This window comes from Saccharopolyspora sp. NPDC049426 (genome assembly GCF_040676935.1).
Lineage (GTDB): Bacteria > Actinomycetota > Actinomycetes > Mycobacteriales > Pseudonocardiaceae > Saccharopolyspora.
In genome coordinates this window covers 112172-167876 of sequence record NZ_JBFAPZ010000014.1, presented here as the reverse complement: position 1 = coordinate 167876, position 55705 = coordinate 112172, and the positions used below count along the sequence as shown (strand labels likewise).

The window sequence follows — 55705 nt, the reverse complement described above, 5'->3', positions numbered from 1 at the left end:
AGGCGGCGACGACGATCGACGCCCCGAAGGCGGCGATCAGCAGCGATCGCCAGGAGCGGTTGACCAGCACGACGGCGAGCGCGATAACGGCCACGAGGGTGAGGCCGTAGCTGAGGAACAACGTGAACCCGAGCAGCACCCCGCCGAGCAGGGCCGGAAGCGCTCGGCGCAGCGCCAGCAGGGCGATGCCGGTCGTGGTGACACCGGTGAACAGGCCGTCGGCCGAGACGCCCATCCACACGGCGCCGGGGAACAGCACCACGAACGGGACCACCGCGCGGGCCGCCCGCTCGTCGTGCAGCGCTCTGACCGTCACCGGTACCGCGACCGCGGCCAGGGCGCCCACCAGCACCGTCACCACCGACGCCCAGGTTCCGCCGCCGAGCCCGAGCCGGTCCAGCCACGTGTAGACCAGCAGCGCACCCGGCGGGTGACCTGAGACGTGCACCGTCCAGGAGTGGGGCTGCCCCGCGAGGACGTGCTGGGTGAACTCGCCGATCATCGCGGGGATGTCGTGCACCCGGGGCACGTCGTGGAGGTACTCGGTCCAGTCGGTCAGCCGTTCGGTGAAACCCGCGTGCCACCCGTCCACCAGCGCCAGCGAGGCCGTCCACGTCAGGGCCGCCGCGTAGCCTGCGGCCAGCAGCCCGCGCCACGGCAGCCGGGCGGCCAGCGGCGGTCCCCACGCGACCACGGCGATCGCCAGTGCGATCGCCAGTGGCGTTCCGGGGCCGAGGTGGGGGTTGAGGAAGCCGAACAGCGGGGCTGCGTCGGCGTGGAGCGGAACACCGGCGCGGTTGAGCGCGACACCGGCGATCGCCGTGGCGGCGATGACCAGAGCAGCGGTGGCGAGCGCGATCAGCTGCGCGCGGCGGGACGGGGTGGGCACCGCCGCGAAGGTAGTCGCGGACGCGCCGTCGGCCAACGCGCAGGAGACATCCGTCAGAACCTCGTAAGAATTCGCCCGGCGTAAGGATTCGGTAAGCGTCGCAGACCTTTTCGGCTCCGTCCACTGTGCGCTTGCATGGATGTCGTGAACGAAGTCGACGTGGTGCTGCCCTGCCTGGACGAAGCCGCCGCCCTGCCCGGAGTGCTCGCGGCCCTGCCCGACGGCTACCGGGCGCTGGTGGTGGACAACGGATCTCGGGACGGATCCCCGGACATCGCCGCCGCCCACGGGGCGACGGTGGTCTCCGAGCCCCGCCGCGGTTACGGAGCCGCCGTGCACACCGGACTGGAAGCCGCGGTCACCGAGATCGTGTGCTTCGCCGACTGCGACGGTTCCCTGGACCCGGCGGTGCTGCCGGATCTGGTCGCGCAGGTGCGCGCCGGTGCGGACCTGGCGGTGGGGCGGCGGGTCCCGGCCACGCCCGCGGCATGGCCCGCGCACGCCCGCGCGGGCAACGCGCTCATCGCCGCCCTGCTGCGCAGGCAAGGCGTGCCGGTCCACGACATCGCGCCGATCCGCGCCGCCCGGCGCGCTGATCTGCTGCGGCTCGACGTCACCGACCGCGCCTTCGGCTACCCGCTGGAGCTGCTGCTCAAGGCGGGACGAGCGGGCTGGCGGATCGTCGAAGCGGACGTCGAGTACCGGCCCCGCACCGCCGGGACCCGCTCGAAGGTCTCCGGTTCGGTGCGCGGCACGCTGCGCGCGACTCGCGACATGGCGCGGGTGCTGCGATGACCGCGCTGCTCGTCGTCGCCAAGGCCCCCGTCCCCGGGATGGCCAAGACCCGGCTGTGCCCGCCCGCCACGCCCGAGCAGGCCGCCGAGCTCGCCGCCGCCAGCCTGCTCGACACCCTCGACGCCGTCCACTCCACCCCGGGAGCGCGCCCGGTCGTCGCGCTCGCCGGTGGCCTCGACGGCGCCGCCCGCGCCACCGAACTGCGCGAGCGATTCGCGCGCGGCACGCTGCTGGGCCAGCGCGGCGAGGACTTCCCGCGGCGACTGGCCGCCGCCCACGCCGACACCGCCGCCGCCCACCCTGGACTGCCGGTGCTGCAGATCGGGATGGACACCCCGCAGGTCACCGCGGAGCTGCTCGACGACGCCTGCCGACGGCTGGTCGGTGCCGACGCCGTCTACGGCCCGGCCGCCGACGGGGGTTGGTGGGCCATCGGCTTCCGCGATCCCCGGCTCGCGGGACTGCTCGCCGACATCCCCACCTCGCGCCCCGACACCGGGCGCCGCACCCTCAACGCGCTGCGCAACGCCGGACTGCGGGTCGAGGGGCTGCCGGAGCTCGTCGACGTGGACACGATGGGCGACGCCCACACCGTCGCCGCGGGGATCCCGCGCACCCGCTTCGCCGCGGCGCTGGCCGGGTGACCGGGGTGAGCGGCGAGTTCGACGCGGCCCTGCGCGGCGGCACCAGCACCCTGGAGACCAGCGACGGTCGTGCCCGGCCGCTGCCCGGGCACCGCTGGATCTCCCCGCCCGACACCGCTGACCGCCACGTCCTCGCGGCCTGCCGCGGTCCGGTGCTCGACATCGGCTGCGGTCCCGGGAGGCTCGCCGGCGCGCTCACCGGCAGCGGAGTGATGTGCCTGGGCATCGACAGCTCACCGCTGGCGGTCGAGATGACCCTCGCCCGCGGTGCGATGGCGCTGCGCCGCGACGTGTTCGGCCCGCTGCCGGGCGACGGCAGCTGGCGCGAGGCGTTGCTGGTCGACGGCAACATCGGCATCGGTGGCGATCCCACCGCGCTGCTGGCGCGGGTGCGCGGCCTGCTGCGGCCCTGGGGAGTGGCGTGGGTGGAGGTCGAGCCGCCCAGAACCGGGGTCTGGCGCGGTACCGGGCGCGTCGTCGACGCCGGAGGGCGCGGCCGGACCTTCCGCTGGGCGCGGGTCGGTGCCGACGCCATCGCCGCGCTGGCCATCGGGTTCAGCGCGCGGGTGGTCGAGGTCGACCGCCGCTGGTTCGCGGCGCTGGTCGCCACGCCTTGACTCGTGGCGACCGGAGCAAGAGCATTTCGCTCCGCGTGGGAAAATGGGTCCAGTGTGGACGATCGGAAAAAGGGCATCGGCGGGGATGAATCGGACGTAGGGGCCCAAACGACCTCGCCCGGATGTGATTTCGAACCGAAAGGCATGATTTTTCGTCCGAATTGCTCGGAATCGTCCCGCTGATCGCCGGGGATCCGTTTTTCCATACAGTATTCTGCATCCACTCGCCCCGGGCACGGGGCAGGGCGCGCAGCGAGCGGTGTGAGGGGACGCGGATGAACTTCCCGGTGTGGGTGTGGGCGGTGACGCTGGTCGCGCTGCTGGGCCTGATCGCGGCGGACCTGCTCGTGGTGGGGCGGCGGCCGCACGCCGTCGGAGTCAAGGAGGCCGGCTTGTGGGTCGCCTTCTACGTCGCGCTCGCGGCGATCTTCGGCGGACTGCTGTTCGCCTTCGCCGGTTCCACCAGCGGCGCGGAGTTCTTCGCGGGGTACGTCACCGAGTACAGCCTGTCGGTGGACAACCTGTTCGTCTTCGTGATCATCATGTCGCGCTTCGCGGTGCCCCGCGAGCACCAGCACCGGGTGCTCTACATCGGCATCCTGATCTCCCTGGTGCTGCGCGCCGCGTGCATCGCCGCGGGCGTCTCGGTGCTCGCCGCGTTCAACTGGGTGTTCTACCTCTTCGGCGCGTTCCTGATCTACACCGCGATCAAGGTCGCCCGCGACGCCGGTGGCGACGAGCCCGACGACGAGGGCAGCGGCATGATCCGCGCGCTGCAGCGGTTCGTGCCCACGACCGACACCTACGACGGCGGCAAGATGGTCACCCGCGTCGACGGCAAGCGGATGTTCACGCCGTTGTTGCTGGTCGTGGCCGCGCTCGGGCTGGCGAACGTGATCTTCGCGCTGGACTCGATGCCGGCCATCTTCGGGCTCACCAAGGACGGCTTCATCATCTTCACCGCGAACGCCTTCGCGCTGATGGGGCTGCGCCAGCTCTACTTCGTCATCGGCGGGCTGCTCGACCGGCTGATCTACCTCAGCTACGGACTGGCGGTCATCCTCGGCTTCATCGGCCTCAAGCTGATCATCGAGGCGCTGCACGGATCGCACGTCGAGGAGATCCACTTCGCGGTCCCCGACATCGGCATCGCCGCCTCGCTCGGCTTCATCGTGCTCACCCTGGCCATCACCACGGTCGCCAGCCTCGCCCGCTCCCGCACCAAGCGGCCGGAACCGGCACCCGAACCGGTGACCAGCGGCGCCGAATCGGAATAAAGCCCGCCGCACAGCGTTGACCGGGCATGGCGCGCAAATCGCCGGAGAGGCTCCTGGCCGACCAACGGACCGAGGTGCAGCACCGCATCGAGTCGCTGCAGCGGCACCTCACGTCCATCGTCGAGTCGGCGACCTGGACCACCAACGACGACGAGCACGACCCCGAAGGCGTCACCATCGCCTACGAGCGGGCCCAGACCCAAGGCCTGCTGACCGACGCCAAGGCCGAGCTCGAAGCGCTCGACGAGGCCGTCAGGCGCGTCGAGGACGGCACCTACGGGCAGTGCCAGCGCTGCGGCAAGCGCATCACCAAGGAACGCCTCGAAGCCCTGCCCGCGGCCAAGCTCTGCATCCGCTGCACCTCGGCCCGGCGCTGATCAGTCCTCTCCGACGGCCAGCCGGGAGAGGCGGGTCGGGGTGGGCCAGCGGACGTGGTGGACCCAGCCGGCCTTCTCGAACAGCCAGATGACCCTGGCCGAGATGTCGATCTGACCGCGCTGGACTCCGTGGCGCGCGCAGGTCGGGTCCGCGTGGTGCAGGTTGTGCCACGACTCACCCATGCTCAGGATCGCCAGCGGCCAGAAGTTCGCGGCCTTGTCCCGGCTCTTGAACGGCCGTTCGCCCACCAGGTGGCAGATCGAGTTCACCGACCACGTCACGTGGTGCAGGAACGCCACCCGGACCAGCCCGGCCCAGAAGAACGCGGTCAACGCGCCCCAGACGGTACCGGTGATCAACCAGCCCATCAGGCCCGGCAGCAGGAACGTCGCGACCGTGAGCGGAGCGAACAGCTTGTGCACCAGCCGCATGTCGGCGTCGGCCAGCAGGTCCGGGACGAAGCGCTCCTGGTTGGTCAGGTCGCGCTCGAACACCCAGCCCATGTGGGCGTGCCAGAACCCGCGCACCAGTGCGGCGGGCGAGGTGCCGAAGGCCCAGGGGGAGTGCGGGTCGCCCTCGCGATCGGCGAAGGCGTGGTGCCTGCGATGGTCGGAGACCCAGTGCATGATCGGTCCCTGCACGGCCATGCTCGCCACCACGGCGAGGGTGATGCGCAGCCACCGCTTCGCGCGGAAGGCCCCGTGGGTGAAGTACCGGTGGTAGCCGACCGTCACCCCGAGGATGGTCAGCACGTACCAGCCCGCGGCCAGCGCCACGTCCCACCAGTTCAAGCCCCAGCCCCACGCCAGTGGCACGGCGGCCACCAGGGCGAGGAACGGGCCGAGGATGAACACGTACACCGACAGTTGCGGACCCCACGGCCTGCGTCCGGCGAACATGGGCTTGGGGCCGGCGATCTCAGCTGCGTCCAACTCGAGCTCCTCGCGTAGTTGCGGGGATTTCCCGCCTCGACCACCAAACCCCGAATGCTCTGGTGATCGCAAGAAACGGGGTGGCAACCGAGAGTGAACGGCCAACGATTCCGGGACGCGTGCGCGGTCTGCGCACACCGCTGGACCCGGCCTACGTCGCGGACGGTAGCACGGGTGTCGCTCCTGGTCGGACGCCCGGATCGCCGTCGGCGCCGATGCTGGGAATCACCGACGAGGAAGGTGAGCAGCGATGGTGACCGAACTACTGATGCAGTGGGGGCCCGGGGGCGGACCCGGAGGGCACGGCGGAGGTCCGTTCTGGATCTTCGGCCTGGTGTGGATGGTGCTGATCGCCTCGCTGATCGTCACCGCGATCTACGCGATCCTGCGCAGGACGCGGCGGCCTTCGGCGACCGAGAGCGCGCGGACGATCCTGGCCGAGCGCTACGCACGAGGCGAGCTCAGCGGTGAGGAGTACCGGGAACGCCTCGGCGAACTGCGCTGAGCCCGACCGGGGTGCGCGGCCTCGCGAGGAGTCGCGCACCCCGCCCTCGTGCGACGCGCGATCGGGCTCAGGGGCTGTTGAGCTGGTCGGTGAGGTTCCAGGAGCGCCAGGACACCTCACCTGCGTTGGCGTTGATGTCCAGCACCACCGGGCCCCTGATGTCGGCCGGAAGCCGCTCGATGGCGGGCAGCGCGTCGGCCGACAGCTCCGCCAGGTACTCGGGGTCGATCTTGCCGGTCTGCTCGAAGCGGGAGACGTTGGCCTCGGCGACCGCGCCCTCGGGGTTGAGACCGGCCAGCACGAGCAGCGCGCCCATCGCCGTGCCCAGCACCGCCGTGGGCAACCAGTGCGCGCGCAGCCGCACGCCGGCCGCGATGATCATCGCGTAGACCACGCCGAGCCAGATCTCGCAGGTCATCACCAGCAGCCGCAGCACCGTGTAGCCGTAGGCCTCCTGGTAGGACCACATCCGCGCCAGCGCCGAGCCGACGATCACCAGTGTCAGCACCGCCAGCGCTCCCGCCAGGCCGCGCAGCAGGTTCCGCTCGATCCGCGTGCGCCTCGGCGCCCAGCGCGCGGCGGCCCCGATCACCGGCAGGGTCAGGATCGTCACCAGCGTCAGCTGCCAGAACCCGTTGCGGGCGTAGGAGGAGAACGTCAGCCCGGCGCTGTCGCGCACGTGCGCCGGACCGCCGAACAGCGACGCCGCCTGCACGACGATGAACAGCGCGAACAGCGCCACCAGCACGCCGATCGGCACCGCCCACTCCGGTCCGCGCAGCGTGCGCCGCTCACCGGTGGGAGCGTCGAGCGTCGGAGGGCGCAGCGCGGTGAAGGCGGCGCCCAGGGCTAGCAGGGTGAAGGGCCCGAACACGAACGTCGCGCGGAAGAACGTCTCGAAGTCCAGTTCGGGCACGACCGCGTCGGCGATCCGCGCGAAGTTCTCGTCGGCGCCGGCGAACAGCGCGCCGAAGATCAGCAGCAACAGCAGCGCGACCAGCGCGGAGAGGCTCATCCGCAGCGCCCGGCTGCCGCGCACCCGGCCGCGCATGCCTCGCGCGGTCCACGGCAGCGCCCGGCACGCGGCGATCGGCACCGCCACGGTCATCAGCACCAGCTCCCGCACCGCCCGTGCGCGGGTGATCGCCAGCGCCGCGGCGACGGCGGAGGTGAGCACGCACAGCGCGGCCAGCCACTCGGCGCTGCGCAGGGCGCACACCGCCAGCAGCAGCAGGCCGGTGGCCGCCCACAGCACCTGCCCGATCCGGACCTCGCGCACGGCGAACAGCAGTGCCGCCGCCGCGCACAGCCCGAACAGCGTCCACCCGATTCCGGGACTTTCCAACGGGAGGAACACCGCCGCGGCGACGCCGCTGATCAGCGCTGCGAGCAAGGCTCGGGGCGCGCCGGTCTCCGGCCGGGGCCAGAAGGAGTCGAACAGCGGTGGTGGCGGGACCGGGTACTGCGGAACGACCGGTGAGGGAGCGATGGGGTCGGACATGATCCTCCAGAGCGAACCGTGCTTCGCCTGAAGACGTCTCAAGCCCGGCGCGGGTTGCTCCGCGCCGGGCTTGAGGAAGTCGGACCGTCAGGTGTTGCGCGCGGCCTGCCGGGAGCCGGGCGAGGAGAGGCGACCGCGGGCGGTGACCAGCGCTGTGCGCGCGTTCGCGCGCTCGCCGTGGGCGAGGTGGTCCGCGGCGGTGCGCACCGCGGTCGCCGCATCCGCGGAGACGGCGATCTGCGGGTGCTCGTCGAGCAACCCCACCGCGCGCATCAGTTCCTGGCGGGCGCGGTCTGCCGGGGTGTTCGGCTTGGTCAGCAAGTCGATGAGGGCTGTGTCCACCGCGTCGCGAAGGGCCGCCTCGGTCGAGCTGTGCGGTAGTGCAGTCACGGGGCGGGAGTCTATGCGCTGAACGGCACAATGTGCTCGGTCGCTGATCACCCACTTGGGTGGATCTCGTTGCTCCGGTGCAACGGTGAGCTGAGTGCGGCCCGTCATTTCATGTTTTGGCTCGTCGATCTCCCTGGGCCGAACAGCCTGTCGCGAATCCGCCGGGCTGCGCATTTCGCCAGGCTGAGCGGCTTTCAGCAGTTCGTCCGCTCCGGTTGTGCGCTGGCGCACACTTAGTTGATACGCGCAACTAACTTGTTACGGTCACGGTGAGTACCGATTTCTGCTCGGCGAGTTCGGCTGAGCGACCGGAACGAATGAGGTCCCCGGGGGAAGCACGGGAACTGAAAGGGGCGCGAGCGTGACTACTGGCCAGCAATGGGACATCGTGACCAGCGTCGGGCTGACCGCGCTGGGCGTGGCTGCGGCGCGGGCGCTGGAGACCCACCGCGAGGACCGGCTCATGTCGGATCCGTTCGCCGCGGCGTTCGTCAAGGCCGCCGACGCGCCGGCGCCGATGCCGACCTCCCCGGAGGAGGTGGCGCAGCTGCCGGACGACTCCATCTGGGCGCAGGCCAAGATGGAGGACTACATGGGCGTGCGCTCGCGCTGCTTCGACGACTTCTTCTCCGCGGCGGGCGAGGCCGGAGTCCGGCAGGTGGTGATCCTGGCCTCCGGCCTGGACGCACGTGCCCACCGCCTGGACTGGGCCGCGGGCACGACCGTGTTCGAGATCGACCAGCCCAAGGTCCTGGAGTTCAAGCAGACCGTCCTCGACGGGCTCGGCGCCGCGCCGAAGTGCGCGCACCGGCCGGTGCCGATCGACCTGCGCGAGGACTGGTCCTCGGCGCTGACCGAGGCCGGTTTCGACACCGAGGCGCCCACCGCGTGGCTCGCCGAGGGCCTGCTGCCCTACCTCCCGCCGGAGGCCGAGCAGCAGCTGCTGACGACCATCGACCGGCTCTCCACGTTCGGCAGCCGGTTGGCGGTGGAGGACTTCAACGACGTCCGCCGGCTCTTCGAGGACGAGGACCTCGCCGACTTCGGCCAGGAGTGGGGTCTGGACATGCGCGACCTGCTGCACTCCGACGACCGTCCCGAGGCCCCGGACGTGCTGCGAGGACTGGGCTGGAAGACCGAGGTCGAAGGCGCCGAGGCGAAGGCGCGGGGCTACGGCCGCGACCTCAGCGGGATGTTCGGCGAGATGGCCGACGCCAGCCGCTTCGTCGAGGCGCACAAGGCCGCGTGAGGTGCGCGGGCCCCGAAAGGACCTGTTCGGCAGGTGCTTTCGGGGCTCGCCGCGGCCCCGCGCCGACCGCGTCCGCCGCTTACGATCGGGGAGTGGCAGAACAGGACTGGGACATCGTCAGCGGCATCGGCGTCACCGCGTTGGCGGTGGCCGCCGCGCGCGCGATCGAGAGCTGCCGGGACGACCGGCTCATCAACGACCCCCACGCCGAAACGCTGGTGCGCGCCGCGGGCCAGGGGATGGCGTTCCCGACCACGCCGGAGGAGCTGGCAGCGATCCCCGATGACGGGCGCCGCTGGGCCGAGCGCATCGACCACTACATCGGTGTCCGCTCCCGCTTCTTCGACGACTTCTTCGCTCAGGTCGCCGAATCCGGCGTGCGCCAGTTCGTGATCCTGGCCGCAGGCCTGGACACGCGCGCCTATCGGCTCGACTGGCCTGACGGGACCGCGGTGTTCGAACTCGACCAGCCGAAAGTCCTTCAGTTCAAACGGGAGATCCTCGACCGGGTCGAGCCCGGCTGCGAGCACCGGACCCTGGGGATCGACCTGCGCGAGGACTGGCCCGCCGCGCTGATCGCCGCAGGCCTGGACGTCGGAGTTCCCACCGGGTGGCTGGCCGAAGGGTTGCTGCCCTACCTGCCGGCCGATGCGGAGCGAGGGCTCCTGCGCGCCATCACCGACCTGTCCGCGCCGGGAAGCCGCTTGGCGGTGGAGGAATTCCGCGACACCGGCAAGATCGCCAACGACGCGAAGATCTCCGAGTACGGCAGGCAGCAGGGCATGGACGTCAGCGCGATCCTGCACGACGACGGCCGCCCGCCCGCTCCCGATCTGCTGGCGGAGCTGGGATGGAGCGGCGAAGCCGAGACCAGCCAGGACGCGGCGGTTCGGCTCGGCAGGGACCCCGGCCTGGCGATCGGTCCGATGCTCGAGGTCAGCCGTTTCGTGACCGCCTCGAAACCCAGGTGAAGACGATCACCGCGACCGGCCGGACATGATCGGAGTAGCCTGGGAATTCGCACTGTCCGCGAGCGAAAACGGGTGAGCTCGGTGTTCCTGACAATTCTCGGCTGGATCGTGTTCGGCCTGATCGCCGGTTTCCTGGCCCGCGCCATCGTGCCGGGCAAGGACGACATCGGCCTGCTGATGACGATCGTCCTCGGCGTCGTGGGTTCCGCCGTCGGCGGTTTCCTGTTCGGCTTGTTCACCGTGGGGCTGCGCGGCTTCCAGCCCGCCGGTTGGATCGGATCGGTCATCGGCGCGGTGATCGTGCTGGTCATCTACAACAAGGTCACCGGCCGCAAGCGCCGCGTCCGGTCATAGTTTCCGGCCGACGCCCGCCAGTCCGGTCATGCGCTCCGGGTTGTCGCCGACCTCCGAGGGGGAGACCGGTCGCCACTGCGGCAGGAAGACCAGGCCCGGTTCGACCAGTTCGAAGCCCTCGAAGAACCCGCCGATCTCGGCTCGCGAGCGGAACGTCAGAGGAGTGGCGGTCCGCTGCTTGTAGAGGTCGGCGTGGCCGTCGGCGACGTCCGGGCGCCCCTCGTTGGTGGCGTGCGAGATGCACAGGAAGCTGCCCGGGGCCAACGCGTCCCGGTAGCGCGCGATGATCTCGTGCGGCGCGGATTCGTCGCCGACGAAGTGCAGCAGCGCCACCATCATCACCGCCACCGGCTGGTCCAGGTCGAGCAGCGCGGCGACCTCGTCCGAGGCCAGGACGGCTTCCGGGTCGCGGGCGTCGGCGCCCACGATGTCGGCATCGGCGTTGTCGGCCAGCAGGTTCTTGCTGTAGGCCACCGCGACGGGGTCGGTGTCGACGTAGACGACGCGGCTGCCGGGTGCCGCCAGCTGCGCCACTTCGTGCACGTTGCCCACGGTCGGGATGCCCGAGCCCAGGTCGAGGAACTGCCGGATGCCCTGCTCGACGCAGCAGTGCACCGCGCGTCGCAGGAAAGCGCGGTTGGCCTGCATGATCTGCGGAAGCTCCGGCCACATCGCGATCGCTTCCTCGCCCATCTTGCGGTCCACGGCGAAGTTGTGATTGCCGCCGAGGTAGTAGTCGTAGACCCGCGCAGCGTTGGGCTTGTCCAGATCGACTTCGTTGGGCTCGGACATCGCGACCTCCTCACGGCTGGGCGGTGATCCCGCCCAGCCGTGATGTTAGAGGTTGGTCACCCCGGTCCGGGGTCAAGCAGCGGCCACGGTTCGGTTGCTGAGCCGTACCACCGCAGCCAGGGCCACCAGGGCGACCGCCGCGCCGGAGGTCATGATGACCGCCATCGCGGGCCCGTCGTTGCCCAGCACTCCGACCAGCGGCGCGATCAGCGCGCCGAGCCCGAACTGGCAGGCGCCCAGCAGTGCCGCGGCGGTGCCGGCGGCCTCGCCGTGCCGGCCCAGCGCCAGCGCCGGGGCGTTGGGCATCACGAAGCCCATCGACCCGAGGACCAGCCACAACGGCACCAGGAACCCGACCAGCCCGCCGATCCCGGTGGTGGTCAGGGCGACCATCACCAGCCCGGAGGCGGTGGCCACGATCAGGGAGGTCACCACGATCTGCATCGTGGTGAAGCGGTTGAGCAGCACGACGTTGAGCTGCGATGCGCCGATCAGCGCCACCGCGCCCGCTCCGAAGACCAGGCCGAACGACTGCTGGTTGAGCCCGTACTGCTCCTGCAGCACGAACGAGGAGCCCGACACGTAGGAGAACAGCGCCGTCATCGCCAGCGCGGCCACGACCAGCAGCAGCACGAACTCGCGGTCGGTGAGCAGCTTGCCGTAGGTCTTGAGCACCGGCGCGAAGTGCGGTTCCTGCCTGCGCCGCGGCGGCAGCGACTCCGGCAGCGCGAGCACCGCCAGCACCAGCAGGGCCGCACCGAGCGCGGCCAGCACGCCGAAGACCCCGCGCCACGAGGTCGACAGCAGCACCGCGCCGCCCAGCGTCGGAGCCAGGATCGGCGCGATGCCCATGACCAGGATCAGCCGCGAGAGCGCGGTGGCGGCCGCGCGCCCGGACCACAGGTCGCGCACCACGGCCATCGCGACCACCATCGCCGCGGCCGCCCCGACTCCCTGCACCACGCGCAGACCGCCGAGCACGGCGACGTTCGGCGCGATGAGGCAGGCCAGCGAGGCGAGGATGTGCAGCGCGGTGCCGGCGATGAGCGGCTTGCGGCGTCCGACGACGTCGGAGAGCGGGCCGATCAGCAGTTGTCCCAGCCCCAGGCCGAGCAGCGTCCCGGTGAGGGTGAGCTGCACGGTGGAGTCGGGAGCCCCCAGGTCCGCGCCGATGGAGGGCAGCGCGGGCAGGTACATGTCGATGGTCAGCGGCCCCAGGGCGATCAGCGCCCCGAGCACCACGATGATGCGCAGTCGCTTCAGCCCGGTCGGTTCGTCGGCGCGGACCTCGGTCGTCCGGGCCGGCGCCGCCGGGGATTGCACAGCAACGTCTTCCATCGGTTCCCTTCGGAATGTCGTTCGGTACCCGACGTAGAGCGTGGTGGGAGCCGCCTTTGTTCCGGAGGAATCGAGAATTCGCTGTGATGCGGGTTACAGATCTTGGATCTGATGTCTACTGTGGACGGTTATTCCCGGAATTGATTACCGTTGCGTGAATTCCGGGTTCCGCGCGGGCTGCCCGGGCCCGGCGGACCCGGGCGGCCGATCGCTCAGTGCTGCGTGAGCATCGTGCGCATGGAGTCGATCTCGGACTGCTGGCTGATCATGATCTCCCGCGCCATCTGCTGGGCGTCGGGGAAACGACCCTTCTCCACCTCGGTCCGGGCCATCGCGACCGCACCTTCGTGGTGCTTGATCATCAGCATCAGGAACTTCTGGTCGAACTCGGGGCCCTTGTTCTGGCCGAGGCTGGCCATCTCGTCGGTGGCCATCATGCCGGTCATCGCGTGACCGCCATGTTCCCCGTGTCCGGATTGCTGGACGTTCCAGTCCCGCAGCCAGCCGTTCAGCTTGTCGATCTCCGGGCCCTGCGCCGCCTCGATCCGGGCGGCCAGGTGCTTGACCTGCTGGGATCCGGCGTTCTGGGCGGCCATCCTGGACATCTCGACGGCCTGTTCGTGGTGCGGCACCATGCCTTGGGCGAACATCGCGTCGACGTCGTTGTGCGCGGGCGCGGTCTGGGCGGGCGGAGCCGCCGGGGCGGGGTTCTCCGCCTGGCCGCAGCCGGCCAGGAACGACAGGGGCAGGGCGGCGCCGAGCACAGCGGCGCCCATTCGGGCGTGCTTCATCGCGAATTACCTCGTCTTCGAATTGGCGGGATCGGGCGTGACCGGGTCGAGCCGGTCCGCAGGCCGATCAGCGCCGGAGTACGCAGAGTGCGGCGAGCCGCCGAGGTAATGGGTCCGGAGGTCGCGCTCGTTGCAGTGTGCGCCGGATCCGGGGGATGAACATCTCGGCCGCGACGAGGACGGCCAGGCCCAGGCGTGAGGCCAGCAGCGCGAGGAAGCTCGCGGCGACGGCCAGGCACAGGTGCAGCGCGTCGTGCCCGGCGGGCGCGGCGTCGTCGGAGGCGTTGACCTGGGCGTGCACGCCGACGGTGTGCGGGGCGTGGTGCGCGTCGTGCTGCGCGGGAACGTGGTGCATGAGCACCACGCCGAGGGCCAGGGCCACCAGCAGGGCCCAGCGGAACGCTCCGGTGCGCACGGGCAGAGCCGTCAGGACTTCACCAGGCGCGCGATGGCGTCGCTGGCCTCGCGGATCTTGGCCTCGGCCTGCTCGCCGCCCTCGGACATCGCCTCGGAGACGCAGTGCTTGAGGTGCTCGTCGAGCAGTCCCAGCGCCACGGCCTGCAGCGCCTTCGTGGTGGCCGAGACCTGGGTGAGCACGTCGATGCAGTACTCGTCGTCGTCGATCATGCGCGCGAGCCCGCGCACCTGACCCTCGATGCGACGCAGTCGCTTGGCGTAGTCGTCCTTGTTGTGGGCGTAGCCGTGCATCGAATTACCTCCCCTGGGTCGGTGGACCCACCACCTTTATACCCCAGGGGGGTAGTTGTGGCCAGTCCGGTCAGAGGAACTCGCTGCGCGTGGTCGGATTCTCCGCCGCAGTGCCGCGCTGCTCGGCGCGGCGCATCCACAACCACCCGCCGAGCTGGACGAGCGCGGCGCCACCGGTCAGCGCCACGGCGATGACGGCGTACGACGGCCAGCCGTTGATCACGCCCAGGGCCACCGCCACGGCGAAGAACAGCAGCGTGCGCACCAGCAGGATGCCGAGTTGGCTCTTGGTCACGGCCCGACCACCTCCGCCCCCGAGTCTAGGCGCGGGCCCGGCGGCGTCCGTCCGGGCGTGCGGCATTGACGCTGCGTGTCGGCCTGCTTACGTTTGATGACGGCCGTGCTCAGATCGAACGGAGCGTCGCATGCCCGAACCGCTGGGGCCGGATTCGTATATGTGGCGCTACTTCGGCGACTGGCGCGGGCTGCTGCTGGCGCTGTGGGCCGGGTCGATGCAGAACATGCACCCGCAGCTGGGCGCCGGCGTGGAGGAGCACTCGGAGTTCTTCGACGAGCGCTGGGAGCGGCTCTACCGATCGCTGTACCCGATCGGCGGCGTGGTCTACGACGGCCCGCGCGCGGAGGAGACGGCGAAACTGGTCCGCGGCTTCCACAACGGCATCAAGGGCGTCGACAAGCGCGGCAGGCCCTACCACGCGCTCAACCCGGAGACGTTCTTCTGGGCTCACGCGACGTTCCTGGTGATGCCGATCCTGATCAACGACCGCCTGGGCAAGCCGTTGACCGAGGAGCAGAAGGCGCAGGTCTACGCCGAGGGCGTGCAGTGGTACCGGCTCTACGGCATGAGCATGCGCCCGGTCCCGCCGGACTGGCCGAGCTTCCAGCGTTACTGGGACCACATGTGCCGCGACGTGCTGGAGGTCAACAAGGCCACCCTCGACGTCCGCGACCTCTCCCGCATCGGCAGGCCGCCGCTGGTGCGCTGGTTGCCCGAACCCGTCTGGCGGCTGCTGCGGCCACCGACGGTGCGGCTCATGCACTGGCTCACCACCGGCTGTTACGACCCGCCGATCCGCGAGAAGCTCGGCCTGCGCTGGACCCGCCGCGACGAGCTCCTCCTCAAGGTCGTAGGCCGAGCCTTCGCCGTCCTCTGGAGCCTCGTTCCGTTCAGGCTCCGCCTCCACCCGCGGGCGAGGGCGGCGTGGAACCGGGCACAAGGGCGTCTCCCCGCGGACGCCCCGCTGGTGGAAACGCCGCCGCGCAACTACCCGCCACCCCACAAGCGCGGCGACCCGAAGCACTACTTCCCGGCCAACGTCACCTGACGGGGTGAGGAATTCGAATTTCGCGCGAAGTTTTAGTCCGAACTCTGCCGGTCGAACTTCGCGCGAAATTCGAAAAAGTGCTGGTCACCGCCAGTGTCGGTCGAGCTTGGCGACGTCGGGAGCCGTTCGGGGGCGGTCCGGCTGGGCGGCCCAGGTGATGCCGTTGGTGAGGATCCTGCGGATCTCCGGCTGGTGGTAGACGGGATAGCGCTGATCGCCGGGGCTGAAGTAGAAGATCCGGCCGTGGCCCCGGAAGAACGTCAGGCCCGAGCGGAAGACCTCACCGCCGTCGAAGGAGGAGATGAAGATCAGCTCGTCCGGCGCGGGGATGTCGAAGAACTCGCTGTAGGTCTCCTGCTCGGGGATGACCAGCGGGTTCGGCACGCCCTCGGTGATCGGGTGGTGCGGGGCGACGGTCCACACCAGCTCCTGCTCTGCCGCGTCGCGCCAGCCCAGCGAGCAGGTGGTGCCCAGGAGCCGCTGGAAGATCTTCGAGAAGTGCCCGGAGTGCAGCACCAGCAGCCCCATGCCGCCCAGGACGTGCCGCTGCACCCGGTCCACCACCGCCTCGTCGACCTCACCGTGCGCGCGATGTCCCCACCACAGCAGCACGTCGGTGTCGGCCAGCACCTCCTCGGGCAGCCCGTGCTCGGGGTCGGCCAGCAGGGCGGTGCGCACCGAGGCCTCGGGCAGCCCCTGCCGGATCCCCTCGGCGAGGGCGCCGTGGATGCCGTCCGGGTAGATCTCGGCCATCACCGGCGGGTCCTGCTCCGCCTCGTGCACGCCCTCGTTCCAGATCGTGATGCGCAGACCGCTCACGCGACCGCCACCTCCCGCTTCTCGGCTGCCGAGAGGTAGCAGGCGTCGATGACCTCCGCGCGGCGCAGCGCCTGCGAGCCGTCGTTGTCCGGCCACTCCTGTGGAGAACCCATCAGCCGCACGAAGTTCTCCACCACCGCGGCGTGCGCGCGCCCGGGTTCGGCGCTGGGCTGGTAGTCGGCGATCTCACCGTCGACGTCCCGGTACACGTGCAGGTCACCGACCTGCGCCTTGGTGGCGCCGACAGCCCTGAGCTCGGCGCCGCCCTCGGTCCCCAGGACGCTGAAGTCGATGAGGTCGGTGGGATTGCGGAACGCCGCCCACGATGTCTCCAGCACCAGCGTCCCGCCGCCTTCGAGCCGGATGAACGCAGATGCGAAGTCCTCGACCTCGAAACCGCCCTTGGACTGGGCGGTTTCCCACTTCATGCCGCCGATGTTGCGCGGACCCAGCTCGGCGTAGGTCACCGCGCTGACCGACTCCACCTTCGGCTCGCCGAGCAGGAACAGCGCGTAGTCCAGCACGTGCACGCCGATGTCGGCCAGCGGCCCGCCGCCGGCCATCTCGCGGTTGGTGAACCAGCTGCCGATCTTGGGGATGCCGCGCCGCCGCATCCAGGACGCCTTGGCGTAGTAGGGCCGTCCGAGCTCGCCGCTCTGGATGATCCCGCCGAGGGTCTGGATGTCGCCGCGCAGCCGGTGGTTGAACGCCACGTCGAGCACCCGGCCGGCCGAACGCGCGGCGTCGACCATCTGCCTGCCCTCGATGCCGTTGCGGGCCAAGGGCTTCTCGCTGAGCACGTGCAGTCCGCGCTTGAGCGCGGCGATGGCGATCGGGGCGTGCAGGAAGTTGGGCACCGCGATGCTCACCGCGTCCAGCTCGGGCAGCTCGACGAGCTGCTCCCAGCTCTCGAACAGGTGCGGTGCGCCGTACTCCTCGCCGAGCGAGGCCAGCAAGTCGGCCTCCTGCCCGGCGATCGCCACGATCTCAACGTTGGGCAGCGCCTGGTAGGCGGCGAGGTGCTGCTGCCCCGCCCAGCCGACGCCGACGACTCCGACCCGGAACGTGGGGTCACTCATCAAGGGACTCCTTCTTCTGCGGTGGCCTCAGCCCTTGATCGCGCCGGCGGTCAGACCGGCCACGATGCGCTTCTGGAAGACCAGCACGAGTATCAGCAGTGGCAGGGTGACGAGCACGGACGCCGCGCTGATAGTGCCGATCGGGTGGTCGAAATCGCTCGTTCCGGAGAAGTAGGCGATGGCGACCGGAACGGTCCGGGCCTCCGGGGTGGAGGTGAGCGTGACCGCAAGCAGGAATTCGTTCCACACCGAGATGAACACCAGGATCGCCGTGGTGGCGATGCCGGGAACGGCCAGCGGCAGGATCACCTTGCGGAACGCGGTGAACGGGCTCGCCCCGTCGATCAGCGCGGACTCCTCCAGTTCGAAGGGGATCTCGCGGAAGAACGAGGTGAGCACGAAGATCGCCATCGGCAGCGCGAAGGTCAGCTTCGGGATGATCAGGCCGGCGAGGGTGTCGTAGAGGCCGATCTCGCGCCAGATCGTGAACATCGGTGCCGCGATGGCGATCACCGGGAACGTCGTCACCGACAGCACCAGCCCGAGGATGATGCCCTTGCGCGGCAGCTTCAGCCGCGCCAGCGCGTAGGCCGCGAACGAGGCCAGCAGCAGCGCCAGCGAGGTCGTCACCACCCCGACGACCAGCGAATTGCCCAGCGCCGTCAGGAAGTCCTCGTCGGCCAGCACGTCCAGGTAGTTCCGCAGCGACGGCGAACCGGGCACCAGCGAACCCGAGGACAGCTCGGCGCCGGTCTTGAGCGAGGTGTTGACCAGCCAGTAGAACGGCACCAGCGAGGCCAGCATCACCAGCAGCGCGAACAGCAGGACCACGGGGCGTGTCATGACTTCTCCTCCGCGACGTCGCGAATGTTGCCGCCCGCGAAGCGGATGTAGACCAGCGACACGGCCATAACGGTGATGAAGGTGAGGATCGACAGCGCCGAGCCCTGCCCGATCAGCCGCTGTTCGCGCAGCTCCTGGTAGGCGATCATGGACATCGTCTCGGTCCCGTTGGACCCCTTGGTCAGCACGAACGGCAGGTCGAAGATCCGCAGCGCGTCGAGCAACCGGAAGATCGCCGCCAGCGCGATCGCCGGGCGCAGCAGCGGCAGCGTGACCCGCCAGAACGTCTGCCAGCGGCTCGCCCCGTCCAGGTCCGCCGCCTCGTAGACATCGCCGGGGATGACCTGCAACCCGGCCAGCACCAGCAGCGCGACGAACGGCGCGGTCTTCCACACGTCGGCGACGATGATCACCACCATCGCGTAGCCGGGTTCGGCCAGCCACACCTGCTCGCCGCCGGGCAGGCCGAGGGCCCGCAGCAGCCCGGTGACCAGGCCGAGGTTGGACTCGAACATGGCCTGCCAGGTGATCGCCGAAACCACCGTCAGCACCGCGTAGGGCACCAGCAGCACCGAGCGGAGCAGGCCGCGACCCCGGAACGCCACGTTGAGCAGCAGCGCCATCGCCACGCCGAGGACCACTTCGAGGGCCACGGAGGTGAAGGCGAACAGGAAGGTCTGCCCGAACGCCCGCCACCACTCCTCGGAGATCAGCGCGTTCCAGTAGTTGGTCAGGCCGACGAAGTGCGACAGACCCTCACGCCGGACGCTGTAGACGTTGAGCGACAACCAGACCGCGTAGCCGATCGGCACCGCCGCCACCAGGAACATGATCACCAGGGCTGGGGAGACCATCCACACGGCGGTGCGCCGCTGCTGGGCGTCGACTCGGCTCATCAGAACGTCTCCTGGGCGGTCGCGACGTCTGCGCTCATCTTCCGCACGCCCGACTCCACGTCGGCCTGCCCGGAGATCACCTCGTAGACGTTGTCGTAGATCGCGCGCGACACCTGCGCGTACACCGGTGAGCGCGGACGCGGCTTCGCCTGCAGCAACGACTCCTTGAGCTGCGGGATGAACGGCAGTTCGGCGCGCACATGCGGGTCGTCGTAGAGCGCGGCGAACACCGGGGCCTGGGCGGTGTCGAGCACCATCTTCTTCTGGAACTGCGCGCTGGTGGCGTAGTCGATGAGCGCGACGGCCGCGCCCGGGTCGTCGGACTTCGCGGCGATGGCGAGGTTCCAGCCGCCCAGCACCGCAGCCGGTTTGCTGCGCTCGTCGAAGGCCGGCAGCGCCACCGCCTGGGTGACGGGACCCGCTGCGGTTTCCTGGATCTTCTTGTGCGCGCTGGGCCATTGGCGCAGGTAGCCTGCCGCGCCGGATTCGTAGGCGCGGCGGGCGTAGTCCTCGTCGTAGGTCAGGCACGCGCGGTCGATCGCCCCGGACTCCAGGCCCTGGCTCATCAGCCGCAGCACCTCCCGGGTCTGCGGCGAGTCGACGGTGACCCGGCCCGAGTCGTCGATCACCGAACCGCCGGCCGAGTAGAGCAGTTCCAGGAAGTTCGCGGTCAGCCCCTCGTAGCGCTTGGCCTGCATCTCCACCCGGTGCGACCGGTCCTGCCCGGCCTGGGCGTAGACCTCGCGCCAGGTGGTAGGAGGGGGAACGCGGTCGGCGCGGTAGAACAGCAGCCCGGCGTTGGTGTAGAAGGGAACCGCCCAGTCACGCCCGGCGTAGCGCACCGTTTCCAACGTGGTCGGCATCAGCTCGTCGCGGTGCCGTTCGGTGAGCCTGCTGTGGTCGAGCAGCCAGCCCTGGGTGGCCCACTCGCTGGTCCAGGTCACGTCGGTGAGGTAGATGTCGCACTCCGACGAACCGCCCTCCAGCCGCTGCAACGCCTGGGCGCGGGTGGAGTCGGTGTCCTGGCCGATCTCGATGTAGCGCGCGGTCAGCCCGGTGCCGCGCGCGTTGAACTCCTGAGTGAGGGTCTCGAAAACGCCGGTGTCGCGCACTCCGCAGATGGTCACCTCGCCGCGCGCACCCCGAGCTGAGGCGGGATCGGCGACGGAGACCGGGGGTGCGTGCTCGCCCGGCGGACCGGTCGGGGGAGCGCTCGCGCAGCCGCTGAGGACCAGCGCCGCTGCGGCGACGGCGGCCCAGGGCCGGGATGAAGGCATGGTTGTCTCCGCTTCGCGGTTCGTCGGCGGTGACGCCGGGCAGACCCGGGCACCGGTCGAAACGGCGGCGTGAGACGGATCAAATGGTTGCCGCGCGGATGCGGGGTGTCAAGGGATCTCTCGGACCAGGGCGGGAATTCCTTCCGGGGAGAGCACGTTCTCGATGCCGGCGACCACCGCGCCGGCGAGCCCGGCGGAGCGGCCGAGGGTGCTGTTGGCCAGCGAGAGGTGCCGGGTCGCCAGCGGCAGCGCTCGGCGGTAGACGACGCTGCGGATCCCGGCGAGCAGGTCATCTCCGACCGAGGTGATCAGTCCACCTAGGACGATCCGCTTCGGGTTGTAGAAGTGCACCAGCATCGCCACCACCTCGCCGATGGTCGCCGCGGCGGCCCGGATCCTGCGGATGGCCAGCGCGTCGCCGTCGCGCAGCAGCTGGGCCAGATCCTCTATCGTCTCCGGCCCGCCGGACTCGGCGCGCAGCCCGCGCAGCACCGCGTCGGCTGAGGCCACCGCCTCCACGCAGCCGACGTTGCCGCACTGACAGATCACGTCGTCGGCGCCGGGCACCCGGATGTGCCCGATGTCGCCGGCCGCGCCGTCGGAACCCCGGTGCAGCTCACCGGTCGCCGAGACGATGCCGCCGCCGATCCCGGTGCCGATCTTGAGGAACAGCAGCGGCGACTCCGCGGCGGGCAGCGCGCGGGCCTCGCCCAGGGCCATCAGGTTCACGTCGTTGTCGACCGAGGCGGTGCAGTCGAAGCGGTCGGCCATCGTGTCGCCGACCGGGAAGCCGTCCCAGCCGGGCATGATCGGCGGTCGCACCGGCATGCCCATGCGCGGGTCCACCGGGCCGGGAAGTCCCATGACCAGCGCCTTGACCTCGTCGGCGGCGACGTCGGTGGTGCGCAGCAGGTCCCGCAGGTGCTCGGTGAGCACGTCGAGGGCCTTCTCCGGGCCGACCGAGAGGTCCAGCGCCACTTGCTTCTCGGCGAGCGGGTCTTGGCCGAGGTCGGCCACCGCCAGCCGGGTGCTGTGCGCGCCGACGTCGGCGGCCAGCACGACCCCGGCGCGCGGGGAGATCGCCAGCCGGTGGGCGGGACGTCCCCGGCCGCCTCCGTTGAGCGCGCCGCGTTCGGCGACCACCTCGGCCGCGATGAGCGCGTCCAGGTGGCTGTTGACGGTGGAGCGGGCCAGGCCGGTGTGCTTGACCAGTTCCGCGCGGCTTTCCGCCGTGCCGGAGGCGATCAGCCTGGTCAGCACGCTGAGCACCAGGTTCGCGTCAGCGCGCCCGGACGTCCTAGGCACCGTCAACCGGACCGGATCCCATCCCACGGTCGCCCCCTCCGGCGGAATTACCGCTTATTTATGACCGAAAAGAAAATAAATTGTAGCTATTGTCGGCATAAAAGTGGGGTCCTAGCGTGAGCGAAGACGAAAATCGGGCGTGAGACACCCGTCGTTGTCATCGGAACCGACCGAGGGAGGCAGGCGCGTGAGCCCTGGGAACACCAGGCGGGGCGCCGCGATCGTGGGCGCCGGGATGATCGGCGAGGTGCACCGGCGCTCCGCGCTGCTCGCCGGCGCCGAGATCGTCGGAGTGCTGGCGTCCACGCCGCAGCGTTCGCTGGAGAAGGCGGGGGAGTGGAACGTCTGCGCGTTCGCCTCGTTCGACGAGGTCCTCGCCGACGATCGGGTCGAGGTGGTGCACATCTGCACCCCCAACGCCACCCACGCGCCGTTCGCCGAAGCCGCGCTCGCCGCGGGCAAGCACGTGATCTGCGAGAAGCCGCTGGGGATTTCGCTGGAGCAGGCCGAGCGGATGGCCGCGGCCGCCGCCTCCAGCGGACTCGTCGCCACGGTGCCCTTCGTCTACCGCTACCACCCGCTGGTTCGCGAGATCCGGGCCCGGCGGCAGGCCGGTGAGTTCGGCGACTGGCACCTGCTGCACGGCAGCTACCTGCAGGACTGGATGCTCGACCCGGACGCCTCCGGCTGGCGTGTCGACCCCGAGCAGGGCGGGGTGTCGCGCGCCTTCGCCGACATCGGCTCGCACTGGTGCGACCTCGTGCAGTGGGTGTCGGGGGAGACCTTCACCGACGTCTTCGCCGAGTTCTCCATCGCCGTGCCCACCCGTCCGGCCGCCGGGGGAGCCAGCTTCAGCGGCCCCAGCGGCGACGCCGGCGAGCGGGTCGAGGTGCGCACCGAGGACACCGCGGCGCTGCTGCTGCGCACCGGCACCGGCGTGCTCGCCTCGGCCACCATCTCGCAGATCGCAGCGGGTCGGAAGAACCGGTTGTGGTTCGAGCTCGACGGTTCCGGCGGCAGCGCGGTGTTCGACCAGGAAAATCCCGAGCAGATCTGGCTCGGCGGTGCCGAGAGCAATCGCGTCCTGACGCGCGACATCGGCACAGGATCGGCCGAGCAGCGCAGGCTCTCGAAGCTGCCCGCCGGACACGCGCAGGGCTACGCCGACTGCTTCGACGCGTTCGTCGCCGACACCTACGCGGCGATCGACGGCGGAGACCCGGAAGGTCTCCCGACTTTCACCGACGGACTCCGCTCGGCCCGGCTGGTCGACGCGGTCGTGCGCGCATCCGGTAACGGTTCCTGGACGAAGGTGTGATGATGCGACTCGGAATGCTCACCGCTTGTCTCCCGCAGTGGACGCTGGAGCAGGTCGCCGGCTGGGCCAAGATCAACGGCTACGAGGCCCTGGAGGTCGCGGTCTGGCCGGGCACGGGCGGCCGCGACTTCGAAGCGGCCCACCTGCCGGTTGCCGCGTTCGGCTCCAAGGAGGTCGACGAGACCAAGGACCTCTTCCAGCGCTACGGCCTGGAGCTCTCGGCGTTCGCCTACTACGAGAACAACCTGCACCCCGACCCCGCGCGCCGCGAGGAGATCCGCACCCACCTCAAGCACTCCATCGACGCCGCCCAGGCGCTCGGCGTGCCCTACGTGGGGACCTTCATCGGCCGCGACTGGACCAAGTCGGTCGCCGACAACCTCGCCGAAGGGCAGCGGGTGCTGCCCGAACTCGTCGACTACGCCGGTGAGCGCGGCGTGAAGCTCATCGTCGAGAACTGCGTGATGGAGGGCTGGCACCCCGACGGCTACCCCGGCAACCTGGCCTACTCGCCGGAGCTGTGGGAGTGGATGTTCTCGTTGGGCTTCTACCTCAACTGGGATCCCTCGCACCTGACCTGGATCGGGATCGACCCGCTGGAGACCATCGCGCCCTACATCGACCGCATCGTGCACGCGCAGGCCAAGGACGTCGAGCTCGATCCCGCCGCGCGCAACCGCTACGGCTTCTTCGGCAAGGTCGACAAGGGCGGCAACCCCTGGGACATGGGCTGGTGGCGCTACCGGGTGCCCGGCCTCGGCCAGGTCGACTGGCCGAAGGTCGTCGACCGGCTCTACGAGCACGGGTTCACCGGCACCCTGTCCGTCGAGCACGAGGATCCCGTCTGGGGCGGTGACGACGAACGCATCACGCAGGGTCTGCGCATCGCGCAGCGCACCCTCCGGCCGTTGATCGTGGGTTGATTCCCTCCCTGAAGGGGTGAGGTCCTTGCCGACACTGTCCGTTCAGCTCTACAGCGTCCGCGACCAGCTGGCAGCCGACCAGCCCGCGACGCTGGCCCGCCTCGCCGAGAGCGGCTTCCGCTACGTCGAACCGTTCGGGCTGGGTTCCCCGGCCAAGAGCCAGGCCGAACGGCTGGCCGCCACCCGCAAGCTCCGGGCCGACCTCGACGCCGCCGGACTGGCGGTCTCGGCGACGCACGCGGCTCTGCCGAGCGTGGCGGAACTGGCCGAGGAGTGCGCCGAGCTCGGCACCGACACGGCGTTCATCCCGCACCCGCGTCAGATCCCGGGATTCGGCGAGGACACCTTCACCGACACCGCGGCCCTCGACGCCTTCGCCGACGCCCTCGGCCAGGCCGCCGCCGACGCCCCGGACGGTCTGCGGCTCGGATACCACAACCACTGGTTCGAGTGGGCCGAACTGCCCGGCGGTCCCGCCTACGACCGCCTGTGGCAGCGCACCCACCCGGAGGTCCTCGCCGAGCTGGACGTCTACTGGGCGATCGCGGCCGGAGCCGATCCCGTCCAGGTCCTCGGCGCGCTGGGCACCCGCGCGGTAGCTGTCCACCTCAAGGACGGCCCCGCCACCCGCGACACACCCCAGACCCCACTGGGCACCGGGGCCCTGGACGTCCCCGCCGTCCTCGAATCCGCCTCCGAAACCCCCTGGCACGTAGCGGAAATCGATACCACGGACCACGACCCCCACGCCCTCCTCGCCACCAACGCATCCCTCCTCCGCTCCCGCGGATCCACCTTCACCTGACCCCGCAGAAGGCCCCACCCCGCAGCCCACCTCACCTCACCCCCAACCCCGATTACCGCCGTAATCAGGTCCCCGAACACGGCCGTATTCCGGTACCCGATTACGGCGGTGTTCAGGGTGCGGATTACTGGGGTAATCGCGGTACGGACGGGACGGGTCGGGTGGGTCCACCGTCCGTCGGGTGGGCGGTTTTGGTCCCAATCGTCCATGATCGAAATCCGTTTTGTCCGGTCGGTTCGGACCACGACCGCCCCTTGGTACGCGCAGGTCCCGGAGACGTGAGATATCGAACCGGTGACGGAGCGGTGTGTGGGGTGGGGTGTCGGGCGGGGTGCGGTTGATGATGATCGGTATGTCTGAGAACGGGTCGAAGGACGCTGGAGCCGGGTCGGAGCGGGAGTCCGGGGCGGTGGAGCCGAGCGCGAACGGCGCGACGGCCGAGGACGTGACCGCCGAGGGTGCCAACGGCAAGGACGCCCGGGGAACCGACGCCGGCGGCAGCGGAGTCGTGGAGAAGGCGGGGGAGCCCGTCCAGCGATCCGGTGGCGGCAAGCACGAGCTCGCGCCGCAGAGCCGGACCGGCGTGCTGTGGACCGCGCTGGCCATCGCGGGCGTCGTGCTGGTCTTCCTGCTGATCTTCGTCGCGCAGAACTTCGCGCCGGTGACCGTGCACTTCCTGGGTCTGCAGTTCAGCCTGCCGATCGGCCTCGCCCTGCTGTTCGCCGCGATCGTCGGCGGTGTGCTGGTGTGGCTGGCGGGCACGGCGCGCATGATCCAGATGCGCCGCGCCGCCAAGAAGGCCCGCCAGCGGTCCTAGTTCGGTTCCCCCAGGGGAGCCGAGGTGAACGGGCCGCCGAGCAGTTCGTGCGAGGTGTTCGCGGCGACGCCGGAGGCGAAGACGACCTCCGCGTCGTCGCGGGACGTGTAACCGAGTTCGGCGGCCTCGGTCAGCGGAACCGCGCGTCGCGCGTTGTCCGAGACGCCCCAGATGACGCGGTAGCCCGGAGACGGGTGCGACAGGCACGCTTCCAGCAGCCGCGCGCAGTCGTCCGGCGAGAGCCACAGGCCCAGCCCGCGCTCGTCGCCCACCGTCTCGAAGCACGCGCCGATGCGGATGCAGATCACGTCGATGCCGAACCGCGAGTGGTAGAGGCTGCCCAGCGCCTCCAGCGCCTCCAGCGCGGCCTTGCTCACCCCGTAGTAGGTGTCCGGGCGCGGCGAAGAGTCCGCCGCCAGCGTCGCGGCCTCCGACGTGGAGCGGAACCCGGCGACGTGGTTGCTGGAGGCGAGGATCACCCGGCGGACGCCGCTTCGGCGCGCGGCGTCGAGCACGGTACGGGTGCCGTCGATGTTGACCGAAAGCGTTTCGGTCCAGCTGTTCTCGCGGCTGTGGCCGCCCAGGTGCACCACCGCGCCGACGTCGCCGCAGGCCCGCGCCATGGCCTCGGGGTCGGTGACGCTGGCTTCGACGATCTCGACCGCTTCGCCGACTGCCGCGGGGGTGGGTCGAACGATGTCCAGCAGTCGCAGCGTCCGGCCCTCGCGGCGCAGCCGAGGCCGCATCAAGGTGCCGATGCCTCCGGCGGCGCCGGTGATCAGGATGCGTTCCGACAAGGCGTTTTCCCTTCGCATCAAGGAATTCCGGATGCGTGTTGCCACGCCGAACGCTGGTTGACATGTGATCGACGCCATACTAGCGTCCGGCTCCGGAACTTTACGAAACAAGTTTTTCAGGGCTGCGCGGAGATTCCGTGTGGTCCGTACGGCTCAATTGGGAAGCGCTTTCCTCCCGTTGGGCGAGCAAGCACCACGCATCCGGCGCACGCGCCCGGGTCGACGACGATCCCGCAGCGAGCTCGAAAGCCGCGGAGTTCCAAGCCATCGGATGTGAAGGGGTGGGCCGGTGCACGCGCTGGACTGGGTCATGGTGATCGGGTACTTCGGCTTGATGGTCGGCATCGGCTGGTGGTCGCACCGAAGGGTCAAGACCGACAAGGACTTCTTCATCGCGGGCGGCCGGATGCCTTGGTGGCTGGCGGGGATCTCGCACCACATGTCCGGCTACAGCGCGGTGCTGTTCGTCGCCTACGCGGGAGTGGCCTACAGCCAGGGAGTCACGGTCTACTTCTGGGGATTCGCCTCCATTGGCATCGGCGTGGCGATCGGGGCCTGGTTGTTCGCCGCGCGCTGGAACCAGTTGCGCGCCAGGTTCGGCGTGGCCTCGCCGCTGGAATTCCTGGCCCGTCGCTTCAACATCCCCACCCAGCAGGCGCTGGCCTGGAGCGGCGCCTCGCTGAAGGTCTTCGACGTGGCCTCCAAGTGGTTCGCGGTGTCGATCCTGCTGGAGTCCTTCGCGGGAGTGCCGATCCTGGTGGGCATCCTGGTCACCGGCGGCGTCACGCTGCTGTACTGCACGGCTGGCGGGCTGTGGGCCGACGCGCTGACCGACTTCGGGCAGTTCGTGATCCAGGGCCTGGCCGGCATCGTGATGATCTGGGCGGTGCTGTCCTCGCTCGGCGGCATCTCGGGGCTGTGGACGATGTGGGACCGGCTGCCCGCCGGGCACCTCTCGCCGGTCACCGAGGACTACACGACCGTCTTCCTGCTGGTGTACGTGCTGGTGAAAACCCTGGAGTACAACGGGGGCATGTGGAACCTGGCGCAGCGCTACATGGCTTCGCCGGACAACCACGCCGCCCGCCGGGGCGCGCTGCTGTCCTCGGCGCTGTACCTGGTCTGGCCGCTGGTGCTGATGTTCCCGATGTTCGCCGCACCGCTGTTCGTGCCGGGGCTGGAGGACCCGACGACCTCGTACGCCGCGATGACCGAGAAGCTGCTGCCCGCGGGCATGGTGGGTCTGGTGCTGGCCGGGATGTTCTCGCACACCATGGCCATGGTCGCCTCCGACGCCAACGCCATCTCGGCGGTGATCACCCGGGACATGCTGCCGGTGCTGTGGCGCAAGGCCCGCGAGTTCGGCGAGGTGCAGCGGCTGCGCGCCGGTCGGATCGCGACGTTCGGCTTCATCGCGCTGAGCATGCTGGTGGCCACCCAGGCGGACAACCTCGGTGGGGTGCTGTCGATCGTGGTGTCGTGGGTGGCGGCGCTGATGGGACCGATCTCGGTGCCGCTGCTGCTGGGGATGCTGCCGTGGTTCCGCCGCTGCGGTTCGCGGGCGGCGCTGGTGTCGTGGGCGGGTGGTCTGATCACCTACGCGGTGCTCTACTACGGCGTGGACGCCGGTCAGACCGCGACCGTGGCGACACCGATCCTGGTCTCGCTGACCCTGTTCATCGGGCTCGGGGCCGTCGCCTCCGAACGGACCGAGGAGGTCGACGAGATGCTCGACGTGCTCGACCGCGCCGCGAAGGGCACCGCAGCGGCGGCCGCGCGGTGAGCGCGCACGTCACCGGGTACGCCTATCCCTGGGACGCGCGGCCAGGTTTCGCGGACCGGGTGGCGGCGTCCGGGGTGGACGAGGTCGCCGTCGCGGTCGCCTACCACAGCGCTCGCGCGGCGACGCCGTTCGACGAGACCCGCAGCGCGGTGGTGGCCCGCCACGCCGCGCTCTACCGCCCGGTGGGCACCGGCTGGGGCCGGCTGCGCCCGGCCGAACCCGACTGGGTGGGGCCCGACAGCGCCGGTGAGGCCGTCGCCGAGCTCCGCCGCAGCGGCGTCGACGTCGCCGCGTGGCTGGTGCTGACCCACAACTCCCTGCTGGGCGGGCGGTTCCCGGACGTCGCGGTGCGCAACTGCTTCGGCGAGGTCTACCCGTGGGCGCTGTGCCCGTCGCACGCCGAGGTGCGCGACTACGCCGTGCGGCTCACCCGCTCCGCGCTGGACGGTCTCGACGTGCGGTCGGTGGTCCTGGAGGCGTGCGGTCAGCTCGGAGCGGTGCACCAGCACCAGCACGAGAAGACCGACGCGGTCTGGTCGCCCGCGGCGGCCCGGCTGCTGTCGGTCTGCTGCTGCGCGGCGTGCGCGCGCGGCTGGACCGGCTCGGACGCCGAGCGGGTGCGGGAGGTGCTGCGCGCCGAGGTCCGCCGGCTCGTCGCCACCGCTGACCTGACCGCGGTGGACGACGAACTGCCCGCTGACCTGCGCGAAATCCTGCTCGCGGCCCGCGCTGCGGGCACCGACCTGCTGCGCGGTGCGGTGCTGGAGGCGATCGGCCCGGGTCGCCGGGTGCTGTTGCACGGCAGCGCCGACGCCTGGGCGACCGGCGCCCTGCCGGGATTGACGCCGCGCGCGGCAGACGAGGTCGACGGCGTCGTCGTGCCCTGCTGGAACCCGACGGGGCCGGAGGAGGTCACCGCGGCCAAGGCCGCCGGGATCGACGACGTCGGCGCTTACGTGACCGCGGTCGGACCGCAGGTCGGCGACCTGGCCGACCACGTCCGCCGGTTGCGCGCGGCCGGAGCGAGCGAGCTGCACCTGTACCACCTCGGGCTGGCGGGTCCGGCCCGCGCTCCGCTGCTGCGGCGAGCCGCCGACGAGGCCCATCGCGGTGGTTGAATCCGTCGGCTCGACTCGATTCCGGTGTGCTCGCGAGAATCGTCGGGGGAATTCCGCTCAGCGACGGGGCCGGACTCCATTCGAGTGATCTCGAAGGCTCCTTTATCGGGTGGGCCTCGGTCGTGTCCGGGGCTTTTCCCACGTTCTCGCCATGATCACGGTTCAGCGGGAAAAATCCCGGTGGAAGTGTCGTCCGTCCAGCTGTGGTGGGGAATACCCGCCAACCTCCACTATTGAGTGAAGATCATCCGATAAGGTGCCTGGCGTATCGAGGGCACGTGATGTCGGGCCGCCGGGAAGCGCCCTGGCGCGGGCGAAAGACCATCGATGGAAAGAACGTGGACGTGACGACCCAAGACGACTCCCTGTCCTCACCAGGCCCAGAAAGACGACGTCCGGGCGGTTCCTCGATCCGGTCGCGACTGACCTGGGCGGTGTTCGTCCCGTGGGTCGTCGTCGCGGTGCTCTGGTCGGTGGGGTGTTCGCTGTTCGCCTTCGACGCGTTCTTCTCCCGCCAGATCGCCTCCGGCGTGCAGTCGATGTCGTTGCCCGCGGTCAACGCGCTCGACCAGGTCCAGCGCGAGCGGCTGCGCAGCCTGGAGGTCATCAGCCAGCCCGGCACGGGGATCGACGAGCTCGTCGGCCAGCAGCGCGCCACCGACAGCGCCCTCGACGAGCTCGACGAGAAGGCCGCTCCGGTGCTGGAATCGGCGCCCGACGACGTCATCGCGCCGATGAACCAGCTCAACGACTACTTCAAGCGGCTGCCCGACGTGCGCGAGCGGATCAACAGCCGCCAGGCGACCGTCGAGGAGCTCAACGCCTTCTACGACGACATGTTCGCCACCGCGACCAAGCTCTTCGACATCCAGTCGCGCATCACGCCCGACGCCGAGGCTCGCCAGGGCTCGCTGGCCGCGGTCGCCCTGTTCCGCGCGTCCGACACGCTCTCCCGCGAGTCGTCGATGGTCGGCACGATCCTGGCCAGCGGCGAGCTCAGCCCGGCCGAGCACCGCGAGCTGACCGGCTACATCGTCAGCCACCACGCCATCGTGCAGGCCAACATGACCACGATGCTGCCGGAGGTGCGCCAGCGGTACGAGGCGATGATCGCCAACCCGGACTGGAAGCAGCTGGTGGCCGCCGAGGACCTGCTCGTCCAGCACGGCGCGTTCGGCCCGAACGAGCGGCCGCAGCTGCGCGTCGAGGACTGGCGCCGGATGACCAACGACATCGGCGCGGAGATGTCCAACCTGGTGCGCACCCAGAGCGAGCAGGTCGCCAACGGTGCGGTCAGCCGCGCGACCGGGACGCTGTGGACCGTGTTGATCGGCAGCCTGGTGGCGCTGGCGGTGTCGGTGGCCTCGTTCTTCTTCGCCCGCCGCGTCTACCGCACGGTCGTCGACGACGCGCTGCTGACGCGCTTGCAGGGACTGCGCACCGAATCGCTGGCGATGGCCGAGCGGCTGCCGGACGTGGTGCGCAGGCTCCGCGAAGGAGAGGCGGTCGAGGTCGACGCCGAGCTGGTGGCCCTGGGCCACTACGGCAGGGACGAGGTCGGTGAGGTCGCCCACGCGATCCAGCTGTTCCAGCAGGAGGCGGTGCAGGCCGCCGTCGGCGAGACGCGGGCCAGGCAGGGCGCCCGCGTGGTGTTCGTGGGCATGGCCCACCGCATCCAGCGGCTGCTGCGCGGCATGCACACCACGATCGACCAGCTGGAGCGCAACGAGGACAGCTCCCAACAGCTGGCCCGGCTGTTCGACCTGGACAACGCCACCACCCGCGCCCGCCGCACGGTGGAGAACCTGCTGGTCCTCGGCGACCAGCAGCCCGGTCGCCGGTGGAGCCGCCCGGTCGCGCTGATGGACGTGCTGCGCTCGTCGGTCTCCGAGATCGACCAGTACTCGCGCGTGGTCATCGGCCACGTGCCGGAGGTGATGCTGCACGGTTCCGCGGTGGGCGATGCGATCCACCTGATGTCCGAGCTCATCGACAACGCCACCGCGTTCTCCCCGCCGAACACCCAGGTGCACGTGGGGGCCAACGAGGCCGCGCGCGGCATCGCCATCGACATCGCCGACCAGGGCCTGGGCATGGATCCCGAGATCCGGCAGCGGGCCAACGAGATGATGCACGAGCCCCCGGAGTTCGACCGGCTCGTGCTGGAGAACAACAAGGCCGAGCAGCTGGGCCTGTTCACCGCTGCCCGGCTGGCCTCGCGCCGGGAGATCTCGGTGGAGTTCGGCGTGTCGGCCTACGGCGGAACCCGCGCCACGGTCCTGCTGCCCAACCGGATCCTAGAGGCGGGCGTCAGCGACGGCGACACCGTGCAGGTGCCGGTCAGCGCCTTGGACCGCCGTCGCGAGCTCGCCGGGAACCTGGAGCAACAGCCGGTCAACGGTGCGCAGCCCGAACGAACGTTGGTGCCGCAGCCCCGCGAACTGAGCTGGAATGGGACGATGACCGACCAGTCGACCGCCCCCGGCAGGGCCACCGAGACGCCCGACCACGAGTGGACGGCCGCGGGATCGCCCGCTTCCGAACCGGAAGCCGAGCGCGGCGAGGGGAGCGGCAAGGCGAATCGTCCCTCACTGCCCAAGCGGGTGCCGCAGACGCACCTGGCCGACGGGCTCAAGGACGACCCGGACGCGGAAGAGCAGTCGATGATCGCCTCGCCGAGCAGGCTGGCGGGGTTCCGCCGGGCGTTCCGGGGCGGTTTCGACGAATCCGACGGCGGCGACTCGTGATCAGACCAAACGACAAGCAAGCGCGTGTGAGGTGGGCATGACCGAGACGGCTTCGAAACTGAGTTGGCTGCTGGACGACTTCGTGCACGGCGTGCACGGAGCCGACCACGCCGTCGTGCTGTCCAACGACGGCCTGGTCATCGCCAAGTCCGCCGGGTTGGACCGCGACGCCGGCGACAAGCTCGCCGCGGCGGCGTCGAGCATGCGCAGCATCGGCAAGGGCGTGAGCAAGGACTTCGGACGGGGGCAGGTCGCGCAGACCCACGTCGAGATGGAGCACGGGTTCCTGTTCGTCTCGGCGGCCGGCAGCGGCGCGTGCCTGGCGGTGCTGTCGGCGGCCGACACCGACATCGAGCTGGTGGCCTACGAGATGGGCCGCCTGATCACCCGCGTCGGATCGTTCCTGTCGGCCGCGCCGCGAGAGCTGCACGGGTTGGCGGCGGAGAGGACCTGACAGTGGACGAGGCGTGGTACGACGATGAGGCCGGGCCCATGGTCCGGCCGTACACGATCACGCGCGGCCGGACCCCTGGGCAGCACAAGCACCGGCTCGACACCGCGACCCAGGTGGTCACCGTCGAGCCGAGACCGGAGACTCCGAGGCTGGAGCCCACGCCCGAGCACCGAGCGATCCTCGAGGCGTGCCAACGCCCGGTGTCGCTGGCGGAGCTCGCCGTCGCGCTGGGGCAGCCGATGGGAGTGGTCCGGGTCCTGTGCGGTGACCTGCTCGATCACGGTGCGGTCTTCGTGCGCACGCCTCGTACCGAAGTCAGCCGAGAAATCTTGGAACAGGTGTACCGTGGGCTTTGCAAACTCTGAGGTGACCGAGGCGAAAACCCGGTCAGAACGGGCTGTTCCGGTGCGGTCCGGCCGGGGCGACGGGGACGGTGGCGGAAATCCCGCCCCGATACCCGTGAAGCTCGTCGTGGCCGGTGGTTTCGGTGTCGGCAAGACGACGATGGTCGGCGCGGTGAGCGAGATCCCGCCGCTGACCACCGAAGAGGAGATGACGGTCGCCAGCGAGGGGATCGACGACCTCCGCGGGGTGGAGCGCAAGGAGACCACCACCGTCGCGCTGGACTTCGGCCGCATCACCATCTCCGACGAGATCGTGCTGTACCTGTTCGGCGCCCCCGGACAGAACCGGTTCTGGCCGTTGTGGAACGACCTCGCGCTCGGCGCGGTCGGCGCCGTGGTGCTGGTGGACACGCGCAAGCTGCAGGAGGCGTTCGCCTCGGTGGACTTCTTCGAGCGACGCGGCATCCCGTTCGTGGTGGCGGTCAACATCTTCGACGACGGCTACCAGTACGAACCCGAGGAAGTGCGCGACGCGCTGGTGATCCCGGCCGAGGTCCCGATCGTCATCTGCGATGCCCGTGAGCGCGATCTGTGCAAGACCGCGCTGGTCACGCTCGTGCGCCACGCGATCGACCGGACCCCGTCGGGACTGGCCTGACCGCCCGTCCCGGGTGCCCGATGCCGGGTACCCGGCATCGGGCGGGACTCAGCCCAGCGGCTCGGTCCGGCAGCGGAAGTGGCGCAGGATCGGCGGGTTCTCCGTGATCCGGTAGCCGGGCACCGACTCGGGGTTCTTGGCGATCTCGGCGAGGACCTCTCCCACGTACTCCAGGTGGCTGTGGTCGTAGACCCGTCGCGGCAGCGCCAGCCGGACCAGCTCGAACGGCGCGGGCGAGGACAGCTCGTCGTTCTCGTCGAGGGTTCCCAGGTACAGCGAACCCAGTTCGGCGCAGCGGATCCCGCCCTCCCGGTAGAGCGCGCAGGCCAGCGCGTGCCCCGGGAACTGCGCCGGCGACAGGTGCGGCAGCAGTCGCCCGGCGTTGAGGTAGACGCCGTGCAGGCCGGACGGGCGGATCGTGTTCACGCCCGCGTGGTGCGCGCGTTCGGCGAGGTAGGCCGCCTCGTGCTCGCGGTCGGCGAGGTACTCGGGGGTGACGACCTCGCGCAGGCCCTGCGCCAGCTGCTCCATCGTGGACCCGGTGAGCCCGCCGTAGGTGCGGAATCCCTCGGTGGCGATCACGTCGAGCTCGCACCGGTCGGCCAGCTCGGTGTCGTTGAGGCCGATGAAGGCGCCCTCGGGTGCCAGACCGTCCTTCTTCAGGCTGGCCACGGCGCCGTCGGCGAGTGCGAACGCCTCCCGCGCCACTTGCAGCGGAGTCCTGTCCTGGTACCCGGCTTCGCGGCGGATGACCAGCCAGGCGTTCTCGGCGAACCGCGCGGCGTCGAGGATCAGCGGCACCCCGCGCTCGCGCGCGAGCGCGCTGATCTCCTCGAGGTTGGCCATCGACACCGGCTGCCCGCCACCACCGTTGTTGGTGATGGTCACCAGGATCTGCCCGACCCGGTGCCCGTCGGGTCCGTCGAGGACCTCGCGAACGGCGTCGACGTCGATGTCGCCCTTGAACGGGTGGTCGCCGTCGAGGTCGAACAGCTGCTGGTTCGGCAGGTCCCTGGCTTCGGCGCCCAGCCGCTCGACGTTGGCGCGGGTGGTGTCGAAGTGCGTGTTGCTCAGGCTGATCCGGCCTTCGCCGAGCAGCGCGGTGAACAGGATGCGCTCGGCGGCGCGTCCCTGGTGCACCGGCAGCAGGTGCGGGTAGGGCGCCACTTCCCGCAACGCATCCCGGTAGCGGTAGTAGGACTCGGCGCCTGCGTAGCGCTCGTCGCCGCGCTGCGCCCACGCCTGCTGGTCGGTGGAGACCGCGCCGGTGCCGGAGTCGGACAGCAGGTCGATGCTCACCTTCTCGGCGGGCAGGTTGAACGGGTTGTGACCTGCGAGATCGAGCGCCTCGATGCGCTGCTCGCGGGTGGTGGTGGGGATCCGGCGCACGACGGCGGAGACGTAGGGGCGCAGGTGCGGCATGGGGTGTGCTCCTCGATGGTGTTGCGGTGAACTAGTTCTCGGGCGCGGTGCCGCCGTACGCCTCGGCGGAGGTGTAGATCGTGGTTCCGGTCCGGTCGGGGCTCAGCCGCAGCGAGACGTGCGCGAGCAACCCGGCTCGGGCCGCCAGGTCGCGGTCGGTGAGCGCGCCGATGACCTCGTCGAGCAGCGCCGGGTCGATCCTGTGCTCGCGCAGGTGCCGCCGGACGCGCTCGCGGGCCACCGAGTCGTCCGGCACGTAGTCGCGCAGCGGCAGGTAGATGCTGTAGTTGCTGGGCTTCTCGCGGTCGCCTTCGACGAAGGAGTAGCTCGACACCAGGGGGCGACCGGGGAAGCGCTCGGCACCGGGCACCAGGGTCCGGCAGAAGTCGCCGACCTGGTCGGGGTCGATGCCGGGAACCGCGGAGGCGGCCCGCTCTACGTCGTCGATGCACGCGTCGTGCTGGGAGACGTAGAGCTTGACCCGGGACTGCGGGCCGCTGTCGAGGTCCAGCGCGAAGAACGTCAGCCGGTCGACTTCGCGGCGCATCGCGTGGTCGACGACGGTGGGGTGGGCGCCGTCCAGCCCGAGCCGGTTGAACGCCTCCTGGACGAGCTTCGGGGCGTGGTCCGCGCCGTGCACCTCGGGGTTGAAGTAGACCTTGAACCGGGGGCGCCCGTCGGAGTCGAAGATGAAGGAGAACCACCAGGAGAACCTGCCCTGCGGTTCTTCCGGGCTGAACAGGTCCTCGATGGCGCGCAACCGGTCCAGCGCCAGGTCGTAGCGCTCGGCGAGGGCGGTGACCAGGTCCTGGGCGGCGCGCAGGTTGGCGGCGGGTCCGGGCGCGGAGGGCAGTGTTTCGACGAGGATCCGCAGGTGCCGTTCGCCGCCGTCGTCGACCTGGACGGAGAACTCGATCGGGGTCGCGTCGTCGGCGACGTCGGACGGCCACAGCGGCGGCTGGACCAGCGGGCGGTCGCGGGCCGCGCCCAGGACCTCGCCCAGCAATCGGAGCGGATCGGTCCGGTCCATTTCCACGACTCGGCAGAGGTTGTGCAGCTGCCTTCTCGTGAGATCGCCAAGGGTCGCGTCGGCAGTGCTCATTGCAGCCTCGATCAATCTGGCTTACGACTCCGGCTCCGTGTTCGCCGGAAAGTGACTGGCGGGCACAGAAGCGCCCGTGATCTTGACGTTCAAAGGTATCCGAGATCGGCTTCACAGCGGTGTGCCGTGGCGTGAAAGGGACTGCTGTGCAGTCGAACTGCGCAGATCATCCACTGTGACCGCCGCGCCGACCGATGATCAACAGTGCGTAACCGAAATACTGTTCAATTGGGAATGGGGCCACAGTGGACTGTGGAATTCAGCGTTGGGAACTCGGTGGATCAGCGGATACCGGTAAAAATTCAACCCCATGCCTGGTCAGCCGCCCGAGTTCGCATTGCCGCGCCGCGGGGGTGCAGGTGTGAACGAAGGGAAACCCCTCCGTGAGTATGATCTTGAAGCGGTCCGCGCGCGGCGGACGCGGCGAGACGCGGGAGCGCGTTCGCGTCGCGCCCGGCGTGGTGGACTTCTGGGGCGTCCAGGTCCGCCTGGCCGGTCAGTGATGGCGTACAACAGGCGTGATCGGGCCCGCATGGTCGGGTGACGGTCGCGGGTCCGGAGGTCGTCCTCCGGTACACTTCCGCGGCCGGGCGCAGAGTGAAGTTGGAGAGTCTCGATGGCACGTGACGCGGACCACGACGATTCCGGCGGGGTCTCCGCGATCCTGAACCGGATCGACCCGTTCGCGTGGGTACCGATCATCACGATGCTGGTACTCGCGCTGGTGACGGCGCTGGTCCTGGAAGTGCCGTTGCTCGGCCTGATGCTCCTGATCATGGCCTTGGTGATCTTCGGCTTCGACCTGTGGATCAACAGTCGCAAGCAGGCGGGCAAGGCCCCGATGCGCATGCCTCGTCGCAGGCGTCGGGATGACGACGACTTCGACTTGGACTTCGACCGCGACGACCGCAGGCCGTCGCGCGCGGAGGCCTCCCGTCCGGAGCGCGGTGCGCAGCCGCCCGCCGGTCGTCCCGGTGCGCGGCCGGGAGCCAACCAGGGTCGTCCGGCCGGGGCCGGTCAGGCCCGCCCGGCGGGGCAGCAGGGCCGTCCCGGCGGTCAGCCGCCAGGCGGCGGTCGTCCCGCCCCGAACCAGGGGCGCCCGCAGGGCAACCCGCCCAACCAGGGCGGCCGTCCGGCGCCGCCCGGTCAGGGTCGTCCCGGCGCCCCCAACCAGGGCCGTCCCGGCGGAAACCCGCCCGCGGGTCCGCCACCGGGCGCCGGTCGTCCCGGCGCCCAGCCCCCGGGACCGGGTCGCCCCGGTGCCCCGGGCGGTCGCCCTCCGCAGCGACCGGCCCCCGGAGGCAACCGCTACTGACGCACGAGATCGGCCCCGGCCAGTTCGCCTCGTTCTGGCCGGGGCCGGTTCGCGTCCGGAATCAGTGCGGCGCGGGCTCCAGGTCGCGCACGGCTCCGGGCGAGCTGTTCTCGCGCAGGCCCCGTCGGGCCAGTTCCGGGTGCACCCCCTCGCCGAACCAGTACGCCTCCTCCAGGTGCGGGTAGCCCGACAGCACGAACTCGTCGATGCCCACCGAGTGGTACTCCTCGATCAGGTCGGCGACCTCGGAGTGACTGCCCACCAGCGCGGTTCCGGCCCCGCCGCGCAGCAGCCCGACGCCTGCCCACAGTCCCGGGTGGACCTCCAGGTCGCGGGCGCTGGAAGGCAGGACGCCGCCGTGCAGCGCGGCCATCTTCTGCTGCCCGACGGCCTCGGTCTTGGCGATCTTGGCCTGTGAGGCCGCCACGTCGGCGGGGTCCATCTGCTCCAGGAACCGCTGCGCCGTGTCCCACGCGTCGGCGCTGGTGTTGCGGGTGATGACGTGCGCGCGCAGGCCGAACCGCAGTGCGCGGCCCTCCTCGGCGGCCAGCTCCCGCAGCCGCTGCACCTTGCGTCCCACCGCCGCCGGCGGTTCTCCCCAGGTCAGGTGCACGTCGGCCCGCCGTGCGGCCACCGGCAGCGCGGCGTCCGACGATCCGCCGAAGTACAGCGGCGGAACCGGTGCTGGGGGTTCGAAGGAGGTCGCGCCGCGCACGCTGTAGTGCTCACCGGCGAAGTCGAACGGCTCACCTCCGAAGATGCCGCGCATGATCGCCAGGAACTCGTCGGTGCGGGTGTAGCGCTCGTCGTGGTCGAGCCAGTCGCCGTAGCGCTGCTGCTCGGTCGACTCACCGCCGGTCACGATGTTGAGCAGCAGTCGCCCGTCGGAGACCTTCTGGTAGGTGCAGGCCAGCTGCGCGGCCAGCGTCGGCGACAGCGAACCCGGCCGGAACGCGACCAGGAACTTGATCCGCTTGGTGCGTGCCAGCAGTGCCGCGGTCGTGATCCAGGCGTCCTGGCACCAGCTGCCGGTGGGAGTGAGCATGCCGGTGAAGCCGAGGTGCTCCACGGCCTGGGCGACCTGGGCGAGGTAGTCGATGTCGGGTCGGCGCGGTGTGTCGGCCCCGGTCGGCGTGGTGTGCGGGCGGTCCACGACGGACCGGCCGTCACCGTGGGTGGGCAGGAACCAGTGCGTGGTGATGGGCATGGGGGAGTTCCTCTTAGACGGTCGCGAGCTGGGTCGCGAAGCGGTTGTCGACGTAGTCGGCGAAGGCGAACCCGCGCGGGATCTCCTTGGCCGCCACGAAGGCATCGGCGAGCTCCTGCTGCGAGCGGACGACCCGGTCGTCGAGCGGGACCGGCAGGTCCGGTCCCAGCTCGGTGGCCTTGCGGGTGACCTCGATGGGCAGTCCGGTGTCCTCCGACCACGCCTGGGCGCGCTTCTCGCGGTTGGTGTCGGCGAAGCGGTGCGCCCGCGACAGCCGGGTGAGGTAGTCGGCGATCGCCGAGTTGCGCCGGGCGTCGGCCAGGGCGGCGGTGCCGGCGACCTGGAAGCTGTAGCCGTTGGCGCCGCCACCGCGCCCGTCGGCGATGACCCGCGCGCCGGATTCGAGCTGGACCTGCGCGAAGTACGGGTCCCAGATCGCCCACGCGTCCACCGAACCCTGCTTGAAGGCCCCGAGCGCGTCGGCGGGCTGCAGGAAGACGAGCTGGACGTCGTCGGGCGTGAGGCCGACGGCCGCCAGCGTCTGCAGGATCTGGCCGTGCGCGGAGCTGCCCTTGGAGACCGCGATCTTGCGCCCGCGCAGCTGGTCGCGGGACTGGAGCGGGGAGTTCGGCAGGACGACGAGCGCGTCGCTGGCGACGTTGCCCTGGGAGGCGGCGACGATCTTGATGTCGGCCTTGGCCGCGGCGGCGAACAGCGGGGGAGTGTTGCCGGTGCCGCCGATGTCGATGGCGTCCGCCGACAGCGCTTCCAGCAGCGGCGGGCCGGAGGTGAAGGTCGCCCACTCGACCTGGTACGGGAAGTCGGCCAGCCCGGCGGAGCGCAGCAGCGACTGGGACGCACCCTTCTGGTCGCCGACGCGGAGGGTCACCCCGGCCAGCTGGTCGGGCGGGATCGGCGGCGGCACGGGCGCGGACGCGGCATCACCGCCCCGGCCGCCGGAGCAGGCGGCGAGCAGCCCGGCGGCCGAACCGGCTGCGGCCAGGGAAAGGAAATCACGACGGCGCAAGGTGTTTCACTCCATCTGCGAGGCACGACGAATCCACCCGATGACGCGAGGTCAGCGGGCGCGCGCGAGGGGGACGGGCGGTCCTGGTCGGAGCCGACCGGGTGTCAAGCGTGGGGCGGGGTTTTCACGAGAACCGCCCGAGAGTCCTTGAGGGCTCTACGAAGCCGGACAGATGGAGCTGGCCTGCCGTCGCAGATCGACGTGCAGGCGCCAGGAGAAGGCGTTCCGGATGAACACGCAACGGATGCTCGCAGCACCCCGCGTGGAGGTCAACGCTCGAGAAGGCGGTCCCACATGGCGGAATGCCGTGCCACGCGGAGCAGGTGCCGAGACGCCGACGACCCCGATCTCGGTGGAAGTCCGGGTCGGGGACTCCGCCGAGATCGGGGTCGTCAGGTGCGTCGGCCGAGGTCAGACCAACGCGGGGGTCTTGCGCTGGCCCAGCTCGGGCGTCGGGACCCGGTGGGTCTCGCGAGCGGAGGCCACCGCGATGATGTTCAGCGCGCACAGGCCCGCGGTGAACAGCGCGACGTAGACCCAGCCTTCACGTCCACCGCCGATGGCCTCGGCGATGCTGGGGGAGAACCCGGCCAGCGCGAAACCGATCTGGGTGCCCACCGCCATGCCCGACAGCCGCACCTTCGCCGGGAACATCTCGCCGTAGAAGGCGGGCCAGATGCCGTTGGTGGCGCTGTAGACGACGCCGAACAGCAGGATGCCGAAGGTGAAGATCAGCGCCCAGCTGCCGACCGACAGCGACCACAGGTAACCGAACATCAGCACCGCGCACCCGGCCGAGCCGCCGATGAACACCGGCTTGCGGCCGACCCGGTCGGCGAGTCCGGCGAACAGCGGGATCGCCGCCAGCGCAACGATGTTGGCGAGCACGCCCACCCACAGGATCGGCGTCTTGGCCAGGCCCACGGTGTTCACCGCGTAGCTGAGCGCGTAGACGGTGAAGATGGTGCTCACCGCGGCGATCACCGAGGCGACGACCACCCGCAGCACGTCGGCCCAGTGGTCGCGGAACAGCGGCAGCAGCGGGGTCTTCTCGCGCTTGGCGTCGGCGACCTCCTCGACGAAGACCGGTGTCTCGTCGAGCTTGCTGCGGATCACCAGTCCGACGATCACGACCACCGCGCTGAGCCAGAACGGAACTCGCCAGCCCCAGCTGACCAGGTGTTCCTCCGGCAGCGCGGCGACCGGCAGGAACACCGCCGTGGCGAGGATCTGCCCGGCCTGCGTGCCGCTGAGCGTGAAGCTCGTGTAGTAGGCGCGCCGGTGCGCCGGAGCGTGCTCCAGCGACATCGAGTTCGCGCCGGCCTGCTCGCCCGCTGCCGAGAAGCCTTGCAGCAGGCGCAGGGCGACCAGCAGTGCGGGTGCGGCCAGGCCGATCTGGTCGTAGGTGGGCAGGCATCCGACCAGGACCGTGGAGATCCCCATCAGCAGGACGGTGAACACCAGCACCCGCTTGCGGCCGAAGGCATCGCCGATGTGGCCGAGGATGAACGCCCCGATCGGCCGTGCCAGGTAGCCCACGCCGAAGGACGCCAGCGCCAGCAGGGTGCCGGTCGCGGGGTCCGAGGTGGGGAAGAAGATCTTGTTGAACACCAGCGCTGCGGCGGTGCCGTAGATGAAGAAGTCGTAGTACTCGAGCGCACTTCCGATCCACGCGGCGATCGCGGCTTTGCGCGGTTTGCCCTGGGTGGCTCTTGGGCCGTCGGTCACTGTTTGCTCCAGGAAGTCCGTGCACCGTTGCGCGGTGACTTATGAACCATCTAGTTAGTTCTCAAGACTGTGAAGCGCCCGCGAACGTGTGTCAAGACCGCGTTTCAGTCCTGTGACAGGAAGCCGAGCACCATGTCGCCGAGCATCCGCCGGTAGTGCTCCCGTCGCTTCGGGTCGAGCAGGTCCCGCTCGAAGATCGCCTGGAACGTGTAGCGGTTGGCGGTGCGGAACACGCAGAACGAGCTGATCATCATGTGCACGTCGAGCGCGTCGACGTCCTCGCGGAACCGCCCGGCCTCGCGCCCGCGTCGCAGCACGCCGTCGAGCACCTCTACCGCCGGTCCGGCCAGTCCGGGCAGCAGCTCCGACTTGGTCAGGTGCTCGGCGCGGTGGATGTTCTCGATGCTGACCAGCCGCAGGAAGTCCGGGTGCGACTCGTGGTGGTCGAAGGTCAGCTCGGCCAGCCGGCGGATGGCCTCGGCGGGTTCGAGCGCGTCCACGTCGACCTGGCTCTCCAGGCCGCGGATGACCGCGTAGGCGTTCTCCAGCGCGGCCAGGTAGAGCTGCTCCTTGCCGGTGAAGTAGTAGTAGATCATCCGCTTGGTGGTGCTGGTCCGCGCGGCGATCTCGTCCACCCGGGCGCCGGCGTAGCCCTTGTCGGCGAACTCCTCGGTGGCCACCCGCAGGATCTCGGCGCGAGTCCGATCGGCGTCGCGCTGCTTGATCGCTCCGGTGTCGGACGTCGGTGCGGCCACGATGCTCCCCTGCGGTTGTTGCACTTCAGCGCCACTCTAGTGCACGCGGTCTTCCGGGGGAGCGCCTCGTGTGCCTACAATTAACTAGCTAGTTCGTTACTTAATGGGGAGTGCGGAGTGCACGACGGCTACCTGGTGGGGCTCATCGGATCGGGCATCGGCCCGTCGCTGAGCCCGGCGTTGCACGAGCGGGAGGCCGCCGAACTCGGCCTGGACTACCACTACCGGCGGTGGGACCTCGGCGATCTCGGCGAACCGCCGGGCGCCGTCGGCGAGCTGCTGGCCCGCGCCCGCGCGGAGGGCTACCGGGGGCTGAACATCACCCACCCCTGCAAGCAGCTCGTCCTCGATCACCTCGACGAGGTGGACGAGGATGCCACAGCGCTGGGCGCGGTCAACACCGTCGTCTTCGACGGCGCGCGCGCCGTCGGCCACAACACCGACCACTCCGGATTCGCCCGCAGCCTCCAGCGCGGACTGCCCGACGCCGAGCTGGACAGGGTCCTGCTGCTCGGCGCCGGAGGTGCCGGGGCCGCGGTCGCGCACGCGCTGCTGGGCCTGGGAGCGGGGGAGGTCCGGATCGTCGACCTCGACGCCGACCGCGCTGCCGCGCTGGCCGCCTCGCTGCCCGAACGCGCGGTCGTCGGCGGACGGCTCGACGATGAACTGGACAAGGCCGACGGTCTGGTGCACGCCACGCCCACCGGCATGGCCGCCCACCCGGGACTGCCGGTGCCCGCAGCGCTGCTGCGGCCGGAGATGTGGGTCGCCGACGTCGTCTACCGGCCGCTGGCCACCGAACTCGTCGTGACCGCGCGCCGACGCGGCTGCCGGGTCCTCGACGGCGGCGGCATGGCGGTGTTCCAGGCGGTGGACGCGTTCCGGCTGTTCACCGGCTTGGAACCCAACGCCGAACGGATGCTGCGGCACTTCGCCGAACTGGAGGGAGCGCATGTCTGAGCCACGACGATCCATCGCCACGGTCTGCCTGTCGGGCACCCTGGAGGACAAGCTCGCCGCAGCCGCTGCGGCAGGTTTCGACGGTGTGGAGATCTTCGAGAACGACCTGATCGCCTCGGCCGCGTCACCCGCCGAGATCGGCGCCCGGTGCCGGGACCTGGGCCTTTCGGTCGACCTCTACCAGCCGTTCCGCGACTTCGAAGCCGTCCCGCCCGCGCGGCTGCGCGACAACCTGCGCCGCGCCGAGCGCAAGTTCGACGTCATGGAGCAGCTGGGCTCCGACCTGGTCCTGGTCTGCTCGACGGTGTCCCCGGACGCCGTCGACGACGACGAGCTGGCCGCCGAACAGCTGCGGGCGCTGGCCGAACGCGCCGACGCGCGCGGGATGCGGGTGGCCTACGAGGCGCTGGCCTGGGGGCGTTTCGTCAACACCTACGAGCACTCCTGGCGGATCGTGCGCCGCGCGGACCACCCGGCGCTGGGGCTGTGCCTGGACTCCTTCCACGTGCTCTCCCGCGACGGCGACCCGTCGCTGATCCGCACCATCCCCGGCGAGAAGCTGTTCTTCCTGCAGCTGGCCGACGCGCCGAAGCTGGACATGGATGTGCTGCAGTGGAGCCGGCACCACCGGCTGTTCCCGGGCCAGGGCTCGTTCGACCTGAAGACCTTCGCGGGCAACGTCCTGGAAGCCGGCTACACCGGGCCGCTGTCGCTGGAGGTGTTCAACGACGTCTTCCGGCAGGCCGATCCGAAACCCGCTGCCGTGGACGCGATGCGCTCGCTTCGGCTGCTGGAGGAGCAGCTCGGGATCCCGGTCGCCGAACCCGCACCCGAGCTGGACGGATACGCCTTCACCGAACTCGTCGCCGACCCCGCCACCGCCGCAAGGCTGGCCGACGGGCTCGCCGCGTTGGGCTTCACCGAGACCGGGGAGCACCGCAGCAAACCCGTGCGGCGTTGGGAGCAGGGCGGCGCGCGGGTGCTGATCAACGCCACCGCGTCCACCTCGGACACCGCGGAGATCGGTGCGCTGGCGGTGGAGAGCTCGGACCCGCTGCGCTCGGCGCGGCGGGCCGAGGCGATGAGCTCGCCGATCCTGCCGCGCGAGCGCGGACCGCAGGAAGCCGGACTGGCCTCGGTCGCCGCTCCCGACGGCACCGGCGTGTTCTTCTGCGACACCGACGCGCCCGACGGCTGGCTCTCCGACTTCCGCGACACCGCGACGCCGGGGCGGGGGCTGGACATCACCGGCATCGACCACGTGTCGCTGACCCAGCCGTTCGACCACTTCGACGAGGCCGCGCTGTTCTGCCGTTCGGTGCTCGGCCTGGAACCGGAGGCGATCACCGAGTACGCCGCGCCGTTCGGCATGGTCCGCAACCGCGGGATGGTCGATGCCACCTGCTCGGTGCGCATCGCGCTCAACGGCACGCTGGTCCGCCGCGGCGAGTGGGCCCCGGCCGTCCGCGACCCGCAGCACATCGCCTTCACCTGCACCGACGTGATCGCGGCGGCCGAGCACCTGCGCGAGGCCGGTGCGCCGGTGCTGCCGATCCCGGACAACTACTACGACGACCTCGACGCCCGCTTCGACCTCCGCCCGGAACTGCTGGAGACCCTGCGGCGCTGCTCGGTGCTCTACGACCGCGACGCGGGCGGCGAGTTCCTGCACCTGTTCACCGAGCTGTTCGGCTCCCGGGTGTTCCTCGAACTCGTCCAACGCATCGACGACTACGCGGGGTACGGGGTCGTCAACGCTCCGGTGCGCATGGCCGCGCATCGGAGGCAGCGGATGACTGCATCTGGACGATGATCTACCGCTGTTCCTGGCGGAAACTGGGCGAAATCGTACGACGTACGGAGTGAGAGGGGCCCAGCGCCAGATGCAGCAGGTGAATCGTCGGACGCTCATGACCGCCGCTGGAATCGCCGGCTTGGCCGCGGTGCTGCCGACCGCGACGGCGGCGGCCGCACCGGGTCGCTGCGGAGACCACGCGTGGTGCGACCCCGGGCTCTCGCCCGACGAACGAGCGGCGATGGTGCTGCGCGAGCTGACCCTGGACGAGAAGATCTCGCTGCTGGGCGGCGACGACCTGGCGGGAGCGGCCGGATCCGGGCACACCGGCACCGGTCACGGCGTCGAGCGGCTCGGGATTCCGACGGTGCACTACGGCGACGGGCCCGTCGGTTCCCGGCAGGGCAGCGGCACCTCGATGCCCTCGGGCGTGTCGCTGGCCGCCTCGTTCGACCCCGAGCTGGCCAAGACCTACGGCGCCACGGTCGCCAACGAGGTGCGGTGCAAGGGCAACGACGTGGTCTTCGGCCCCACCGTCGACGTGCTGCGCCTACCCACCTCCGGCCGCGCCTTCGAAGGCTTCGGCGAGGACCCGTACCTGTCCTCTCGGATCGGCGTCGGCTGGGCTGCCGGAGCGCATTCCGAGGGCGTGATGGTGTGCGTCAAGCACTTCGCCGCCTACACGCAGGAGGGCGCCCTCGGCGTCGTCGGCTCGCGGATGCTCTACAACGCCGTGGTCGACGAGCGCACGCTGCGCGAGATCTACCTGCCGCCGTTCGAGGCCGCCGTGCGCGAAGCCGGCGTCGGCGCGGTCATGGGCTCCTACAACCGGGTCGGCGGCCAGTACGCCTGCGAGCACCAGTGGCTGCTCAACGACCTGCTCAAGCACGAGTGGGGTTTCACCGGATACACCATCGCCGACTACGCCGCGATGCACTCCACCGGGAACTCGCTGGCCAACGGGATGGACTTCGAACCGTGGCCCGCACTGGTGTACTCGCCGGCCGCGATCCGCACCGCCCTGGCCACCGGTCAGGCCGCGACGTCCGATGTGGACGAGCACGCTCGCCGCATCCTGCGCACGATGTTCGCGCACGGCATCTTCGACCGCCCCGCGTACCCCGACGACGACAGCCAAATCGACAAGCGGGCTCACCTCGACACGGCAGGGCACGTCGCCGAGCAGGGCATGACGCTGCTGCGCAACGACGGACTGCTGCCGCTCGACCCGGCCGCGCTGCGCGGCAAGACCATCGCGGTGATCGGTGAGGCCGCCGAGAAGTTCGTGCAGGGCGGCGGCTCGTCCTCGACCACCCCGTACAGCTTCGTCTCCCCGCTGCAGGGCATCCAGCAGCGCGGCGCCGAAGCCGGCATCACCGTGGTCCACGAACCCGGCAAGACCCCGGGCGCGGCGGCCGAGGCCGCCCGCAACGCCGATATCGCGGTGGTCGTGGTCTCGGACATGATGTCGGAGTTCCTCGACAAGCCGAGCCTCGACCTGGACTCCGGCATCGCCCAGTTCCCGCCTCCCGCGCTCGGCAACCCGCTGGCCGACCAGGACGCGATCATCGAGGCCGCTCTCGACGCCAACGTCAACACCGTGGTCGTGCTCGAAACCGGCGGTCCGGTCGCCACGCCGTGGCGGTACCGCACCCGCGCACTGCTGGAGGCCTGGTACCCGGGCGCGAACGCGGGCACCGCGATCGCGCGCGTGCTCTTCGGCGACGCCGACCCCGGTGGACGGCTACCGCTGACCTTCCCGGACAGCGACGACGACGTGCCCACCGCCGGCGACATCGCCCGCTACCCGGGCAAGGGCCTGGACGTGCACTTCACCGAAGGCGTGTTCATCGGCTACCGGCACTACGACGCCCGGGAGATCGAACCGGCGTTCCCGTTCGGCCACGGCCTGTCCTACACCTCCTTCACCTACTCGGACCTGCGCGTGTCCAGCGAGAAGGTGAGCGTGGTGGTCACCAACACCGGCAACCGGGCGGGGCACGCCGTCCCGCAGCTCTACCTCGGCCTGCCCTCGCCGCGCGAGGACGTGCCGCAGCCGCCCCGTCAGCTCAAGGGCTTCGCCAAGCTCACCCTCGAGCCGGGCCGATCGGCGTCGGTGGAGTTCACCCTCACCGACTCGGCCCTGTCGTACTGGGACGAGCTGGCGGGCGGCTGGACCGTCGCGGCCGGCGAGCACCGGGTCCACGTCGGTGAGTCCTCCCGGGACATCCGCGGCGACGGTACCTTCACCGTCGCCGCCGAACGCCGGGTCCGGTGAGGTGACGTCGTCGCCGCCTCCTCGAGATCAGGGCTTGGAGGCGTAGTACACGGCGGCCATGTCCTCGTCGGCGTGGCCTGCGGTCAGGGCTCGGGCGAACCGGGCCCTGACCGCTTCGGCCAGGTCGAGTCGCACCGCGCCGCTGGCAGCCTGGGACACGAGACCGGCGTCCTTGGCGGCGGCGCTGAGGGTGAACGCGGGTGGGAACTCGCCGCTGATGATCGTGGCCCCCTTCATGTGCGCGTAGGCCGAGTCGGTCGCGGTGCCCTTGATCGCTGCCAGGAACTCCGACGGGTCCACGCCCAGGTCCTCGGCCAGCGCGATCGATTCGCCCACGGCGTTGGTCAGCGTCAGCACCCAGTTGTTGGCGACGAGCTTCAGCCTCGATCCGCCGGCCTGCGACGGGTCTTCGCCGACCCACTGGGTGCGGGAACCGACCGCGTCGAACAGCGGCGCCACGACCTCGCGCACCTGGGGAGCGCCTGCGGCCAGCACCACCAGCTCACCCTTCTCGGCTGGGAGCTTCGTGCCCAGCACGGGGGCGTCGACGACGGTGACACCGCCGATCTCGGCCGCGGCCGCGCACACCGCCTCCGTTCCCGGAAGGCCGATGGTTCCCATCTGCGCCCACACGCCACCGGTGTTCAGCGCGGCGGCGGCCTCACGACCGGCGGTGAGCGTCGATTCGGCGTCGAGCAGCATCGTGACCAGGACGTCCGCGCCTCGCGCGGCCTCGGCGGGGGAGTCGACGACGACCGCGCCGGTCTCGGCCAGTGGCTCGGCCCGGCTGCGCGTGCGGTTCCACACCCGCAGGTCGAATCCGGCGGCGGCCAGGTTGCGCACCATCGGCGCACCCATCGTGCCGGTGCCGAGGAAGGCGACTGTGGTCATGGTGAAACGCTCCCAACCCAGAGACTCGAACTCGCCGCCGATTCTCCTCGCACGACTTCCGGCGCACCAAACCAACACACCACCGGTGTGTTGGTGCTGTGCGCGCGCGAAGCGTTCGGGCGCAGGGCGTTTCCTGGTCGGAACGGGACGAACCGGCCACAGTGGATGATCAGTGGAGTTCGATGCGCCAGGTGCGGGAGATCAGCAGGAACCCGGTCAGCGCCGCGGCCGTCAGCGCCGCCGCGCCCTCGTTGAGGAACAGGCACATGAGCGACAGCGCGGCCGCGCAGGCGGCCAGCGTCATCCGGGCGGAGACGCGGGCGCGCAGGTAACCGAAGGTGCTGGTCTGGCTCAGCCTGCGTGCGAGCTTGGGATCCTCGTCGACGAGCTGCTGCTCGATCTCGCGCAGGCGGCGCCGTTCGTCCCTGGGAAGCATGGCCCACCTCCACCGGGTAGTACCGCCTGGTTGAACAAGTATCGCAACGTTGGAACGTGCTGTGAAGGGTCAATCCAGGCGACGCCCGCAGCAACCCACAACCCCGTGACCAGGGAGAGCGCATTTCGCGCGCACCATCGCCCGCCGTCTCAGCCCGGCGGCCATCCCTGCGGGAGCGGACGCAGGTCGGACACCGGTCCCGGCCAGGTGTAGACCCAGCAGGGCAGGCCCGCGAGGGTGATCAGCCGGCGCTCGTACTCGGGACCCTCGTAGGCGTCGAGCACCGGCCAGGCGCGGTCGGGATCGCGGAGGCGGAACACCTGCGCGGGCACCCGGCCGCCTCCGTCGAGGCGCAGGGCCGGGTAGCCCAGGCCCGTGTCGTAGAGCGTTCCGGGGACCTGGACCCGCTCGCACGGGCCGGTGACCAGTGGTTCCAGCAGGTGCCACGCGCTCGAGCCGCGTTGCAGGGTCCCGTAGACGACGATGCGGTCCGACACGCCCCGGATTCTCCCCGGACACGAGAGGAGGCGGACACCCGCAGGTGCCCGCCTCCTCATCTCCGACCGTCACGCGGCGACAGGGGCCTCCACCTGGAGGTCCAGGCCGCCGTCGCGGGTGCCGACCCGCAGCCGGGTGCCCTCGGTGAGCTCGCCGTCCAGGATCAGGTCGCTGATCCGGTCGTCGACCTCGCGCTCGATGGCCCGGCGCAACGGCCGCGCACCGAACTCGGGCTGGTAGCCGCGATCGGAGACCCAGGCCACCGCGTCGTCGTCGAAGACGACCTCGACGCCCAGATCGGCCAGCCGCTTCGTGGTGGTCGCCAGCAGCGCACGGGTGATGGTGTGCAGCTGCTCGCCGTCGAGGCGCTTGAACACCACGATCTCGTTGATGCGGTTGAGGAACTCCGGCCGGAAGGCGTCCTTGAGCTTCGGCATGACCCGCTCCTCCAGGTCCTGCGTGGGGCTGCCGGCGGTGAAGCCGATCTTGCCGCCCGCGCTGGAGACGACCTCCGAAGCCAGGTTGCTGGTCATGATCAGCACCGTGTTGCTGAAGTCCACCGTGCGACCCTGACCGTCGGTCAGGCGGCCGTCGTCGAGGACCTGCAGCAGCGTGTTGAACACGTCCGGGTGCGCCTTCTCGATCTCGTCGAGCAGGACCACGGAGTAGGGGCTCCGCCGCACGGCCTCGGTCAGCTCACCGGCCTCGCCGTGCCCGACGTACCCCGGCGGGGCGCCGACCAGCCGACTGGCGGTGTGCCGCTCCTGGAACTCGCTCATGTCCAGCCGGATCATCCGCTGCTCGTCGCCGAACAGCGACTCCGCCAGCGCCTTGGCCAGCTCGGTCTTGCCGACACCGGTCGGACCCAGGAACAGGAAGCTGCCCACCGGACGGGACGGGTCGCCCAGTCCGCTGCGCGAGCGCCGCACCGCGCGGGCCAGCGCCCGCACCGCGTCGTCCTGTCCGACGACCCGCTGGTGCAGCTCCGACTCCAGGTTCTGCAGCCGGACCTTCTCCTCGGCCGTCAGCCGCGCCACCGGAACACCGGTCGCCCGCGAGACGACCTCGGCGATGTCGGCCGGACCGACCTCCAGCACGCCCGAACCGCCCTGCTCCAACCGTGCCTGCGCGGCGGTGATCTCGTCGCGCAGCGCGGAGGCGCGCTCGTAGTCCTCCTCGGCGACCGCCTCGTTCTTGTGCTGCTCCAGCCGCTCGACCCGCGCGCGGAGTTCGCCGTCGTCGGCGACGCCGGCGTTGAGCCGCTTGCGGGCACCCGCCTGGTCGATCAGGTCGAGGGCCTTGTCCGGCAGGAACCGGTCGTTGATGTACTGGTCGGACAGCTTCGCGGCGGCCTGCACGGCCTCCTCGGTGTAGCTGACCTTGTGGTGCTTCTCGTACTGCTCCTGCAGTCCCCGCAGGATCGTGATCGTGTCGGGCACGCTCGGCTCGGGCACCTGGACGGGCTGGAAGCGGCGTTCCAGGGCCGGGTCCTTCTCGATGTTCTTGCGGTACTCGTCGAGCGTGGTGGCACCGACGACGTGCAGCTCACCGCGAGCCAGTCGCGGCTTGAGCATGTTGCCCGCGTCCATCGCGCCCTCGGCACCACCGGCGCCGACGACGGTGTGTAGCTCGTCGATGAACACGATCAGCTCGCCGCTGTGCTCGGCGATCTCGTCGATGACCTTGGTCATCCGCTCCTCGAAGTCACCCCGGTAGCGGGTGCCGGACAGCATCGCCGAGAGGTCCAGCTGCACGACTCGCTTGCCGGTGAGCACCTCGGGCACGTCACCGGAGGCGATGGCCTGGGCAAGCCCCTCCACGATCGCGGTCTTGCCGACACCGGCCTCACCGACCAGCACCGGGTTGTTCTTGGTGCGACGGGACAGGATCTCGATGGTCTGCTCGATCTCGTCGGCGCGGCCGATCACCGGGTCCAGACCGCCGTCGCGGGCCTGCTGGGTGAGGTCGCGGCCGTACTCGTCCAGCGTCGGGGTCTGACCGCCGCTCGGGCTGGACTCCGGCGTCTGCCGCGGGGTGGGCCGCTGCCCGGCGTCGCGCAGGGCCTCGGGGCCCGCACCGGCACCGGCCAGCAGGCGGCCGGCCTCGGTCTCGGGGTTGGCCGACAGCGCCAGCAGCAGGTGCTGCGGACCGATGTAGGTAGAGCCCAGCGCGCGAGCCACCCGGTGGGCGTCGGCCAGCGCGGTGCGCGCGGCCAGCGTCAGCGAGACGGACTCGCCGTCGACCGGGCCGGCCGCGGCGGGCAGGTGCCCCTCGACCTGCTTGGCGAAGGACTCGGTGTCCACGCCCAGCTGGCCGAGCTGCGACCGGGTCGGCTCCTGCTTGGCGGCCGACCACAGCAGGTGCAGGGCGTCGAGGCTACTCTGCCCGCGGTCACGTGCGAACTTCGCGGCCTCGCCGACCAGCTGTTGCGCCTGCTCGGTCATCAGCTCGGTGATGTCGACGCGGCGCGAGCCGCCCGCGGAGTCCTCGGCCCCGAAGAAGCGCGCGAAGTACTCGTCGAACGGGCCACCGACCGGTCCGAAGAACGTCGCCATTACTTACCTCCTCGTGACGGTGTTGCTCAGCATCGCCGCCATCTACTTGAGTCAGTCGCTATCAACCAACGTAAGCGTGTGCTCTGTAATTCCAAGTTGATCGTGGAGTGGTTCGCGTCACGTTCTGCGCCCCGGGCGGATCGAACGCGCTCAGCCCGCTGCGGCGCCGCAGGCGTCGCCCAGATGCGACTCGCGGACGTGTTGACCTCCACTTAGGTGGAGGTCGCAGGCTGAGGTGACCTGCTCTGATGAAGGGGACACCTCATGGGAACGTCTGTGGATCGCTCAGTATTCGACGAGGCGTATGTGGCGGGCACCGCACCGTGGGTGATCGGTGCGCCGCAGCCGGCGATCGTCGAGCTCGAACGCGGTGGTGAGATCGGGGGAGCGGTGCTCGACCCCGGCTGCGGCACCGGCGAGCACACCATCCTGCTGACCGAACTCGGCTACGACGTGCTGGGCGTCGACTCGGCGCCGCACGCCGTCGAACTCGCCCGGGCCAACGCCGCCGCGCGAGACGTGCCCGCGCGCATCGAGACCGCCGACGCGCTGGCGCTGACCGGCGGGCCCTTCGACACGGTCGTCGACAGCGCCCTGTTCCACGTCTTCGGGCAGGAGGACCAGCTGCGGTACCTGCGCAGCCTGCACGCCGTGTGCCGGCCGGGCGCGACGGTCCACGTGCTGGCGCTGGCCGACGCCGAGCCCGCACTCGGGCCGCGCGTCGCTGAGTCGGTGTTCCCGCGCGTGTTCACCGACGGCTGGCGGCTGGAGCGCGTCCGCCCGAGCAGCTACCGGGGTGTGGCGCGCGGTGATCACGCGAAGGCCCACGGCGTCGCCGAGGGAACGCAGGTGGACGCCCCGGCCTGGCTGGCCACCGCCACGCGGCTGTAGCGGTGGTGGTCCCGGCCTGGGAGCGGCTGGCATGCTTGGCGCATGACCGAGGATGCCGCGTGCGCGGTCGCGCACGGTGACGTGCCAGCCGAATCCGGGCAGCGAGCGCTGGTGGCGGTCTTCGCCTCGCCCGTCGCCGAACACCTGCTGCGCTACGGCCGGGACCTCGGCTACGTCACGATGCTCGTCGAACCAGACCCGGAACGTGCCGCGAGCCTGGACGCCCTGGCGGAGGTGCCGGAGTTGAGCCCCGGCACGGACCTGGTCGTCACCGACCACCACCGCGACGAGCTCGGCCCCGTGCTGCGCGACGCGCTGCGGCACGAGGCCCGCTGGATCGGGATCATGGGCAACCCGCGCCACGAGGGCCCGCACGTCCAGGCGCTGCGCGATCTCGGCGTGGACGACTCCCAGATCGAGCGGGTGCACCGGCCCATCGGGCTCAACATCGGTTCGCGCACGCCACCCGAGATCGCCATCGCTACGCTGGCCGGGCTCATCGCCGACCGCAACGGAAAACCCGGCGGCTTCGACTTCTGAGGCCGCACGGCGGCGATCCGCCGTCATGACCGGTGGCTGCCCCGACCGAGTGCGACCCTGCGCCTCAAGTCGCCTCTTCAAGCACGAGCCACGGCATGTTCTCGGGTTCCTTCCGCCCGGGCAGGTAGGCGTTGAGCACCGGTGGAACCCAGATTTCCCAGGACAAGCCGAGTTCGGTCGACAGTCGGTCGAGCAACTCCGCGCAGGTGGCATCCGGGCGGAGCCGGAGGTGCACGGGTCCCGCACCGAGATAGCGCACCCCTGCCGCATCGGCCGCCGGTGAGGCGAGCCGGGCTCGGGAAGCCCGCACCAACTCCGGCAGCTCGGCTCGGAAGTGCGCGATCGCGTCGAAGGTCACCGATGTCGTCGTCCGGCCGGTGTCCTGGTCGCGGAAGGTGTCCAGCCGAGCCTGCAACGCGTCCGAGACGTGGACCGTTCGGGGCACGGAGCCGTCACCGCCGACGCTGGGAGTGCTCATGCTCGATCTGTACCACTCTGCGCAGGTCAGAGGAGTTCTCGTGTGACGCACGCCGCGATCGCCGCGCCACGGGCCGGGCTCATCGCCGACGCGGCGGAAACCGGCGACTTCGAGTGCCGAGCCTCGCCCGGACGCGATTCGGGTGGTTATGCTCCGCTCGCCCAACGACGGGTGCAGAGGGAGGTTTCGCGTTGGCCGGGATCGCTTTTCGAGAACTGAGTCCGGTGTCCTTCCTGGAGCGCGCGGCGGCGGTGTTCGCCGACCGGCCGGCCGTCGTCGACGGCGACCGCCGGGACACCTACGCGCAGCTCTGTGACCGCGCGCAGCGGCTGGCCGGACTGCTGGCCGCGCGGGGAGTCGAACCCGGTGATCGGGTCGCGGTGCTCTCACCGAACACCCACCTGCTGCTGGAAGCGCACTACGGCGTCCCGCTGGCCGGTGCGGTGCTGGTCGCGCTCAACACCCGCCTCTCGTCGCCCGAGATCGCCTACATCGTGGAGCACAGCGGGGCGAGCCTGGTCCTGCTCGACGCCGAGTACCGAGAGGTGCTGGGGGAGCAGTCGATCCCGGTGATCGATTCGGAGTCCTACGACGAGCTGGTCGACGCGGCCGAACCGCACCGCGTCGAGGTGACCGACGAGCGGTCGCTGCTGTCGATCAACTACACCAGCGGGACCACCGGCCGCCCCAAGGGCGTCATGTACCACCACCGGGGCGCCTACCTGCAGGCCCTGGCGATGGCGTACCACGCCAAGCTCGACACGTCCTCGCAGTACCTGTGGACGCTGCCGATGTTCCACACCAACGGCTGGTGCTTCCCGTGGGCCGTGACGGCCGCCGGCGGGGTGCACCACTGCCTGCGCAAGGTCGATCCCGGCGAGATCTGGCGCGCGATCGACGCCGAGGGCATCACGCACTTCTGCGCGGCGCCGACCGTGCTGGCGATGCTCGCCGAGCACCCCGACGCGCGGACGCTGAACCACGTGCTGCGCGTCTTCGCGGGCGGCGCACCGCCGTGGCCGGCGCTGCTGGAGCGGATGGGCGAGCTCGGGTTCGACATCCGCCACCTGTACGGGCTCACCGAGACCTTCGGCCCCGCCGTGGTCTGCGAGTGGCAGCCGGAGTGGGACAGCGCTGACCCGGAGCGCCGCGCGTGGCTGATCGCCCGGCAGGGCATCGCCAACGTCGTCGCAGAACCGGTCCGGGTCACCGATCCCGAAGGCCACGACGTCCCCGCCGACGGGCGGACGCCGGGCGAGATCCTGCTGCGCGGCAACGACGTCATGCTCGGCTACTACCGCGACCCCGAGGCCACCGAGAACGCCACCCTCGACGGCTGGTTCCGCAGCGGTGACCTCGGTGTCCGTCACCCCGACGGCTACGTCGAGCTGCGCGACCGGCTCAAGGACGTGATCATCTCCGGCGGCGAGAACATCACCTCCATCGAGGTCGAGAACGCACTCACCGCCCACCCCGACGTGCTGGAGGCCGCCGTGGTCGCGGCACCGCACGAGAAGTGGGGCGAGGTCCCGGTCGCCTTCGTCAGCCTGCGGGAGCGGTCGAGCACCGGGGAGGCCGAGCTGATCGACTTCGTCCGCGCTCGCATCGCCGCGTTCAAGGCGCCGAAGAAGATCGTCTTCGGCGAGCTGCCCAAGACCTCCACCGGGAAGCTTCAGAAGAACGTCCTGCGTGCCACGGCCGCGTCCGGATGAGAACGAAGCACGACACCGCTCAAGTCTGCTTCCGATCGTCGGGAAGCAATGACCCGAGTGGCCCGAGGTCGAGGTTCAGATCCTCCGGGGTGAGATCGAAATGATCTTGGAGCTCGGACACCGCCTCCGCGAGCTGCATGAGCGCCAGGCCGATCTCCTCGACCTGCTCCTCCGACAGATCGCCTTCGTCGACCCGGCGCAGTGCCTGTCGTTCCATGAGCTGACGCACGAGCTCGACGATCGTGAGAACCAGCCGCACGAGGTCGCGCTTGATCGACTCGGAGTCCGCTTCGACCCGATTCTGCAAACGTCGGGAGGGCACGTGCGTGTCGTCGTTCGGCTCGGTCATGTCGGTGGTGCCTCCTGGCCCGGGATCTCCGCGCGGATGGAGGTGATGAGCGCCCGCAGGGAGATCTTGACGAGGTCGACGTCCGCGAGCGAGATCGTGATGTCACCGGTGATGACGACGCCCCCTGCCAGGAGCCGGTCCAGCAGGTCGACGAGCGCGACCTCTTGGGGGCCGCGCAGCTCCACCGGCGTCAAGTCGCGTTCCTCGTGCGTCATCGCTGTTCCTGCTCGTCTTCCAGGATCGTGGCGAAGGAGTACGGCGGCCACGGCCCGGTGAGTTCGAACCTGAGCTTCGGGTGGCCGTGCG

General features: G+C 70.5%; 58 protein-coding genes (2 of these 58 cut by a window edge). 27 read left to right on the top strand and 31 right to left on the bottom strand.

What is annotated here, in order from left to right; genetic code table 11:
• On the bottom strand, positions 1-889 hold the 5' portion of the coding sequence (locus tag AB0J78_RS27385) for a hypothetical protein (protein WP_363793865.1). It extends 635 nt beyond the left edge of the window; the window shows 889 of its 1524 coding nt (coding positions 1-889); the start codon lies at positions 887-889; its stop codon lies beyond the left edge, outside the window.
• Between the two features lie 135 nt (positions 890-1024).
• Between AB0J78_RS27385 and AB0J78_RS27380 the strand changes: the two genes are divergently transcribed.
• The 5 genes from AB0J78_RS27380 (at position 1025) to AB0J78_RS27360 (ending at position 4599) form a co-directional block, all read left to right on the top strand.
• Entirely contained in the window at positions 1025-1684 is a 660-nt protein-coding gene (locus AB0J78_RS27380) for a glycosyltransferase family 2 protein (protein WP_363793863.1), read from the top strand.
• A complete protein-coding gene (locus AB0J78_RS27375) occupies positions 1681-2328 on the top strand; it encodes a DUF2064 domain-containing protein (protein WP_363793861.1) in 648 nt (215 codons plus the stop codon). The genes AB0J78_RS27380 and AB0J78_RS27375 overlap by 4 nt, the downstream gene beginning before the upstream one ends.
• Positions 2329-2333: 5 nt before the next feature.
• Positions 2334-2945, top strand: coding sequence for a class I SAM-dependent methyltransferase (locus AB0J78_RS27370; protein ID WP_363793859.1), 612 nt, complete (start codon positions 2334-2336; stop codon positions 2943-2945).
• A 275-nt stretch (positions 2946-3220) separates the two neighbouring features.
• A complete protein-coding gene (locus AB0J78_RS27365; RefSeq protein WP_363793858.1) occupies positions 3221-4222 on the top strand; it encodes a TerC family protein in 1002 nt (333 codons plus the stop codon).
• A gap of 26 nt (positions 4223-4248) precedes the next feature.
• Entirely contained in the window at positions 4249-4599 is a 351-nt protein-coding gene (locus tag AB0J78_RS27360; protein WP_363793856.1) for a TraR/DksA C4-type zinc finger protein, read from the top strand.
• Here AB0J78_RS27360 and AB0J78_RS27355 read toward each other — a convergent pair whose 3' ends face one another.
• Positions 4600-5499 (bottom strand): acyl-CoA desaturase, encoded by a 900-nt coding sequence (locus AB0J78_RS27355; RefSeq protein ID WP_363793885.1) that lies wholly within the window; start codon positions 5497-5499, stop codon positions 4600-4602.
• A gap of 283 nt (positions 5500-5782) precedes the next feature.
• Between AB0J78_RS27355 and AB0J78_RS27350 the strand changes: the two genes are divergently transcribed.
• Positions 5783-6037 (top strand): SHOCT domain-containing protein, encoded by a 255-nt coding sequence (locus tag AB0J78_RS27350; protein WP_363793854.1) that lies wholly within the window; start codon positions 5783-5785, stop codon positions 6035-6037.
• 67 nt (positions 6038-6104) lie between these two features.
• Here AB0J78_RS27350 and AB0J78_RS27345 read toward each other — a convergent pair whose 3' ends face one another.
• Both AB0J78_RS27345 and AB0J78_RS27340 read right to left on the bottom strand, forming a co-directional pair.
• The gene (locus tag AB0J78_RS27345) at positions 6105-7538 is read right to left on the bottom strand and encodes a DUF4173 domain-containing protein (protein ID WP_363793852.1); all 1434 of its coding nucleotides are present in this window, start codon (positions 7536-7538) and stop codon (positions 6105-6107) included.
• An 87-nt stretch (positions 7539-7625) separates the two neighbouring features.
• Entirely contained in the window at positions 7626-7928 is a 303-nt protein-coding gene (locus AB0J78_RS27340) for a hypothetical protein (protein WP_363793850.1), read from the bottom strand.
• 361 nt (positions 7929-8289) lie between these two features.
• On the opposite strand from AB0J78_RS27340, the gene AB0J78_RS27335 reads away from it, so the two are divergent.
• From AB0J78_RS27335 to AB0J78_RS27325, 3 genes are all read left to right on the top strand, one after another.
• Positions 8290-9177 carry a class I SAM-dependent methyltransferase gene (locus AB0J78_RS27335; protein WP_363793849.1) on the top strand — a complete coding sequence of 296 codons (888 nt, stop codon included), beginning with the start codon at positions 8290-8292 and terminating at the stop codon, positions 9175-9177.
• Between the two features lie 92 nt (positions 9178-9269).
• On the top strand, positions 9270-10148 hold the full coding sequence (locus AB0J78_RS27330; protein WP_363793847.1) for an SAM-dependent methyltransferase: 879 nt from the start codon (positions 9270-9272) through the stop codon (positions 10146-10148).
• An 81-nt stretch (positions 10149-10229) separates the two neighbouring features.
• Positions 10230-10502 carry a GlsB/YeaQ/YmgE family stress response membrane protein gene (locus AB0J78_RS27325; RefSeq protein ID WP_132679089.1) on the top strand — a complete coding sequence of 91 codons (273 nt, stop codon included), beginning with the start codon at positions 10230-10232 and terminating at the stop codon, positions 10500-10502.
• On the opposite strand, the gene AB0J78_RS27320 is transcribed toward AB0J78_RS27325, so the two are convergent.
• From AB0J78_RS27320 to AB0J78_RS27295, 6 genes are all read right to left on the bottom strand, one after another.
• Positions 10497-11294 (bottom strand): SAM-dependent methyltransferase, encoded by a 798-nt coding sequence (locus AB0J78_RS27320; protein ID WP_363793845.1) that lies wholly within the window; start codon positions 11292-11294, stop codon positions 10497-10499. The two genes, AB0J78_RS27325 and AB0J78_RS27320, sit on opposite strands and share 6 nt — an antisense overlap.
• A gap of 72 nt (positions 11295-11366) precedes the next feature.
• A complete protein-coding gene (locus AB0J78_RS27315; RefSeq protein WP_363793843.1) occupies positions 11367-12632 on the bottom strand; it encodes a multidrug effflux MFS transporter in 1266 nt (421 codons plus the stop codon).
• Positions 12633-12844: 212 nt separating this feature from the next.
• Positions 12845-13423: a DUF305 domain-containing protein gene (locus AB0J78_RS27310; RefSeq protein ID WP_363793841.1), complete on the bottom strand. Its 579-nt coding sequence runs from the start codon at positions 13421-13423 to the stop codon at positions 12845-12847.
• A 67-nt stretch (positions 13424-13490) separates the two neighbouring features.
• A complete protein-coding gene (locus tag AB0J78_RS27305) occupies positions 13491-13838 on the bottom strand; it encodes a hypothetical protein (RefSeq protein ID WP_363793839.1) in 348 nt (115 codons plus the stop codon).
• 11 nt (positions 13839-13849) lie between these two features.
• A complete protein-coding gene (locus AB0J78_RS27300) occupies positions 13850-14131 on the bottom strand; it encodes a metal-sensitive transcriptional regulator (RefSeq protein WP_145735666.1) in 282 nt (93 codons plus the stop codon).
• Between the two features lie 70 nt (positions 14132-14201).
• Entirely contained in the window at positions 14202-14426 is a 225-nt protein-coding gene (locus tag AB0J78_RS27295; protein WP_363793837.1) for a hypothetical protein, read from the bottom strand.
• A gap of 130 nt (positions 14427-14556) precedes the next feature.
• Between AB0J78_RS27295 and AB0J78_RS27290 the strand changes: the two genes are divergently transcribed.
• The gene (locus AB0J78_RS27290) at positions 14557-15477 is read left to right on the top strand and encodes an oxygenase MpaB family protein (RefSeq protein ID WP_363793835.1); all 921 of its coding nucleotides are present in this window, start codon (positions 14557-14559) and stop codon (positions 15475-15477) included.
• Positions 15478-15561: 84 nt separating this feature from the next.
• On the opposite strand, the gene AB0J78_RS27285 is transcribed toward AB0J78_RS27290, so the two are convergent.
• The 6 genes from AB0J78_RS27285 to AB0J78_RS27260 all read right to left on the bottom strand — a co-directional run bounded on the left by AB0J78_RS27285 (position 15562) and on the right by AB0J78_RS27260 (position 21696).
• Positions 15562-16296, bottom strand: coding sequence for a ThuA domain-containing protein (locus tag AB0J78_RS27285; protein WP_363793833.1), 735 nt, complete (start codon positions 16294-16296; stop codon positions 15562-15564).
• A complete protein-coding gene (locus AB0J78_RS27280) occupies positions 16293-17375 on the bottom strand; it encodes a Gfo/Idh/MocA family oxidoreductase (RefSeq protein WP_363793831.1) in 1083 nt (360 codons plus the stop codon). The genes AB0J78_RS27285 and AB0J78_RS27280 overlap by 4 nt, the downstream gene beginning before the upstream one ends.
• Before the next feature lie 27 nt (positions 17376-17402).
• Positions 17403-18218 carry a carbohydrate ABC transporter permease gene (locus AB0J78_RS27275; RefSeq protein WP_363793829.1) on the bottom strand — a complete coding sequence of 272 codons (816 nt, stop codon included), beginning with the start codon at positions 18216-18218 and terminating at the stop codon, positions 17403-17405.
• Positions 18215-19114, bottom strand: a complete 900-nt coding sequence (locus tag AB0J78_RS27270) for a sugar ABC transporter permease (RefSeq protein WP_363793827.1) — start codon at positions 19112-19114, stop codon at positions 18215-18217. The genes AB0J78_RS27275 and AB0J78_RS27270 overlap by 4 nt, the downstream gene beginning before the upstream one ends.
• Positions 19114-20391, bottom strand: a complete 1278-nt coding sequence (locus AB0J78_RS27265; protein ID WP_363793825.1) for an ABC transporter substrate-binding protein — start codon at positions 20389-20391, stop codon at positions 19114-19116. The genes AB0J78_RS27270 and AB0J78_RS27265 overlap by 1 nt, the downstream gene beginning before the upstream one ends.
• Positions 20392-20499: 108 nt before the next feature.
• Complete coding sequence (locus AB0J78_RS27260) at positions 20500-21696, bottom strand: ROK family protein (protein WP_363793823.1); 1197 nt, start codon at positions 21694-21696, stop codon at positions 20500-20502.
• Positions 21697-21883: 187 nt separating this feature from the next.
• Between AB0J78_RS27260 and AB0J78_RS27255 the strand changes: the two genes are divergently transcribed.
• The 4 genes from AB0J78_RS27255 (at position 21884) to AB0J78_RS27240 (ending at position 25559) form a co-directional block, all read left to right on the top strand.
• The gene (locus tag AB0J78_RS27255; protein ID WP_363793821.1) at positions 21884-23014 is read left to right on the top strand and encodes a Gfo/Idh/MocA family oxidoreductase; all 1131 of its coding nucleotides are present in this window, start codon (positions 21884-21886) and stop codon (positions 23012-23014) included.
• Positions 23015-23016: 2 nt separating this feature from the next.
• A complete protein-coding gene (locus AB0J78_RS27250; RefSeq protein ID WP_363793819.1) occupies positions 23017-23937 on the top strand; it encodes a sugar phosphate isomerase/epimerase in 921 nt (306 codons plus the stop codon).
• 25 nt (positions 23938-23962) lie between these two features.
• A complete protein-coding gene (locus tag AB0J78_RS27245) occupies positions 23963-24742 on the top strand; it encodes a sugar phosphate isomerase/epimerase (RefSeq protein ID WP_363793817.1) in 780 nt (259 codons plus the stop codon).
• 352 nt (positions 24743-25094) lie between these two features.
• Positions 25095-25559, top strand: coding sequence for a lipopolysaccharide assembly protein LapA domain-containing protein (locus tag AB0J78_RS27240; protein WP_363793815.1), 465 nt, complete (start codon positions 25095-25097; stop codon positions 25557-25559).
• Here the strand turns inward: AB0J78_RS27240 and AB0J78_RS27235 are convergent.
• The gene (locus AB0J78_RS27235) at positions 25556-26356 is read right to left on the bottom strand and encodes an NAD(P)-dependent oxidoreductase (RefSeq protein WP_363793813.1); all 801 of its coding nucleotides are present in this window, start codon (positions 26354-26356) and stop codon (positions 25556-25558) included. The two genes, AB0J78_RS27240 and AB0J78_RS27235, sit on opposite strands and share 4 nt — an antisense overlap.
• A gap of 289 nt (positions 26357-26645) precedes the next feature.
• Between AB0J78_RS27235 and AB0J78_RS27230 the strand changes: the two genes are divergently transcribed.
• From AB0J78_RS27230 to AB0J78_RS27205, 6 genes are all read left to right on the top strand, one after another.
• Positions 26646-28139 (top strand): sodium:solute symporter family protein, encoded by a 1494-nt coding sequence (locus tag AB0J78_RS27230; RefSeq protein WP_363793811.1) that lies wholly within the window; start codon positions 26646-26648, stop codon positions 28137-28139.
• Positions 28136-29257, top strand: a complete 1122-nt coding sequence (locus tag AB0J78_RS27225; protein WP_363793810.1) for a hypothetical protein — start codon at positions 28136-28138, stop codon at positions 29255-29257. Before AB0J78_RS27230 ends, AB0J78_RS27225 begins: the two co-directional genes overlap by 4 nt.
• Positions 29258-29601: 344 nt before the next feature.
• Positions 29602-32004, top strand: a complete 2403-nt coding sequence (locus tag AB0J78_RS27220; RefSeq protein ID WP_363793808.1) for a nitrate- and nitrite sensing domain-containing protein — start codon at positions 29602-29604, stop codon at positions 32002-32004.
• Between the two features lie 37 nt (positions 32005-32041).
• Positions 32042-32458 carry a roadblock/LC7 domain-containing protein gene (locus AB0J78_RS27215; protein ID WP_132676231.1) on the top strand — a complete coding sequence of 139 codons (417 nt, stop codon included), beginning with the start codon at positions 32042-32044 and terminating at the stop codon, positions 32456-32458.
• A gap of 2 nt (positions 32459-32460) precedes the next feature.
• The gene (locus AB0J78_RS27210; protein WP_363793806.1) at positions 32461-32823 is read left to right on the top strand and encodes a DUF742 domain-containing protein; all 363 of its coding nucleotides are present in this window, start codon (positions 32461-32463) and stop codon (positions 32821-32823) included.
• Between the two features lie 94 nt (positions 32824-32917).
• The gene (locus AB0J78_RS27205; protein WP_363793804.1) at positions 32918-33460 is read left to right on the top strand and encodes an ATP/GTP-binding protein; all 543 of its coding nucleotides are present in this window, start codon (positions 32918-32920) and stop codon (positions 33458-33460) included.
• A gap of 48 nt (positions 33461-33508) precedes the next feature.
• On the opposite strand, the gene AB0J78_RS27200 is transcribed toward AB0J78_RS27205, so the two are convergent.
• Positions 33509-34882, bottom strand: a complete 1374-nt coding sequence (locus AB0J78_RS27200) for a tryptophanase (protein WP_363793802.1) — start codon at positions 34880-34882, stop codon at positions 33509-33511.
• A gap of 31 nt (positions 34883-34913) precedes the next feature.
• The gene (locus tag AB0J78_RS27195) at positions 34914-35984 is read right to left on the bottom strand and encodes a tryptophan dimethylallyltransferase family protein (RefSeq protein ID WP_363793800.1); all 1071 of its coding nucleotides are present in this window, start codon (positions 35982-35984) and stop codon (positions 34914-34916) included.
• A 616-nt stretch (positions 35985-36600) separates the two neighbouring features.
• Here AB0J78_RS27195 and AB0J78_RS27190 point away from each other — a divergent pair.
• On the top strand, positions 36601-37299 hold the full coding sequence (locus AB0J78_RS27190; RefSeq protein WP_363793798.1) for a hypothetical protein: 699 nt from the start codon (positions 36601-36603) through the stop codon (positions 37297-37299).
• 61 nt (positions 37300-37360) lie between these two features.
• Here AB0J78_RS27190 and AB0J78_RS27185 read toward each other — a convergent pair whose 3' ends face one another.
• The 4 genes from AB0J78_RS27185 to AB0J78_RS27170 form a co-directional block, all read right to left on the bottom strand.
• Positions 37361-38506: an LLM class flavin-dependent oxidoreductase gene (locus AB0J78_RS27185; RefSeq protein ID WP_363793796.1), complete on the bottom strand. Its 1146-nt coding sequence runs from the start codon at positions 38504-38506 to the stop codon at positions 37361-37363.
• Positions 38507-38519: 13 nt separating this feature from the next.
• Positions 38520-39533, bottom strand: coding sequence for an ABC transporter substrate-binding protein (locus AB0J78_RS27180; RefSeq protein ID WP_363793794.1), 1014 nt, complete (start codon positions 39531-39533; stop codon positions 38520-38522).
• A gap of 411 nt (positions 39534-39944) precedes the next feature.
• Positions 39945-41261, bottom strand: coding sequence for an MFS transporter (locus AB0J78_RS27175; protein WP_363793792.1), 1317 nt, complete (start codon positions 41259-41261; stop codon positions 39945-39947).
• A 104-nt stretch (positions 41262-41365) separates the two neighbouring features.
• The gene (locus AB0J78_RS27170; RefSeq protein WP_363793790.1) at positions 41366-42016 is read right to left on the bottom strand and encodes a TetR/AcrR family transcriptional regulator; all 651 of its coding nucleotides are present in this window, start codon (positions 42014-42016) and stop codon (positions 41366-41368) included.
• 117 nt (positions 42017-42133) lie between these two features.
• Here AB0J78_RS27170 and AB0J78_RS27165 point away from each other — a divergent pair, with 117 nt between their 5' ends.
• The 3 genes from AB0J78_RS27165 (at position 42134) to AB0J78_RS27155 (ending at position 47049) form a co-directional block, all read left to right on the top strand.
• Positions 42134-42976, top strand: coding sequence for a shikimate dehydrogenase (locus tag AB0J78_RS27165; protein ID WP_363793788.1), 843 nt, complete (start codon positions 42134-42136; stop codon positions 42974-42976).
• Positions 42969-44789 carry a TIM barrel protein gene (locus AB0J78_RS27160; protein WP_363793786.1) on the top strand — a complete coding sequence of 607 codons (1821 nt, stop codon included), beginning with the start codon at positions 42969-42971 and terminating at the stop codon, positions 44787-44789. Before AB0J78_RS27165 ends, AB0J78_RS27160 begins: the two co-directional genes overlap by 8 nt.
• A gap of 97 nt (positions 44790-44886) precedes the next feature.
• The gene (locus AB0J78_RS27155) at positions 44887-47049 is read left to right on the top strand and encodes a glycoside hydrolase family 3 C-terminal domain-containing protein (protein WP_363793784.1); all 2163 of its coding nucleotides are present in this window, start codon (positions 44887-44889) and stop codon (positions 47047-47049) included.
• A 27-nt stretch (positions 47050-47076) separates the two neighbouring features.
• On the opposite strand, the gene AB0J78_RS27150 is transcribed toward AB0J78_RS27155, so the two are convergent.
• From AB0J78_RS27150 to AB0J78_RS27135, 4 genes are all read right to left on the bottom strand, one after another.
• The gene (locus AB0J78_RS27150) at positions 47077-47940 is read right to left on the bottom strand and encodes an NAD(P)-dependent oxidoreductase (RefSeq protein WP_363793782.1); all 864 of its coding nucleotides are present in this window, start codon (positions 47938-47940) and stop codon (positions 47077-47079) included.
• A gap of 169 nt (positions 47941-48109) precedes the next feature.
• A complete protein-coding gene (locus AB0J78_RS27145) occupies positions 48110-48376 on the bottom strand; it encodes a DUF3040 domain-containing protein (RefSeq protein WP_363793781.1) in 267 nt (88 codons plus the stop codon).
• A gap of 149 nt (positions 48377-48525) precedes the next feature.
• The gene (locus tag AB0J78_RS27140; protein ID WP_363793779.1) at positions 48526-48873 is read right to left on the bottom strand and encodes a gamma-glutamylcyclotransferase family protein; all 348 of its coding nucleotides are present in this window, start codon (positions 48871-48873) and stop codon (positions 48526-48528) included.
• A gap of 69 nt (positions 48874-48942) precedes the next feature.
• Entirely contained in the window at positions 48943-51429 is a 2487-nt protein-coding gene (locus AB0J78_RS27135; RefSeq protein WP_363793777.1) for an ATP-dependent Clp protease ATP-binding subunit, read from the bottom strand.
• 264 nt (positions 51430-51693) lie between these two features.
• Here AB0J78_RS27135 and AB0J78_RS27130 point away from each other — a divergent pair, with 264 nt between their 5' ends.
• Together AB0J78_RS27130 and AB0J78_RS27125 are read left to right on the top strand one after the other, a co-directional pair.
• Complete coding sequence (locus AB0J78_RS27130) at positions 51694-52320, top strand: class I SAM-dependent methyltransferase (RefSeq protein WP_363793775.1); 627 nt, start codon at positions 51694-51696, stop codon at positions 52318-52320.
• Positions 52321-52362: 42 nt separating this feature from the next.
• Positions 52363-52860, top strand: a complete 498-nt coding sequence (locus AB0J78_RS27125; RefSeq protein WP_363793773.1) for an XdhC family protein — start codon at positions 52363-52365, stop codon at positions 52858-52860.
• A 64-nt stretch (positions 52861-52924) separates the two neighbouring features.
• Here the strand turns inward: AB0J78_RS27125 and AB0J78_RS27120 are convergent, their stop codons facing one another.
• Positions 52925-53338, bottom strand: a complete 414-nt coding sequence (locus AB0J78_RS27120; protein ID WP_363793771.1) for a hypothetical protein — start codon at positions 53336-53338, stop codon at positions 52925-52927.
• A gap of 224 nt (positions 53339-53562) precedes the next feature.
• Here AB0J78_RS27120 and AB0J78_RS27115 point away from each other — a divergent pair, with 224 nt between their 5' ends.
• Entirely contained in the window at positions 53563-55050 is a 1488-nt protein-coding gene (locus AB0J78_RS27115; protein ID WP_363793769.1) for an acyl--CoA ligase family protein, read from the top strand.
• Positions 55051-55069: 19 nt separating this feature from the next.
• On the opposite strand, the gene AB0J78_RS27110 is transcribed toward AB0J78_RS27115, so the two are convergent.
• The 3 genes in view from AB0J78_RS27110 to AB0J78_RS27100 are tightly spaced (each overlapping or abutting the next) and all read right to left on the bottom strand, a layout consistent with a single transcriptional unit that may run on beyond the window.
• Complete coding sequence (locus AB0J78_RS27110; RefSeq protein WP_363793767.1) at positions 55070-55399, bottom strand: gas vesicle protein K; 330 nt, start codon at positions 55397-55399, stop codon at positions 55070-55072.
• Positions 55396-55614, bottom strand: coding sequence for a gas vesicle protein (locus tag AB0J78_RS27105; RefSeq protein WP_363793765.1), 219 nt, complete (start codon positions 55612-55614; stop codon positions 55396-55398). Before AB0J78_RS27105 ends, AB0J78_RS27110 begins: the two co-directional genes overlap by 4 nt.
• Positions 55611-55705, bottom strand: the end of a protein-coding gene (locus tag AB0J78_RS27100; protein WP_363793763.1) for a GvpL/GvpF family gas vesicle protein. Its footprint extends 685 nt past the window's final position; only the last 95 of its 780 coding nucleotides appear in the window; its start codon lies beyond the right edge, outside the window; the stop codon is at positions 55611-55613. The genes AB0J78_RS27105 and AB0J78_RS27100 overlap by 4 nt, the downstream gene beginning before the upstream one ends.

Coding starts and splice junctions, on each gene's coding strand:
- AB0J78_RS27380 (WP_363793863.1), top strand. CDS start 1,025: ATGGATGTCGTGAACGAAGTCGACGTGGTGCTGCCCTGCCTGGACGAA.
- AB0J78_RS27375 (WP_363793861.1), top strand. CDS start 1,681: ATGACCGCGCTGCTCGTCGTCGCCAAGGCCCCCGTCCCCGGGATGGCC.
- AB0J78_RS27365 (WP_363793858.1), top strand. CDS start 3,221: ATGAACTTCCCGGTGTGGGTGTGGGCGGTGACGCTGGTCGCGCTGCTG.
- AB0J78_RS27360 (WP_363793856.1), top strand. CDS start 4,249: ATGGCGCGCAAATCGCCGGAGAGGCTCCTGGCCGACCAACGGACCGAG.
- AB0J78_RS27355 (WP_363793885.1), bottom strand. CDS start 5,499: ATGTTCGCCGGACGCAGGCCGTGGGGTCCGCAACTGTCGGTGTACGTG.
- AB0J78_RS27350 (WP_363793854.1), top strand. CDS start 5,783: ATGGTGACCGAACTACTGATGCAGTGGGGGCCCGGGGGCGGACCCGGA.
- AB0J78_RS27345 (WP_363793852.1), bottom strand. CDS start 7,538: ATGTCCGACCCCATCGCTCCCTCACCGGTCGTTCCGCAGTACCCGGTC.
- AB0J78_RS27320 (WP_363793845.1), bottom strand. CDS start 11,294: ATGTCCGAGCCCAACGAAGTCGATCTGGACAAGCCCAACGCTGCGCGG.
- AB0J78_RS27315 (WP_363793843.1), bottom strand. CDS start 12,632: ATGGAAGACGTTGCTGTGCAATCCCCGGCGGCGCCGGCCCGGACGACC.
- AB0J78_RS27310 (WP_363793841.1), bottom strand. CDS start 13,423: ATGAAGCACGCCCGAATGGGCGCCGCTGTGCTCGGCGCCGCCCTGCCC.
- AB0J78_RS27300 (WP_145735666.1), bottom strand. CDS start 14,131: ATGCACGGCTACGCCCACAACAAGGACGACTACGCCAAGCGACTGCGT.
- AB0J78_RS27290 (WP_363793835.1), top strand. CDS start 14,557: ATGCCCGAACCGCTGGGGCCGGATTCGTATATGTGGCGCTACTTCGGC.
- AB0J78_RS27280 (WP_363793831.1), bottom strand. CDS start 17,375: ATGAGTGACCCCACGTTCCGGGTCGGAGTCGTCGGCGTCGGCTGGGCG.
- AB0J78_RS27275 (WP_363793829.1), bottom strand. CDS start 18,218: ATGACACGCCCCGTGGTCCTGCTGTTCGCGCTGCTGGTGATGCTGGCC.
- AB0J78_RS27270 (WP_363793827.1), bottom strand. CDS start 19,114: ATGAGCCGAGTCGACGCCCAGCAGCGGCGCACCGCCGTGTGGATGGTC.
- AB0J78_RS27265 (WP_363793825.1), bottom strand. CDS start 20,391: ATGCCTTCATCCCGGCCCTGGGCCGCCGTCGCCGCAGCGGCGCTGGTC.
- AB0J78_RS27250 (WP_363793819.1), top strand. CDS start 23,017: ATGCGACTCGGAATGCTCACCGCTTGTCTCCCGCAGTGGACGCTGGAG.
- AB0J78_RS27240 (WP_363793815.1), top strand. CDS start 25,095: ATGTCTGAGAACGGGTCGAAGGACGCTGGAGCCGGGTCGGAGCGGGAG.
- AB0J78_RS27215 (WP_132676231.1), top strand. CDS start 32,042: ATGACCGAGACGGCTTCGAAACTGAGTTGGCTGCTGGACGACTTCGTG.
- AB0J78_RS27200 (WP_363793802.1), bottom strand. CDS start 34,882: ATGCCGCACCTGCGCCCCTACGTCTCCGCCGTCGTGCGCCGGATCCCC.
- AB0J78_RS27195 (WP_363793800.1), bottom strand. CDS start 35,984: ATGAGCACTGCCGACGCGACCCTTGGCGATCTCACGAGAAGGCAGCTG.
- AB0J78_RS27190 (WP_363793798.1), top strand. CDS start 36,601: ATGGCACGTGACGCGGACCACGACGATTCCGGCGGGGTCTCCGCGATC.
- AB0J78_RS27185 (WP_363793796.1), bottom strand. CDS start 38,506: ATGCCCATCACCACGCACTGGTTCCTGCCCACCCACGGTGACGGCCGG.
- AB0J78_RS27160 (WP_363793786.1), top strand. CDS start 42,969: ATGTCTGAGCCACGACGATCCATCGCCACGGTCTGCCTGTCGGGCACC.
- AB0J78_RS27155 (WP_363793784.1), top strand. CDS start 44,887: ATGACCGCCGCTGGAATCGCCGGCTTGGCCGCGGTGCTGCCGACCGCG.
- AB0J78_RS27150 (WP_363793782.1), bottom strand. CDS start 47,940: ATGACCACAGTCGCCTTCCTCGGCACCGGCACGATGGGTGCGCCGATG.
- AB0J78_RS27145 (WP_363793781.1), bottom strand. CDS start 48,376: ATGCTTCCCAGGGACGAACGGCGCCGCCTGCGCGAGATCGAGCAGCAG.
- AB0J78_RS27135 (WP_363793777.1), bottom strand. CDS start 51,429: ATGGCGACGTTCTTCGGACCGGTCGGTGGCCCGTTCGACGAGTACTTC.
- AB0J78_RS27130 (WP_363793775.1), top strand. CDS start 51,694: ATGGGAACGTCTGTGGATCGCTCAGTATTCGACGAGGCGTATGTGGCG.
- AB0J78_RS27125 (WP_363793773.1), top strand. CDS start 52,363: ATGACCGAGGATGCCGCGTGCGCGGTCGCGCACGGTGACGTGCCAGCC.
- AB0J78_RS27120 (WP_363793771.1), bottom strand. CDS start 53,338: ATGAGCACTCCCAGCGTCGGCGGTGACGGCTCCGTGCCCCGAACGGTC.
- AB0J78_RS27110 (WP_363793767.1), bottom strand. CDS start 55,399: ATGACCGAGCCGAACGACGACACGCACGTGCCCTCCCGACGTTTGCAG.
- AB0J78_RS27105 (WP_363793765.1), bottom strand. CDS start 55,614: ATGACGCACGAGGAACGCGACTTGACGCCGGTGGAGCTGCGCGGCCCC.